Origin of the sequence: Streptomyces sp. NPDC050548 (assembly GCF_044457385.1) — a bacterium.
Taxonomy (GTDB): Bacteria; Actinomycetota; Actinomycetes; order Streptomycetales; family Streptomycetaceae; genus Streptomyces.
This window is the reverse complement of the sequence record NZ_JBITGV010000008.1, coordinates 57,672-114,314: the sequence shown is the minus strand read 5'-3', so window position 1 is coordinate 114,314 and position 56,643 is coordinate 57,672. Positions and strand designations below refer to the sequence as shown.

The 56,643-nt window shown below is 69.4% G+C and carries 52 protein-coding genes and 1 pseudogene (2 of these 53 running past the window's edge); 22 read left to right on the top strand and 31 right to left on the bottom strand.

All coding sequences use genetic code 11. The features are described 5' to 3' along the window. Window positions 1-535, bottom strand: partial view of an RHS repeat-associated core domain-containing protein gene (locus tag ACIBJH_RS22920; protein WP_399118706.1) — the start only. It extends 6,293 nt beyond the left edge of the window; only the first 535 of its 6,828 coding nucleotides appear in the window; it begins with the start codon at window positions 533-535; its stop codon lies beyond the left edge, outside the window. A gap of 738 nt (window positions 536-1,273) precedes the next feature. Between ACIBJH_RS22920 and ACIBJH_RS22915 the strand changes: the two genes are divergently transcribed. Next, window positions 1,274-5,212: a hypothetical protein gene (locus tag ACIBJH_RS22915; protein WP_399118705.1), complete on the top strand. Its 3,939-nt coding sequence runs from the start codon at window positions 1,274-1,276 to the stop codon at window positions 5,210-5,212. A 405-nt stretch (window positions 5,213-5,617) separates the two neighbouring features. On the opposite strand, the gene ACIBJH_RS22910 is transcribed toward ACIBJH_RS22915, so the two are convergent. Together ACIBJH_RS22910 and ACIBJH_RS22905 are read right to left on the bottom strand one after the other, a co-directional pair. Beyond that, window positions 5,618-6,532 (bottom strand): hypothetical protein, encoded by a 915-nt coding sequence (locus ACIBJH_RS22910; protein WP_399118704.1) that lies wholly within the window; start codon window positions 6,530-6,532, stop codon window positions 5,618-5,620. 368 nt (window positions 6,533-6,900) lie between these two features. Further along, window positions 6,901-7,866 (bottom strand): helix-turn-helix domain-containing protein, encoded by a 966-nt coding sequence (locus ACIBJH_RS22905; protein ID WP_399118703.1) that lies wholly within the window; start codon window positions 7,864-7,866, stop codon window positions 6,901-6,903. Window positions 7,867-8,111: 245 nt separating this feature from the next. Between ACIBJH_RS22905 and ACIBJH_RS22900 the strand changes: the two genes are divergently transcribed. Together ACIBJH_RS22900 and ACIBJH_RS22895 are read left to right on the top strand one after the other, a co-directional pair. Continuing rightward, window positions 8,112-9,131, top strand: coding sequence for a phenylacetaldoxime dehydratase family protein (locus ACIBJH_RS22900; RefSeq protein WP_399118702.1), 1,020 nt, complete (start codon window positions 8,112-8,114; stop codon window positions 9,129-9,131). Between the two features lie 19 nt (window positions 9,132-9,150). Continuing rightward, on the top strand, window positions 9,151-10,203 hold the full coding sequence (locus ACIBJH_RS22895) for a carbon-nitrogen hydrolase family protein (RefSeq protein ID WP_399118701.1): 1,053 nt from the start codon (window positions 9,151-9,153) through the stop codon (window positions 10,201-10,203). On the opposite strand, the gene ACIBJH_RS22890 is transcribed toward ACIBJH_RS22895, so the two are convergent. From ACIBJH_RS22890 to ACIBJH_RS22875, 4 genes are all read right to left on the bottom strand, one after another. Next, complete coding sequence (locus tag ACIBJH_RS22890) at window positions 10,154-11,254, bottom strand: aldose 1-epimerase (RefSeq protein WP_399118700.1); 1,101 nt, start codon at window positions 11,252-11,254, stop codon at window positions 10,154-10,156. The genes ACIBJH_RS22895 and ACIBJH_RS22890 overlap by 50 nt on opposite strands. After that, complete coding sequence (locus ACIBJH_RS22885; protein WP_399118699.1) at window positions 11,251-12,033, bottom strand: ATP-binding cassette domain-containing protein; 783 nt, start codon at window positions 12,031-12,033, stop codon at window positions 11,251-11,253. The genes ACIBJH_RS22890 and ACIBJH_RS22885 overlap by 4 nt, the downstream gene beginning before the upstream one ends. Then, window positions 12,030-13,064 (bottom strand): ABC transporter permease, encoded by a 1,035-nt coding sequence (locus tag ACIBJH_RS22880; RefSeq protein WP_399118698.1) that lies wholly within the window; start codon window positions 13,062-13,064, stop codon window positions 12,030-12,032. Before ACIBJH_RS22880 ends, ACIBJH_RS22885 begins: the two co-directional genes overlap by 4 nt. Before the next feature lie 139 nt (window positions 13,065-13,203). After that, entirely contained in the window at window positions 13,204-14,322 is a 1,119-nt protein-coding gene (locus tag ACIBJH_RS22875; protein ID WP_399118696.1) for a substrate-binding domain-containing protein, read from the bottom strand. A 148-nt stretch (window positions 14,323-14,470) separates the two neighbouring features. On the opposite strand from ACIBJH_RS22875, the gene ACIBJH_RS22870 reads away from it, so the two are divergent. Next, window positions 14,471-15,529 (top strand): LacI family DNA-binding transcriptional regulator, encoded by a 1,059-nt coding sequence (locus tag ACIBJH_RS22870; RefSeq protein WP_399118695.1) that lies wholly within the window; start codon window positions 14,471-14,473, stop codon window positions 15,527-15,529. 43 nt (window positions 15,530-15,572) lie between these two features. On the opposite strand, the gene ACIBJH_RS22865 is transcribed toward ACIBJH_RS22870, so the two are convergent. Next, the gene (locus ACIBJH_RS22865) at window positions 15,573-17,156 is read right to left on the bottom strand and encodes an MFS transporter (RefSeq protein WP_399118694.1); all 1,584 of its coding nucleotides are present in this window, start codon (window positions 17,154-17,156) and stop codon (window positions 15,573-15,575) included. A gap of 300 nt (window positions 17,157-17,456) precedes the next feature. On the opposite strand from ACIBJH_RS22865, the gene ACIBJH_RS22860 reads away from it, so the two are divergent. Further along, complete coding sequence (locus ACIBJH_RS22860; RefSeq protein WP_399118693.1) at window positions 17,457-18,275, top strand: SAM-dependent methyltransferase; 819 nt, start codon at window positions 17,457-17,459, stop codon at window positions 18,273-18,275. Here the strand turns inward: ACIBJH_RS22860 and ACIBJH_RS22855 are convergent. Beyond that, complete coding sequence (locus ACIBJH_RS22855) at window positions 18,272-18,988, bottom strand: GPP34 family phosphoprotein (protein ID WP_399118692.1); 717 nt, start codon at window positions 18,986-18,988, stop codon at window positions 18,272-18,274. The two genes, ACIBJH_RS22860 and ACIBJH_RS22855, sit on opposite strands and share 4 nt — an antisense overlap. A gap of 43 nt (window positions 18,989-19,031) precedes the next feature. Next, a complete protein-coding gene (locus ACIBJH_RS22850; RefSeq protein WP_399118691.1) occupies window positions 19,032-19,448 on the bottom strand; it encodes an ATP-binding protein in 417 nt (138 codons plus the stop codon). Between the two features lie 218 nt (window positions 19,449-19,666). Between ACIBJH_RS22850 and ACIBJH_RS22845 the strand changes: the two genes are divergently transcribed. From ACIBJH_RS22845 to ACIBJH_RS22835, 3 genes are all read left to right on the top strand, one after another. Then, window positions 19,667-20,512 carry a helix-turn-helix domain-containing protein gene (locus tag ACIBJH_RS22845; protein ID WP_399118690.1) on the top strand — a complete coding sequence of 282 codons (846 nt, stop codon included), beginning with the start codon at window positions 19,667-19,669 and terminating at the stop codon, window positions 20,510-20,512. 10 nt (window positions 20,513-20,522) lie between these two features. Further along, a complete protein-coding gene (locus ACIBJH_RS22840; protein WP_399118689.1) occupies window positions 20,523-20,717 on the top strand; it encodes a DUF397 domain-containing protein in 195 nt (64 codons plus the stop codon). A 435-nt stretch (window positions 20,718-21,152) separates the two neighbouring features. Then, window positions 21,153-22,523, top strand: a complete 1,371-nt coding sequence (locus ACIBJH_RS22835) for a histidine-type phosphatase (RefSeq protein ID WP_399118688.1) — start codon at window positions 21,153-21,155, stop codon at window positions 22,521-22,523. Between the two features lie 36 nt (window positions 22,524-22,559). On the opposite strand, the gene ACIBJH_RS22830 is transcribed toward ACIBJH_RS22835, so the two are convergent. The 5 genes from ACIBJH_RS22830 to ACIBJH_RS22810 form a co-directional block, all read right to left on the bottom strand. After that, window positions 22,560-23,336 (bottom strand): GNAT family N-acetyltransferase, encoded by a 777-nt coding sequence (locus ACIBJH_RS22830; RefSeq protein ID WP_399118687.1) that lies wholly within the window; start codon window positions 23,334-23,336, stop codon window positions 22,560-22,562. Beyond that, window positions 23,323-24,774, bottom strand: coding sequence for an ATP-binding protein (locus tag ACIBJH_RS22825; protein ID WP_399118686.1), 1,452 nt, complete (start codon window positions 24,772-24,774; stop codon window positions 23,323-23,325). Before ACIBJH_RS22825 ends, ACIBJH_RS22830 begins: the two co-directional genes overlap by 14 nt. Next, the gene (locus tag ACIBJH_RS22820) at window positions 24,775-25,533 is read right to left on the bottom strand and encodes a response regulator transcription factor (RefSeq protein ID WP_399118685.1); all 759 of its coding nucleotides are present in this window, start codon (window positions 25,531-25,533) and stop codon (window positions 24,775-24,777) included. A gap of 247 nt (window positions 25,534-25,780) precedes the next feature. After that, window positions 25,781-26,374, bottom strand: a complete 594-nt coding sequence (locus ACIBJH_RS22815; protein ID WP_399118684.1) for an FMN reductase — start codon at window positions 26,372-26,374, stop codon at window positions 25,781-25,783. Next, window positions 26,371-27,462, bottom strand: coding sequence for an LLM class flavin-dependent oxidoreductase (locus tag ACIBJH_RS22810; protein ID WP_399118683.1), 1,092 nt, complete (start codon window positions 27,460-27,462; stop codon window positions 26,371-26,373). Before ACIBJH_RS22810 ends, ACIBJH_RS22815 begins: the two co-directional genes overlap by 4 nt. A 104-nt stretch (window positions 27,463-27,566) precedes the next feature. On the opposite strand from ACIBJH_RS22810, the gene ACIBJH_RS22805 reads away from it, so the two are divergent. The 4 genes from ACIBJH_RS22805 (at window position 27,567) to ACIBJH_RS22790 (ending at window position 31,788) form a co-directional block, all read left to right on the top strand. Continuing rightward, window positions 27,567-28,370, top strand: coding sequence for a DUF6597 domain-containing transcriptional factor (locus tag ACIBJH_RS22805; protein ID WP_399118682.1), 804 nt, complete (start codon window positions 27,567-27,569; stop codon window positions 28,368-28,370). Window positions 28,371-28,427: 57 nt separating this feature from the next. Beyond that, window positions 28,428-29,861: an MFS transporter gene (locus ACIBJH_RS22800; protein WP_399118681.1), complete on the top strand. Its 1,434-nt coding sequence runs from the start codon at window positions 28,428-28,430 to the stop codon at window positions 29,859-29,861. 74 nt (window positions 29,862-29,935) lie between these two features. Further along, complete coding sequence (locus tag ACIBJH_RS22795) at window positions 29,936-31,099, top strand: sensor histidine kinase (RefSeq protein WP_399118680.1); 1,164 nt, start codon at window positions 29,936-29,938, stop codon at window positions 31,097-31,099. Next, window positions 31,096-31,788 (top strand): response regulator, encoded by a 693-nt coding sequence (locus ACIBJH_RS22790; RefSeq protein WP_399118679.1) that lies wholly within the window; start codon window positions 31,096-31,098, stop codon window positions 31,786-31,788. Before ACIBJH_RS22795 ends, ACIBJH_RS22790 begins: the two co-directional genes overlap by 4 nt. Here ACIBJH_RS22790 and ACIBJH_RS22785 read toward each other — a convergent pair. Both ACIBJH_RS22785 and ACIBJH_RS22780 read right to left on the bottom strand, forming a co-directional pair. Next, window positions 31,757-32,353, bottom strand: coding sequence for a hypothetical protein (locus tag ACIBJH_RS22785; RefSeq protein ID WP_399118678.1), 597 nt, complete (start codon window positions 32,351-32,353; stop codon window positions 31,757-31,759). The two genes, ACIBJH_RS22790 and ACIBJH_RS22785, sit on opposite strands and share 32 nt — an antisense overlap. 181 nt (window positions 32,354-32,534) lie before the next feature. Continuing rightward, window positions 32,535-33,425, bottom strand: coding sequence for an NADP-dependent oxidoreductase (locus ACIBJH_RS22780; protein ID WP_399118677.1), 891 nt, complete (start codon window positions 33,423-33,425; stop codon window positions 32,535-32,537). A 158-nt stretch (window positions 33,426-33,583) separates the two neighbouring features. On the opposite strand from ACIBJH_RS22780, the gene ACIBJH_RS22775 reads away from it, so the two are divergent. Next, window positions 33,584-33,994, top strand: a complete 411-nt coding sequence (locus tag ACIBJH_RS22775) for a winged helix-turn-helix transcriptional regulator (RefSeq protein ID WP_399118676.1) — start codon at window positions 33,584-33,586, stop codon at window positions 33,992-33,994. On the opposite strand, the gene ACIBJH_RS22770 is transcribed toward ACIBJH_RS22775, so the two are convergent. After that, a complete protein-coding gene (locus tag ACIBJH_RS22770; protein WP_200713903.1) occupies window positions 33,991-34,464 on the bottom strand; it encodes a MarR family winged helix-turn-helix transcriptional regulator in 474 nt (157 codons plus the stop codon). The genes ACIBJH_RS22775 and ACIBJH_RS22770 overlap by 4 nt on opposite strands. A gap of 87 nt (window positions 34,465-34,551) precedes the next feature. After that, on the bottom strand, window positions 34,552-35,019 hold the full coding sequence (locus ACIBJH_RS22765; protein ID WP_399118675.1) for a hypothetical protein: 468 nt from the start codon (window positions 35,017-35,019) through the stop codon (window positions 34,552-34,554). Window positions 35,020-35,152: 133 nt separating this feature from the next. Here ACIBJH_RS22765 and ACIBJH_RS22760 point away from each other — a divergent pair, with 133 nt between their 5' ends. From ACIBJH_RS22760 to ACIBJH_RS22750, 3 genes are all read left to right on the top strand, one after another. After that, complete coding sequence (locus ACIBJH_RS22760; RefSeq protein ID WP_019075857.1) at window positions 35,153-35,488, top strand: YnfA family protein; 336 nt, start codon at window positions 35,153-35,155, stop codon at window positions 35,486-35,488. Between the two features lie 87 nt (window positions 35,489-35,575). Further along, window positions 35,576-36,352 carry an SDR family NAD(P)-dependent oxidoreductase gene (locus tag ACIBJH_RS22755; protein ID WP_399118674.1) on the top strand — a complete coding sequence of 259 codons (777 nt, stop codon included), beginning with the start codon at window positions 35,576-35,578 and terminating at the stop codon, window positions 36,350-36,352. Further along, window positions 36,352-36,528, top strand: coding sequence for a hypothetical protein (locus tag ACIBJH_RS22750; RefSeq protein ID WP_399118673.1), 177 nt, complete (start codon window positions 36,352-36,354; stop codon window positions 36,526-36,528). The genes ACIBJH_RS22755 and ACIBJH_RS22750 overlap by 1 nt, the downstream gene beginning before the upstream one ends. Before the next feature lie 18 nt (window positions 36,529-36,546). Here the strand turns inward: ACIBJH_RS22750 and ACIBJH_RS22745 are convergent, their stop codons facing one another. After that, window positions 36,547-36,987 carry a MarR family winged helix-turn-helix transcriptional regulator gene (locus tag ACIBJH_RS22745; protein ID WP_399118672.1) on the bottom strand — a complete coding sequence of 147 codons (441 nt, stop codon included), beginning with the start codon at window positions 36,985-36,987 and terminating at the stop codon, window positions 36,547-36,549. A 93-nt stretch (window positions 36,988-37,080) separates the two neighbouring features. Here ACIBJH_RS22745 and ACIBJH_RS22740 point away from each other — a divergent pair, with 93 nt between their 5' ends. Together ACIBJH_RS22740 and ACIBJH_RS22735 are read left to right on the top strand one after the other, a co-directional pair. Continuing rightward, window positions 37,081-37,956, top strand: a complete 876-nt coding sequence (locus ACIBJH_RS22740) for an NmrA family NAD(P)-binding protein (protein WP_399118671.1) — start codon at window positions 37,081-37,083, stop codon at window positions 37,954-37,956. 30 nt (window positions 37,957-37,986) lie between these two features. Next, entirely contained in the window at window positions 37,987-39,255 is a 1,269-nt protein-coding gene (locus tag ACIBJH_RS22735; protein ID WP_399118670.1) for a GNAT family N-acetyltransferase, read from the top strand. 27 nt (window positions 39,256-39,282) lie between these two features. On the opposite strand, the gene ACIBJH_RS22730 is transcribed toward ACIBJH_RS22735, so the two are convergent. The 4 genes from ACIBJH_RS22730 to ACIBJH_RS22715 form a co-directional block, all read right to left on the bottom strand. Then, window positions 39,283-40,653, bottom strand: coding sequence for a hypothetical protein (locus tag ACIBJH_RS22730; protein WP_399118669.1), 1,371 nt, complete (start codon window positions 40,651-40,653; stop codon window positions 39,283-39,285). A 49-nt stretch (window positions 40,654-40,702) separates the two neighbouring features. After that, window positions 40,703-42,076 carry a hypothetical protein gene (locus ACIBJH_RS22725; protein WP_399118668.1) on the bottom strand — a complete coding sequence of 458 codons (1,374 nt, stop codon included), beginning with the start codon at window positions 42,074-42,076 and terminating at the stop codon, window positions 40,703-40,705. Between the two features lie 209 nt (window positions 42,077-42,285). Next, window positions 42,286-42,792 carry a DinB family protein gene (locus ACIBJH_RS22720; protein WP_399118667.1) on the bottom strand — a complete coding sequence of 169 codons (507 nt, stop codon included), beginning with the start codon at window positions 42,790-42,792 and terminating at the stop codon, window positions 42,286-42,288. Window positions 42,793-42,809: 17 nt separating this feature from the next. Beyond that, window positions 42,810-44,003, bottom strand: a complete 1,194-nt coding sequence (locus ACIBJH_RS22715) for an RtcB family protein (RefSeq protein ID WP_399118666.1) — start codon at window positions 44,001-44,003, stop codon at window positions 42,810-42,812. Window positions 44,004-44,222: 219 nt separating this feature from the next. On the opposite strand from ACIBJH_RS22715, the gene ACIBJH_RS22710 reads away from it, so the two are divergent. The 3 genes from ACIBJH_RS22710 to ACIBJH_RS22700 all read left to right on the top strand — a co-directional run bounded on the left by ACIBJH_RS22710 (window position 44,223) and on the right by ACIBJH_RS22700 (window position 47,651). Then, on the top strand, window positions 44,223-45,086 hold the full coding sequence (locus ACIBJH_RS22710; RefSeq protein ID WP_399118665.1) for a DUF3558 domain-containing protein: 864 nt from the start codon (window positions 44,223-44,225) through the stop codon (window positions 45,084-45,086). A gap of 133 nt (window positions 45,087-45,219) precedes the next feature. Then, a complete protein-coding gene (locus ACIBJH_RS22705) occupies window positions 45,220-46,104 on the top strand; it encodes a DUF3558 domain-containing protein (RefSeq protein WP_399118664.1) in 885 nt (294 codons plus the stop codon). Window positions 46,105-46,298: 194 nt separating this feature from the next. Next, window positions 46,299-47,651 carry a DUF2637 domain-containing protein gene (locus ACIBJH_RS22700; protein ID WP_399118951.1) on the top strand — a complete coding sequence of 451 codons (1,353 nt, stop codon included), beginning with the start codon at window positions 46,299-46,301 and terminating at the stop codon, window positions 47,649-47,651. Between the two features lie 55 nt (window positions 47,652-47,706). On the opposite strand, the gene lysS is transcribed toward ACIBJH_RS22700, so the two are convergent. Then, a complete protein-coding gene (lysS, locus tag ACIBJH_RS22695) occupies window positions 47,707-49,449 on the bottom strand; it encodes a lysine--tRNA ligase (protein WP_399118950.1) in 1,743 nt (580 codons plus the stop codon). A 370-nt stretch (window positions 49,450-49,819) separates the two neighbouring features. Between lysS and argS the strand changes: the two genes are divergently transcribed. Then, window positions 49,820-51,586, top strand: coding sequence for an arginine--tRNA ligase (gene argS / locus ACIBJH_RS22690; RefSeq protein ID WP_399118662.1), 1,767 nt, complete (start codon window positions 49,820-49,822; stop codon window positions 51,584-51,586). 72 nt (window positions 51,587-51,658) lie between these two features. On the opposite strand, the gene ACIBJH_RS22685 is transcribed toward argS, so the two are convergent. The 6 genes and pseudogenes from ACIBJH_RS22685 to ACIBJH_RS22660 all read right to left on the bottom strand — a co-directional run. Continuing rightward, a complete protein-coding gene (locus ACIBJH_RS22685; RefSeq protein ID WP_399118661.1) occupies window positions 51,659-52,096 on the bottom strand; it encodes a hypothetical protein in 438 nt (145 codons plus the stop codon). A gap of 7 nt (window positions 52,097-52,103) precedes the next feature. Further along, window positions 52,104-52,418 (bottom strand): hypothetical protein, encoded by a 315-nt coding sequence (locus tag ACIBJH_RS22680; protein WP_399118660.1) that lies wholly within the window; start codon window positions 52,416-52,418, stop codon window positions 52,104-52,106. A gap of 230 nt (window positions 52,419-52,648) precedes the next feature. Continuing rightward, a pseudogene (locus ACIBJH_RS22675) lies at window positions 52,649-52,864 on the bottom strand (helix-turn-helix domain-containing protein); the annotation flags it as partial. Between the two features lie 35 nt (window positions 52,865-52,899). After that, window positions 52,900-53,238 carry a helix-turn-helix domain-containing protein gene (locus ACIBJH_RS22670; protein ID WP_399118659.1) on the bottom strand — a complete coding sequence of 113 codons (339 nt, stop codon included), beginning with the start codon at window positions 53,236-53,238 and terminating at the stop codon, window positions 52,900-52,902. After that, entirely contained in the window at window positions 53,235-53,618 is a 384-nt protein-coding gene (locus tag ACIBJH_RS22665) for a type II toxin-antitoxin system RelE/ParE family toxin (protein WP_019886780.1), read from the bottom strand. Before ACIBJH_RS22665 ends, ACIBJH_RS22670 begins: the two co-directional genes overlap by 4 nt. Window positions 53,619-55,193: 1,575 nt before the next feature. Further along, on the bottom strand, window positions 55,194-56,643 hold the final stretch of the coding sequence (locus tag ACIBJH_RS22660) for a polymorphic toxin-type HINT domain-containing protein (RefSeq protein WP_399118658.1). 5,459 nt of this gene lie beyond the right edge of the window; the window shows 1,450 of its 6,909 coding nt (coding positions 5,460-6,909); the start codon falls outside the window, past its right edge — the gene reads right to left on this strand; it ends in the stop codon at window positions 55,194-55,196.

Sequence of the window (56,643 nt, the reverse complement as noted above, 5' to 3'; positions counted from 1 at the left end):
CCGTGGTGGTGGCGGGGAGTGCCACCTCGGCCGAGACCGTCTGCGTCTTGGCGTCGTTCGTCGAGGCCAGCGGGGTCTGCTTGCGGCAGGCGGCGGCTTGCGGGGTGGTCAGGGCGCACGCCGGCAACTGGACGAGGCGCAGTCGGCCGGCCCAGTCGCCGCCGTAGGCGTCCTTGAACGCCGAGTAGTCCAGGCCCACTTGGGCGGTCCCACCTGAAGTGGTGCCGTCCGGCTGCACGGTGAGAACGACGCCGTTCAGAGCGAGCTTCTGTGCGGCCGTCTGCCCCGGCAGCGACACGTGGACGCGGGTGCCTGCGCCCACCCGATGCGCGCTCTTCGCCGCCGCAACCGTCACGGGGAGGCCGTCGGCTCGCTTGGCAGCGCCGCCACGTGCGGGAACCGCCACGTCGGCCGCCCCCTTGGCGGGCCAGGTCCTGTGGGCGTGGGCGGCGCTCCAGCGCGCCATCTGCGGCACCTTCGCGGCCTTGCCCTTGACCGGCGAGACCGGAACCGACGGTTCCTTCTTCGCCTTCACGAGGTAATCCGCGTGCTGTCCGGCCGCGAGCGCGTCCGCTGGCGAGATAAACCCGACTAGCAGACCGAGCACACCGATTGCGACGATCCACAAAGCGGGCACCCTGCGTATCCGCATGGTCTTTCTGTAAATCCGCCAACGTGAATTGCGACGCACTCCGGACCCCCCATTCCAGCACGGCTGTCGAGGGCCTATTGGATCAGATCAAAGACGCCCCTCACAGGGCCTCCACATGTTCAAAAGGTATAGAGATCGCCACGCATCGCCCTCTGTTCGACCAAAACTTGAGGTCAAATCCGTCAGCTTCCCTATGAATTGGGTCGATTGCTTAACAACGGTGTCAACCAGTTCACCAGACAGCAAAGTTGCACACTTCATCTACACGCCCGGTGAAGCCATACCGTGGCGCATTCCTTCCTGGGACTGTTGTCGCCTTGCTGTGCTTGCGGGTAGCCTCCCTCGCGCCCATAGGCGCTTTTCACTCGGACTAAAATTGGGGGGCAGATGTCCGACCGTTTCCGCCGATTTTCCACCGGCGGCCCATTCAGAAAGAGCCCGCGAATACCGGGCAGATTCCTGGTTCTTGCCACCGTCAGCGCGCTCTGCCTGGCACCGCTCGCCGCTCAGTCGGCCGCCGCGGACTCCGGACCGGGCTCCGTCGCAGATGTCAACACCGGTCGACCGGACCTGACGCCGGCGCCCACGGATGGCACGAAGGCACCGGATCCGACCGGCTCCTTGCGCCCGACTGATGACGACAGCGGGCTGACAACGGCCGAGGAGTCGGCACTGTCCAGCGCGCAGAAGCAGGCAGCGGCGACCGGCGAGCCGGTCCGGGTCGACGCCCTGACCACCGAAACGGCCACCACGACGGCGAACCCCTCCGGCACCGTCACCTACGACTCCAGCCTGCTGCCCGTACGTGTACGCAAGTCACACCGCTGGGTCCCGGTCGACGCCACGTTGAAGCGAAACACCGACGGCACCTGGAGCCCCACGGCCGCGGCCGAACCGCTCGCCTTCTCCGGCGGTGGATCCACCCCTCTCGCCACCATGGCCGAGGGCAAAGCATCCCTCGCCCTGTCCTGGCCGCAGGCTCTGCCGACCCCACACGCCTCCGGCGCGAGCCTGACCTACCCGGACGTGTTGCCGGACGTGGACCTCCGGGTCACCGCGGACACTCAGGGCGGCTGGTCGCAGGTCCTCGTCGTCAACAACGCGCAAGCCGCTACCGACCCCGCGCTCGCCCAACTCACCCTCACCACCCAGGCGAAGGGCGTCAGCGTCACCGACGACGGTCACGGCAACCTCGCCGCGACCACACCGGACGGCAAGGTGCTCTTCAGCGCCCCGCAGCCGGCCATGTGGGACTCCAGCGGCATCGACGCGGCGCACACCGCCCCGGAATCGGGTCCCGCCCCCAAGGCCCGAGTGGCCCGCGTCCAGGGCCGCCTGCGCGGCCGGACGTTGTCCCTCGTCCCCGACGCCAAGCTGCTCGGCGACGCGCACACCAAGTTCCCGGTCTTCATCGATCCGACCTGGAATCCGCACTACGCCAGCGGCGCCAAGCAGCACTACGTCGAGATCCAGGCAGGCTGCCCCACGGCGAAGAACTACGACTCCACCCAGTACGGAGACCCCGGCGTCGGCTACAACAGTTGGTCGGGCTGTATCGGTCTTGAGCGCGCCTACTACCAGCTTGCCGTGCCTTCGGGCATCTGGGGCTCTCACGTCGTCTCGGCCACGGTGGACGCGAAGGAGAACTACTCCGCCAGTTGCAGTCTCTCCTCGGACGTCTACCTCTACTGGTCCGGCGCGATCAGCTCCGGAACCACCTGGAACACCAGACCGGCCCTGAGCGGCAAACTGGCCACCAAGAGTTTCGGCCCGGCCTGCACCAGCGAGCCCTCCGGCGGCTTCTCGGTGACCTCCACGATCGCCAAGGGCGCCGCCGCGCACTGGACGAGCTGGACCTTCGCCCTGATCAACAGTCAAAGCGCCAGCGGTGACGGCAACTACTTCAAGCGCTTCGCCAACAACCCGTCGATGTCCATCACCTACAACCACGTGCCCAACAAACCAGGCACCCTGGCCACCAAAGTCGGCTCCACCTCGCTCGGCTGCGGCACCGCCGCCCCCTACCCCATCGTCGGCAAGACCCTGGCCACCACCCCGCCCACGCTCAACGCCACCGTCAGCGACACCGACAAGGACGCCCTGGCCGCCACCTACTCGTACTGGGTCGGCAGCGGCACGGCCACCACAACGGCCAGCGCCACCGTCGCCAGCGGCGCCACCGCACCCAAACAGCTGCCCTCGACGTTCATGAGCGGCCTGGCCGACGGCAGCGTGGTCAGCTGGAAGGTCACCTCGACGGACGGCGAGGACACCTCCGCCGTCTCGGCCACCTGCCACTTCACCGTCGACCTGCACAGCCCGGCCCAGCCGACCGTCAAAACCGCGGACAACCTCTATCCGGAAGACTCCGCGGGCATAACCGCCGCCGGCACCGCGGGCAAGTTCACACTCTCGGTAAATCCCGGTACCAACGGCAACAACGCCGCCAAGTTCCTCTACGGCCTGGACGCCGCTCCACCTACCTCCAACACTCCGGCCGCGCAGACGGTGACGGCCAGCAGCAACGCCGCCACGATCACCGTGACCCCGGCCGCACCCGGTACGCACACCCTCTACGTCTACGCCGTGGACTCCGCCGGCAACGTCTCCTCCCAGCAGCAGTACGAGTTCACCGCCATCGGGCACGCCACGAAGACCTACACCAGCCTGTCGGCAGCCTTCAACAACACCGCCACCACCGACGACAGCAACCGCACCACCGCCGACGTCGACGGAGTGGGCGGCTCCCTCTCCCTCCAGACCCTCAAGGCAGCCGGCTGGCAGCCCGGCGGCAAGATCACCGTGGACGGCGCCACCTTCACCCTGCCCAACTGGGGTGCCAGCACCGGCGACAACGTGCTCGCCGCCAACCAGACCATCCAGATGAACGGCACCAGCGGCCAGGCCCTCGTCTTCCTCGGCTATTCCACTTACGGATCCGTCGGCTCCCAGCACCAGGACGGCGACACGACCAGTCCCGTTGTTCCCGACAACACCAACACATCCGCCACCAACTGCAGCCTGGGCAACGGCACCTACGAAGACTGCACCACTCCAAAGGGATCCATCACCTACGGAGACGGCACCTCACAGCCCTACTACCTGACCATGCCCGACTGGGTGGACGGCCCCGACACCCTGGCCGCCATCACCCTTCCCTACCGCAACATCCCCACCGCCCAGATCACCCACAGCACCAACATCTACGCCTTCGCCGTCCCGCTGAGGGCCGGCGCCACCGTCAGCTCGGTCAGCCTGCCCGACCTGGCCGACGCCGCACGCAGGTACGTGCCGGGGATGCACATCATCGGCATGTCCGTCCGCGACACCACCACCGCGGCCAACAGCGCTTCCTGGACTGGCAGTTGGAGCTCGCCCACCGAAGAGCGGTTCCAGTTCTCCTCCATGGGAGCCTTCAGCAACCAGACCTTCCGCGAGGTCAGCCAGATAAGCGCCGGCGGCGACCACGTGCGGCTACGCCTGTCCAACGCCCTGGGTACCGACCCGCTGACCTTCGACCACGTCACCGTCGCCCCGTACAGCAGCGGCGCGGCTACCGCCTCCACACCCGTGGACGTCACCTTCGGCGGAGCCAAATCGGTGGTCATCCCGGAGGGCGGCGAACTCTACAGCGACCCGATCTCCATGACGGTCGCCCCCGGCGGAGTGATCACAACCAGCATCCACCTGGTGAACCAGGTGAGCTACCTCGTCATGCACCCGTGGGCAGCCACCGACTCAGTCGGTTACGTCAGCGCTGTCGGCAGCGGCGACCACACCACGGACACGGCCAACACGGCGTTTACCGGCACCGGCACGATCGCGGGCCGCTCCACCGACATCCTCACCGGAGTCGACGTCACCACCACCGACCACCAGCCCACCGTCTCCGTGCTCGGCGACGGCCTCATCAACACCCGCACCACAGGCAACACGGCGGGCTACAGCACCCCGCGCTACAACCAGTATCTGGCGAACCGCCTGATTACCAACACCGACGGCGTACCGGTCTACGGCGTCGAGAACGCCGGCATCGAGAACAACTACCTGGGAACCGACCAGGGCGCAGGCGCGGGCGGTCGCGCGGCACTCACGCGCCTGGACCGGGACGTCCTGTCCGTACCCGGCATCCGCACAGTCGTGGTCACACAAGGCTTGGAGGACATCGTCGCCGGCCACGACGACGTCGACATCGACAGCGCCCTCGGACTGTTGCGGGACCAGCTCAAGGGCTGGGGCATCAAGGTCATCTTCACCACCCTGACACCCTGCGACGGCAACAGCGCCTGCACGGCGGCAGTCGACCAGAACCGCATCGACACCAACACCTGGATCACCGACCAACTCGACTTCACCTCGCCCACGGTTAGTTATGTGGACGCGGAAGCGGTCGTGGCGGTCACGGACACAGCGAGTACGGCGGACCCGCAAGCCCTCAAGCTGGGCAATGACGCGGCCCCGGCGGACTTCGACTCCGGCGACCACGTCAACCTGACCTCGGATGGCTACAGCACTATCAGCAACGCCTACGACCTGACCTCACTTGGGCCAGACGCATAGCGTGGCGACAGCGGCCGGGTGCGCCACAGCAATTGCTGTGGCGCACCCGGCTCTCCGGGTCGAGCGGGCGGACCAGTCGCCGAAGTGCAGCCCAGTCGGCATAGAGGGCACATCCAGGGCACATGAGCCTGGGAAACGGCGTAGACCAGTGAGAACTACCGAGAGACGTTTCCCCTGGTCAGCGCACACATCACCAAGGAACCCCAGGTCAGCACCCTCCCGCCCTCAATCGCTGCACGAGTGGCAGGACTTCAGCCATCGGTTGCATGAGGCGGGGCATCAGCCGTACTGCTTGGTGTGGCCGTGAGCTGAGGGTTCACGGGATGGGGGCGGGCGGGGTTTTCGGACCCCGCCTTTTTCAGTGCCGGAAGCGCAGGTGTTCGTCAGGACCCCAGCCGCCCGTCGTCAGGCGGAGGGTTCCTGACCGTCGACGAGCTGCTGAATCGCGGACAGAACCCCCTCCACGGCGGAAGGTTCGGCCGCGAGGGCGGTCAGAAAGACGTATGGCCAGCCCTTGTAGTCCTTCGCGGGCAGGGCCTCCAGCCTCTCCGCCAGGCCGGGGAGGTTCGGCAGAGAAGCCGCGAACGCCGCCGCCCGCTCGCGACCGAGGTGATAGGTGATCGAGCCGAAGGAGAAGGAGAGGTCGTCCTTCGCCGGGTCTTCGCGGAGGGAGAGCGTCGCGACCGGTACGTCCCGGCCGGAGACGCGGTAGTAGATGCGCATGCTCCGGTACTTGGCCGTACCGCACTCCAGCCGGCCCTCGGACGCCGCGTGATCGAGCAGGGTCGTCGCGGTTCGCCGTACGTCCGGGTCGGGGCGCGACGCGATCGCCGCGTCCATGTCTGCGCGGGTGGTCCGCCGCGTGGTGCGGTGGCCCGAGGGGGACTTCGCCGCGGTGGCGACCTCGCCGTGCACGCGGGGGACGAGGACGCGGAGGTCGCCGCCGCCGCGGTACTGGGTCAGCTCGACCGCGTACACGTCGGTCTGCCGCAGCTGCCGGTTCAGGAACTCGACGATCGCCCGCAGCTCCAGCGGAATCTGGTCGGCGACGAACAGCAGCCGCATCTGCCCGGCGGCCAGCCGCTCCTCGACCATCGTCCAGAAGTCCTCCGCGGACCGGTCGTCCTGGTCACCGAGGAGTTCCCCGTACGCCTCCTCCAGCGACCGGCCGTCCTTGGCGCAGGTGTCCTCGAAGGAACGCCGTAGCAATGCGGCCGGCCAGTAACGGGCCGCGTTCGCCGCGTAGTCGAGCATCTGGCCGACGACCTCACGCCGGATGCGGGTGTCCGTGGCCCGATTGACCTCGACCAGAGTTGGCACGCCGTCGGCGTCGACGAAGAGGTGGTCCAGCCAGTACGCCGGGGCACTGTCCGTGCTCGTCGGCGCCCCATCTCCCGGGCCACCAGCACCAGCCGCAGCGGTCGGCCATCGGCCAGCGAGCCGAAGTCCAGCACCCGTGGGTGCCGCGCGAGCAGCTCCTGGAACTCCGCCTCGGTCTCGAACTCCGCCCGCTCCAGGGCCTGCAGTCCCTCGCCCAGGACGAACACCGGCTGGTTCGTCATGTGCTCCCGCCCCCGTGATCCGGCTTCCACGATCATTGATCGTTCTCTACGCCGGTTGATACAGGACGCTACCGGCAACGACGCCCTGTCTCCCGCCACTTGACGGTGGTGAAGCCGGCCGGCGTATCAAGCGCCGCCGCCCCTGCCCTGCCACTCCCGCGGAGACATCCCGTACGCCGCCCGGAACACCCGGCTGAAGTGCGCGGGGTTGGCGAAGCCCCAGCGGTGGGCGACGGCGGTGACGGTCGGGCTCATGCGGCCGGGGCGGCTCAGCTCGCGTCGGCATTCCTCCAGGCGGCGGTGCTGGATCCAGCGGCTGACGGTGGGGCCTTCGTCCTGGAAGAGGCGGTGCAGGTAGCGGACGGAGATGCGGTGGGCGGCGGCTATCGATTCCGGCGAGAGGTCGGGATCGGCGAGGTGGTGGTCGATGTGGGCCCGGATCCGCACCAGCAGCGCGCGGTGGGCGGCGTCCGGATCGGCGGTATCCCGACCTAGGTGCTCGGCGATGAGGGTGGTGAGCAGGTCCACGGCGTTGCGCGCGAGCATGTCGCCGACCGGGGGGCGGCAGGAAGTGGCTCCGGCGGCGAGACCGGCCAGGAAGGGGGCCACCATGGCGGCCGGTCCCTCGTCGCCGTGGAGGGTGATGCCGGTGATGCGTCGCAGGTCGGACTCCCGGAGTCCGAGCGCCTGTCGCGGGAGCTGGAAGACCTTCATCTGGAAGCGGTCGGGGAAGCTCAGCGTGTACGGCCGGGTCGTGTCGTAGAAGGCGAAGTCGCCCGGCCGCAGGACAGCGTCCCGGCCGTCCTGGGTGATGACGGCGGGGCCGTACCCCTGCAGGCCGATGAGCATGTACTCGGCGCTGTCCCGGGCGATCAGCCTGGGAGTGCGGAAGACCCGCTCCGGGTCCGCGTCCACGGTGGAGATCTGGAGGTGGCCGAGGCGGTCGGTCCTGACCGCTCCGGAGAAGGGCGCGTCCGCGGGGGCCTTCGGGGTGGAGACGTCCAGGGGCACGAACGTGCGCCAGACGGCATCGTGCCAGTAGGCCCGCCGCTCGCCCGCGGGCACGGAGTCCGTGGAAAGGACAAGGCTCACGGCGCCTCCTCCACCGGATGACCGATTTGCTCGTCCTATATAGCCTCGCCCAGCGCTTCTCCGGGGTCACGTGCGCGTATCGGTTTTGTGACCCACCGGCCCGCGAACCTACGAACCCCAGGTCCCGCGGACCCGCGAGTTCCCTCTCGGGCAAGTTCCGGTGCGCTGGCGGTCAAGCCATGGCCGTCGGGCGGCCCACGCTTCGAGTCACGGACAGTTCGTCGAATTCGTCGAAGGAGCGCGCCATGCCGAGAACGGCCCCGCCGGGGCACACCCCTCGCTTCACCGCCTACAGCGCCCGGTTCCCGCAGGGCACCGACGCCTTCGTCTTCGCGCAGTACGGCTGCCAGGCGCCGTCCCGGGAGGAGGCCGAGAAGGGCGCCGCGGGCCTCGCCGCGCTGTTCACCGGGCCGGACGGACCGGACCTGGTCGACCGCGGATCGTTCTACGACACCGCCGGAGCGCACAACGTGGCGTTGCTGGCGTACTGGTACGACCCGGGCCGCCACCGGCGCTGGCGGGAGTCGGAAGCCGTCCGCGCCGCGTGGGACGGTCTCCCCGAGCTGGGTCCGGTCGGGTACTGGCGCGAGGAGTCGGTCGTCCCCATCGAGCGGAACGAGACGCTGCACACCCACCGCCGTGAGGACTACGCGACCAGCGGTCTTTCGCAGTCCGGCGCCCTCGAACTCCCCGAGACCCAGGTGCACGACTACTGGGGCGCCGCCCGTGACCGCATCGCGGCGTCGGCCACCGAGGCGCTGGAGCCCGAGTTGCCGGCCTTCGAGCCGCGGGATCCCGAGGCCCGGGAGACTCGTGGCCGCCGTATCGGTGTCGACGTACCGGGAAACGTGGCGCTGATCCGCACCGCGCAGGACTGGTCCGCCAGCACGCTGTACCGCGAGACGTATCTGGCCGACGTCAAGCCGGTCAAGGACCGGGGCGTCGACTTCCTGGCGGAGAACGCCGGGTCCGGCTGTATCGCCGCCCGCAACCTCACCGAGGAGTCGGCCGACGGCGCGCCGCTCGACCGCGCCTGCACCATCGCCTGGTTCGCCTCGCTCGAACACCTGATGACCTGGTGCCGGTCGCACCGCACGCACCTGGACATCTACGCCAGCTTCTTCCGGATGGTCGGCGGCGGGGAAGGCCCGCTGGACGTCGCCTTCTGGCACGAGGTCTCCGTACTGCCGAGCGGCTCGGTGACCGCCGAGTACGTCAACTGCGATCCGCGCACCGGCTTCCTGCCGCTGTCCCCAACCGCCTGACAACAGAGGAGAGTTGACCATGGTCGAGTACACAGGGGCCTTCAAGGCGGCCGCCGTCCAGGCCGAGCCGGTATGGCTCGACGCCGACGCCACGATCGACAAGAGCATCGGCCTGATCGAGGAGGCCGCCCGTGCGGGGGCCCAACTCATCGCCTTCCCCGAGACCTTCGTCCCCGGCTACCCCTGGTGGCTGTGGCTGGACTCCCCGGCCGCCGGCATGCAGTTCGTCGGTCGCTACCACGAGAACTCCCTGACCCTGGACGGCCCGCGCTTCCAGCGGCTGCTCGACGCCGCACGCGCGAACTCCATCGCGGTGGTCCTCGGATTCAGCGAACGCGGCGGCGGCAGCCTGTACATGGGCCAGGCGGTCATCTCCGCCGACGGCAAGCTCGTCGGAGCCCGCCGCAAGCTCAAGCCCACCCACGTGGAACGCACCATGTTCGGCGAGGGCGACGGCTCCGACCTGGTGGTCCACGACACCGAACTAGGCCGCGTCGGGGCCCTGTGCTGCTGGGAGCACCTCCAACCACTGTCCAAGTACGCCATGTTCAGCCAGCACGAGCAGGTGCACGTGGCCGCCTGGCCGAGCTTCTCCGTGTACAAGGGGGCGGCCTACGCGCTCGGCCCGGAGGTCAACACCGCCGCCTCCCAGATCTACGCCGCCGAGGGCCAGGTCTTCGTACTCGCCCCGTGCGCCGTGGTCGGCGAGGCGGCCATCGAGCTGTTCTGCGACACCCCCGTCAAGCAGCAACTGCTCCAGCGCGGCGGCGGCTTCGCCCGTGTCTACGGCCCCGACGGCCGCCCGCTGGCCGACCCGCTGCCCGAGGACGCCGAGGGCATCCTGTACGCCGACATCGACCTGACCGCGATCCCGTTCGCCAAGGCCGCCGCCGACCCTGTCGGCCACTACGCCCGCCCCGACGTCACCCGCCTCCTCCTCAACCGCGCCGAACGACGCCCCGTGGAGTACGCCGCCTACGCCGCCCCGTCGGCCGAGCACTTCGACGATGCCGAGGCGATCATCACGGGGTCGGATCCGAAGCGGGAGCGGGAGGTGACAGCGGTCGGCTGAGTCCCCTCGCCACCGAGGGCACGTACGCGACCCCGAAACGGAACTCCCGCCGCCGGCCCGGCTCCAGTGCCAAGGCGGTGGCGAGTTCCGGGCGGTTGAAGGCGTCCGTGGGTACCTCGACGGGCTCCAGTGCGATGGACCCGCGCCGGTCCCGGGCCAGGGTGTCGCCGGTGAACACGTGCATGTACCCGCCGTGCTGCCACACCCGTAGTTCGGCTCCGGTCGCGGGGTCGCTCAGTACCGTCTCGGACCGGCCGCCGGGCCCGGGGGCCAGGTCCGCGAAGCAGGCGTCGATGACGGCGGGGCCGAGCCTCTTCGGCGTGCTGAAGTCCATGTCGGGGCGGTGGTCCAGGGACAGCAGGGCCTCCTTTCCACGCAGCGGAATGAGGGAGGCATCGGTGCGGATCAGGGTGTGCGCGGGGATCTGCAGGACCAGGTCGTCGATGGGGCAGGAGAGGGTGAAGTACGGGTGCCAGCCCGCCGCGTAGGGGGCGGTGGTCTCCCCCACGTTCGTCGCGCGGATCTCGATGCCCAGGTCACGGCGGCCGATCGTGTACTCCACCTCCAGGTCGAGGGCGAACGGGTAGCCGGGGTACCGGCCCGGCCGGACGGTCGTGCTGCGCAGCAGCAGCCGTGCCGAGTCGGGCGTCATGGTGGCCGCGACGAGCCGGAACGGCGCTTCGCGTGCGAAGCCGTGGTAGACCGTGCGGTCGCCGACGCGGCCGGGCAGCAGGTCGTGGTCACGGCCGCCGTGGTGGTAGCGGCCGTCGGCGACACGGTTGGGGAACGGTGCGAGCAGACCCGCCCGTACGCCGTCCTGCGACAGGAGTTCGGCCTCGTCGCGGTAGCCGTCCGTGAGTTCCCTCAGTTCCGTGAGCTGCCCGGCCGTTCCGCTTCCGACCCGCCAGCTCAGCAGCGTCGCCCCGCGCAGGGCGAGGACGGCGCGCACGGCACCGTCCGGCGCGGAGACGGTCACGGTGGGTTCGTCGCCGAGGCGGCCCTCGGCGATCCGGAACGTGTCGGCCGTAGTGCCACCGCCCCTGCCTGTCACCCGGCTTCCGGTACGAGCTTCTTCGCGCCCGTCATGATGGCCACCGCGTCCTCCATCGAGTGCGACTGCGGGGTGATGACCCCGGCGCAGCCGCCGAGGCGCTGGATGTGGATGCGGTCGGCGACGTCGAAGACGTTGGGCATGTTGTGGCTGATCAGGATGATGCCGAGGCCCTGGTCGCGCAGGTCGCGGACGAGTTTGAGCACCTGGCCGGTCTCGCGGACGCCCAGCGCCGCGGTGGGTTCGTCGAGGATGACGACCCGGCCGCCGAAGGCGCCCGCGCGGGCGACGGCCACCGACTGGCGCTGGCCGCCGGAGAGCGTCTCCACGGCCTGGTTGATGTTCTGCAGGGTGCTGATGCCCAGCCGCTTGATGTGGTCGGACGCCTGGCGCTTCATCTCGCCGGTGTCGAGCATGCGGAACACCGAGCCGAGCACACCTTTGCGGCGGATCTCGCGGGCGAGGAACAGGTTGCTGGCGATGTCCAGCGCCGGGGCCACGGCGAGGGTCTGGTAGACGGTCTCGATGCCGGCCTCGCGGGCGTCCTGCGGGCGTTTGAAGTTCACCTCGGAGCCGTCGACCAGGATGCTGCCCCGGTCGGGGACGAGCGCCCCGGAGAGGCACTTGATCAGGGTGGACTTGCCGGCGCCGTTGTCGCCGATGACGGCGAGGACCTCGCCGGGGTAGAGGGTGAGGTCGACGTCGTTCAGGCCGACGACCCGGCCGAAGACCTTGACCAGGCCCTTGGCTTCGAGAACGGGGGCGGTGGGGGTCGTCACGACTTCACACTCCGGATCCACTGGTCGACGGAGACAGCCGCGATCACCAGCACGCCGACTGTCAGGACTTGGTAGTTGGGGTCGATCCCGGCCAGTGCCAGACCGTTGACGAAGACCTGGACGATGAGCGCGCCGATCAGCGAGCCGAGCACCACGCCGCGTCCGCCGAACAGACTGGTGCCGCCGATGACGACGGCGGTGATGGACTGCAGGTTGGCGTTGAGGCCGCTGTTCGGGTCGCCGCCGCCGACCCGGCCGACCAGGATCCAGGCGCCCACGGCGATGGCGAAACCGCCGACCACGTAGGCGCTCAGCAGCACCCGGTTGACGGAGATGCCGGCCAGGCGGGCGGCCTCGATGTCGTCGCCCACGGCGTACAGGTGCCGGCCCCAGGCGGTGTAGCGCAGCGCGTAGCCGACGACCGCGTACAGGGCGATCATGAGCAGGACGCCGGTGGTCAGGTTCAGTTGCCCGATGGAGACCGTGTCCGCGCTCCACATGAGGATGTTGCCCGGGTCCAGCGAGACGGTCTGGCCCTTGGCGTAGATGAGCGTGATCGCGGTGAAGATGCTGAGGGTGCCGAGCGTGACGATGAACGGCGGCAGCTTGATCCTGGTCACCAGCAGCCCGTTGACGGCCTGCGCGGCGACGGCGACGGCGGCTCCCGCGAGCAGGGCCAGCACGCCCGGCAGGTGGTTGTCCGCGACGAGCTTCGACATCAGCAGCGAGGCCAGCACCATGACCGCGCCGATGGACAGGTCGATGCCGGCCGTGAGGATGATGACGGTCTGGCCGACGGCCAACGAGCCGATGACGGCGACCTGTTGGGCGACGAGCGACAGGTTCTGCAAGGCGTAGAAGCGGTCGTTGACGAGGGAGAACACGATGGCGGCGAGCACCAGGACGATCGCCGGGCTGAGTGCCGGCTGACGGTGCAGCACCGACTGGATGCGCTGGGCCGGCGTGGCGGGCCGGTTGAGGAAGTCCTCCGCCGGCGCCGGTGTCGCTTCACTGTCCACGTGGGTGGTCACAGGGGGTCCTTCCGGTTCTGTCCCTCGTGCGGGCCTTCGTAGGAACTCATGAGGTACGGGCTCGTCGGCTCGTGTGGTGCGGGTGGGCCGCCGGTGCCATGACGGCTACCGGCACCGGCGGCCCACCCGGCCGACCGGGTCAGCTGCCCCAGCAGGCGGACGCGGCCTGCGTCGGGGACTGGACCGTCAGACCCCCGATGGCCTTGGCGGCGACCAGCGCGGTGCCGGTGTCGTAGAACGACTTGCCGTTGGTGACACTGGGCTTGCTGCCGCCGCGGGCCAGCTTCGCGATGGAGCTGACGCCGAGGGCGGCCATCTTGCCGGGGTACTGCACGGCGTCGGCGGCGAACTCTCCGCTGGTGACGTTCTTCAGGCCCGCGCAGCTGCCGTCGATGGCGTAGATCGCGACGCTCTTCTCCTTGTTCGCCGCCTTCAGCGCGTTGTACGCGCCCTCGCCCGCCGGTTCGTTGATCGCGTAGACCACGTTGATGTCGGGGTTGGCGGACAGGCAGTTCTCCATCGCGGTGCGTCCGCCGTCGATGGCGCCCTGGGTGGGCTGGTGGCAGGCGACCGTGTACGTGCCGCCCTTGCCGGCGGTGTACTTCCCGGTCTTGGCCTCCTTGCCGTTCTCGGTCTTGCTGCCCGGGTCGATGCCCATGCCCTCCAGGAAGCCGTGGTCGCGGTCGATGTCCACGGAGACGACCTGGTTGTTGAACAGGTCGAGCATGGCGATGACGGCCGGCTTGCCGTCGAGGGCGGCCGCGGCGTACTGGCCGTCGAGCTTGCCCGCCTGCTCGTTGTCGGTCGCGTAGGTGATGTCCGCGACGTTCGCCGGGTTGGGTGCGGTGTCCAGGGCGATCACGAAGAGGCCGGCCTGCTTGGCACGCTTCAGCGCGGTGTTCACCGCGTCGCCGTTGGTGGTGATCAGGATGCCCTTGTCGCCGCGCGAGACGGCGTTGTCGATGGCGGTGATCTGGGTCTGGGTGTCGCCGTCCGACGTTCCCGCCGCCACGGTGAGGCTCACCTTGTCCTTGGCGGCCTGGGTCTTGGCGTCCTTCTCCATGCTCACGAAGTACGGGTTGCTCAGCGTCTTCAGGATCAGTGACACGCCCACCTTCCCGCTGCCGGACGACGAGGAGCTGGAGTCGGAGGAGCCGCAGGCGGCGAGGGTGGCGCCGAGGCAGATGGTGACGCCGACGGCTGCCGCCCGGGTGCGCCGACTGCGGAGGCCCGACGCCTGGCTGGAGGAGAGGTTCATGACGTGATCCCTTTCGAGCCGTCCCTTGGTCGACGCCGAGACAACGTTGACTCGACGGGATAGTGAGCCCGTATGGACGAGCGCGTCAAGACACTGGTAAACATGCGTCGGCAACAAGTAGGTAACGCGCAATCAGTTGGAGACAACGATGACTCTGGGCGAGCCGCCGTCGCCGTCCCCCCGCAGCCGCCCCACCATGCGCGAGGTGGCGGCACTGGCAGGAGTCGCCATCAAGACGGTCTCTCGCGTGGTCAACGAGGTGCCCACCGTCGATCCGGCCATCGCCGCCCGGGTGCGTGACGCGGCCGACAAACTGGGCTACCGGCCGAACCTGACCGCCAGCAGCCTGCGCCGCGGGGACGGCCGTACGGCCACGATCGGGATGCTCGTCGAGGACGCGGCGAACCCCTTCTCGGCGGCCCTGAGCCGAACCGTCGAGAACGTGGCACGGGAGCGCGGAGTGCTCGTGCTGGTCGGAAGCCTCGACGAGGACCCGGCCCGGGAACGGGAGTTGGCCCGGGCTCTCATCGACCGGCGGGTCGACGGCCTGGTGATCGTGCCGGCCGGCCGCGACCACAGCTATCTGATCAGCGAGCAGCGTTCGGGCACCTGCATGGTCTTCGTCGACCGCGAGCCCAGCCTGCTCGACGCGGACACCGTCGTCTCCGACAACCGGCAGGGTGCCCTCACCGCCGTCAACCACCTGCTGAAGGCCGGCCACCGCCGCATCGCCTATCTCGGCGACCGCGCGACGATCTCCACCGCCGCCCAGCGTTTCGACGGCTACCGGCATGCCCTGGAGGTCGGGCACATCGAGTACGACGACGAGATCGTCCGGCACACCGGGGCCAGCGAGGAATCCGCGATCACCGCGACCCGGCAGCTCCTGACGCTGCCGAACCCGCCCACCGCGCTGTTCACCAGCCAGAACTTCGTCACCATAGGGGCCGTTCGCGCGCTGCGCGCACTCGGCCTCCAGGACACCGTGGCCCACGTCGGCTTCGACGACTTCCCCCTGGCCGACATCCTCAGCCCGGGGATCTCCGTCATCGCCCAGGACGTCGAGCAGTTGGGCAGGACGGCCGCCGAGATGCTCTTCGGCAGACTGGACGGCGACCGGTCACCCACCCGCGCGGTCACCATCCCGACCCGGCTGATCGAACGGGGATCCGGCGAGATCACGGCCGGAGGGGCCCGCCGCGACTAGCGGCACCTCAGGAGGAACCAGGTGTGCCGGCTCGTCGGGCCGGTCACTTGGCCTCGGCCCCGTCACCGGGTCGGCGGAGGGGTTCGGGCTCGGGCACCGCGCTCGCTCCGGTGCCAGTAGCCGCAGCGGGCCGCAGTGCGGACGTCAGCGCAGCCGCCCCGAGGAGTGCGGCGAGCATGATCCAGACGGCGCCGACGTGCATGGCGTGCAGGAACGCGTCGTCGGCGGCATGGGCGAGAGCGGGCCGGTGGAGCGTGGTCGCGGTGTGCCGGGCCTGTTCGGCGGAGATCCGCGCGCGGTCCCGTACCGGGCCGGAGACATCGCTCAGCGCGGGTTCGATCGCGCGCCGGTAGACGATCGACATGATCGTGCCGCCGACGGCGATCCCGAGCACGCTGCCGGTCTGCCGCACGGTGTTGGTGACGGCCGACCCGGCCCCGGCCCGTTCCAGCGGCAGGGAGCCGATCAGTACCGCCGTCACCGGGCCGATCACCATGCCGACGGCGAGCCCCTGCACCAGCAGCAGGATCTCGATCCGGACGAGCGGGGTGCCCAGTCCGAGGAACCCGTACGCGCCCATGGTCAGCGCAGCCACGGCGAGCGACGGCGGGGCGACGGCCAGGAGCGAGGTGCGGCGGACCAGCCGCGCGCCGAGGGGCGCTCCGGCGATCGCGCCGACCGCGGTCGGAAGACCGGCCAGGCCCGCTTCCGTCGGCGAGAAGCCACGCGCGCCCTGTAGGTAGAACGCGTTGTAGAAGGTGACGGCGGCCACGGCGAAGAGCAGCAGTCCGAGGGCCGCGTTGCCGCCGCCGAAGGTGCGTCGGGCGAGCAGCCGGGGATCGAAGCCGGGCACCTCGGCGCGCAGTTCGACGAGGACGAAGGCGGCCAGCAGGACCAGCCCGACGGCGATCGGCGCCCAGACGTCCGTACGGCTCCAGGCGGCCACCTGTCCGGCGTGGATCAGCCCGTAGGACAACGCCGCGAGTCCGCTGATCGACAGCAGCATTCCGGCCGGGTCCAGCGGGCGCCGGACGGGGCTGCGGAAATTCGGGACCAGGACGGCTGTGCCGGCCAACGCGACCGCCACGACCGGGACATTGACCAGAAAGACCGAGCCCCACCAGAAATGGTCGAGAAGTACGCCGGCCAGCACCGGGCCCACCGCCATTCCGGCCCCGGCGGACGTCGAGAAAACGGCGATCGCGGTCGACCGCGCGGGGCCGGTGAAGGTCCACATGAGAATGGCCAGGGCGGCGGGCATGATCAGCGCGCTGCCCACGCCCATCGCGGCCCGTGCGGCGATCAGTCGGCCCGCGTCGCCCGCGTACGCCGCCCACACCGAGGCTCCGGCGAAGACCACGAGTCCGATGGTGAGCACGGCCCGGTGGCCGAAGCGGTCGCCCAGTGCGCCGGCGGTGAACATCAGGGTGGCGAAGGCCAGGGTGTACGCGCCCGTGGCCCACTGGAGTTCGGCCGGGCCTGCGTCCAGTCCGCGGACCGGGTCGGCGAGGGTCTCCAGGGCGGTGCTCAGGACGGTGTTGTCCAGCCAGATCAGCAGCGAGCACAGCATGAGAACGGCGAGGATCATCCGCTGTCTCGACCTGGGCAATGTCAGGGGTGTGGTCATGAATGACAACCTCGGGTGCGATCGACAAAGACCTGGCGCCTGGACCGTAGGGAATCGGAACGCCTCTGTCAATTCCCATTTCCCGCGAACAGGAGTATTCCAGGGGCGAGTTGCCGAGGCCACACCGAAGCCTCTCCGTCAATTAATTCGAGAGAAATTGCAGCCGGTTCAAACAATTCACCGAGGACATATCGCAAGCCCCTTTGTCAATTCCCGATCCGACGGAGTCGTCGCCCGGACGACAGCGGGCGTGTCAGGATGATGATCTGACAGCCACTCACCAAGACGGAGCCTGGCCTCATGACCTCTCCCAGCGGGGACGGCAGTGGCGCCCAGCCACTGATCATCGACACCAGCAAGCCCCACCCGGCGCGGATGTACGACTACTTCCTCGGGGGGAAGGACAACTACCCGGTCGACCGGGACGCCGCCGAGCAGTTCATCAAGGCCGCGCCCGAGGTGCGGGAGGGTGTCAGGGCCAACCGGCGCTTCATGCACCGGGCCGTCCGGCATGTCGTGGAAGAAGGCGGGGTGCGGCAGATCCTGGACATCGGTACCGGGCTGCCCACCGAGCCGAACGTGCACCAGATCGCGCACGCCGTCGCCCCGGACACGCGGATCGTCTACGTCGACAACGACCCGATCGTCAGCACCCACTCGATGGCCCTCATGGAGGACACCGACACCTCGGTCATCCTGGCCGACCTGCGCGATCCGCGCTCCATCCTCGACCACCCCGAGGTGCGCGCGGCCATCGACTTCGACCAGCCGGTGGCCGTACTGCTGGTCGCGGTCGTGCACTTCCTCGCGGACGACGGGGACCCGTACGGCATCGTCGCCACCCTGCGCGACGCGCTGCCGGCGGGTTCCTATCTCGTCCTCTCCCACGCGACCGGTGACGTCCACGAGGACCAGCGCGAGGAGGCGGCGTCCGTCTACAACCGGGCCACCGCCACCCTGAACCTCCGCACCCACGCCCAAGTCCTGGACTTCTTCGGCGACTTCACCCTCGTGGACCCGGGCCTGGTCCGTGTCACCCACTGGCGCCCCGAGCAGACCCCGAACCCGGACGCCCCGCCCATCGGCATCTACGGCGGGGTGGCCCGCAAGGACGGTTAGTCTCCGACCGTGATCGTCCGGCCCTCCCGGGCCGGCAGTGAGAAGCCCAGCACGGTGCTCGTGTCGCGCAGGGCTTCCGGGAGGGCTCCGGCCGCGCCGGTGCCCCGGGCGCGTTCGAGGCGTTGGGGGCGGGTCATGGTGAGGCCGAAGTCCTTCGTCAGGTCGGCGCCGTCCAGCAAGTCGCAGAGGAACAGCATGTGTTCGTCCAGCGGCACCTGTTCGGCGCGGACGGCACGGACGCCGTCGAGCAGGGCGGCGCGGAGGGCGGTGTCCGGGTGGTGGCGTGTTCTGGTGAGCAGGGTGCCGGGTCTGTGGCGCAGCAGGCCTCGCTCGACCAGTGCGCCCGTGTGCAGCGCGAGTGCCTCCCGGCCGCGTTCCCTGAGCCAGCGGGTCACTGTGAGGGGGCGGGGGGTGAGGGCGGCGCTGCGGGTCCACAGGGCGGACAGCAGGTCGTCCGCCCAAGTCAGGCCCGTGTGAGGCGTGTTGGGCGACAGCTCTATCTCGCCGCGGAGTTGGTAGATGTCGACGCCCAGTTTCCTGGTCTTCCTGGGCCTGACCAACAGCCTTCTCCGCAGGGCCAGTTCACCGAGTTCCGCCGCCGCGCAACCGGCCGCGGTCTGACGGGAGTTGGGCACCCTGCCGTTCTCCCCGTACGACAGCAGGGTGAACTCCTCGGGCAGGGAGAGGCGTTGGAGCGGCGCGGGTCCGAACATGCGCTGCATTCTGCACGGCGGGGCGGTCGTCCGCCGCCAGGAATCAGGAAGCGGTACCGGGCAGGTCGAACCACACCGCCTTGCCCTCCGGGCGGGACAGGCCGTCGTACGGTACGGCGACGCCGTGGCCCCAGCTGCCGCGGGTGAGGGCGTCCACCAGGAACAGACCCCGGCCGCCCGTCTCCCACCGTTCCGGCGTCAACTCCCTTATCACCGGCGGGTTTTCGTCACCGTCGTACACCACGACACGGATGCCCTGCGGGTCGGCCGACAGCCACAGTGCGGCGCCGTCGCCCTTGGCGTGCACGCAGGCGTTGGTGACGAGTTCGGAGGTGCAGAGGGCGGCGTCGCCGATGAGTTCGTCGCCCAGTCTCAGTTCACGGAGGACCGAAGCGACGAAGTCGCGGGCGATGCGGGGGGATGTTTCGAGGGGTGGGCAGAACAGGGTGTACGTGGGCATGCGGCATCGACTCCGGGGAGCGGGGGGTGGATTGGTTTCCGCGCCGTGCGGGTGGCTTCGCCTCGGGTGTCGACGGCCCGGGGTGCACTTCCAACTGGCGTGGGGCAGGGGTGAGTTGCGGATGAGTGACACTATGGACACTCTCCGTGAGTATGCGATGACGGTACCCGGTATATTTGCAACGACGCAACCGCATCAGCAGAATTGAGGAGCACGGCATGCCCCCAAGGGTCACTCCCACCGCACGTCAGGGGCGTCTGGGCGCGGAACTCCGCAAGCTGCGCGAGGCGGCGGGACTGGTCTCCCGAGATGTCGCCGCCTGGCTGGGCACCAGCCAGGCGCAGATCAGCAACATCGAGGCCGGGAAGCACGGGATCAGCGAAGAGCGGCTCCGCCGACTCGCCGCGCACTATGCCTGTGACGACGCCCAACTCATCGACGCCTTGGTCCGCATGGCCAATGAGCGGGACAAGGGATGGTGGGAGGAGTACCGGGGAGTGCTACCTCCAAGAGTCCTCGATCTCGCCGAGTTGGAACACCACGGCACGTACGTCCGCGCTTTCCAGGCCGTGCACATCCCCGGTGTCCTCCAGACCGAGGAACACATGCGGGCAGCCTCGATCTTCGCGGAGCCGGGCCTCCCCGACGCCGACCGCGAGGCCCGCCTGTCGTTCCGGCTGCGACGCCAAGAGGTGCTCGAATCCGGGACCTCGTACGAGGCGGTCGTCCACGAAGCTGCCCTGCGCATGCGTGTCGGCGGGGCCAAGGTCACCCGCGTACAACTTGAGCGCCTCATCCAGGAGTCCGAGCGGGAGAACCTGACGCTTCGTGTGATCCCTTTCAGCGCGGAGGGTTTCGCCGGTGCCGGGCACCCGATGCAGTACATCGGTGGGGTCGTCCCCCAGTTGGATACCGTTCAGATCGACACGGTCCAGGGAGCCGAATTCATCGATGCCGCCGCCCAGGTGCAGCGCTACCGGACACGCCTCGATCGCGTCACCGGAGCCGCCCTCGACCAATCCGCTTCCCTCGACCTCATCCGCTACATCGCCCAGAACCTCTGAAAGGCCCTCCATGTCCCTCAACCTGCACTGGCAGAAGTCCTCCTTCTCCGGAGGTGGCGGTGCTGAAGACTGCCTGGAAATAGCCGCCGACCCCACCACCCTCCACCTCCGCGAAAGCGACCACCCCACCACGATCCTCACCCCGACCCCCACCGCCCTCCACGCTCTCCTCGAACGCATCGCCAGCCCCACCCAGGAACTCTGAAGGGCCATCCACGAACGCGACCACCCCCGCCACCCTCCGCAAGCTGGGGCAATTTCTAACCAGTCGACATGAGCGAGAGTGGTTAGATTCACCCCCAGCCTCCAGCAACCCCCACCACCCGCACTCCCTTCTCCTCGCCCACCGGCGTGATGGTGGCGCCGGCTGCACCCTCGACTGGGCAGCTCACCCCCTCGTGACGGCAGCCCGGCGACGGCATCGTTGATCTCACAAGGTCGAGGTCAACGACTCACCGGAAGGAAACGGACATGCCGCACTCCGCCGCCACCTCCCTCCCCTCCGGCAGGCGATGGCCCACCTGTTCGCCCCGGCCGAGGGTGCCGTACGACCCTGGACCTCCGCCTCACCCGCGAGTGGAGCCCCCGGAGTCACCCCGAATGCACCCGGCGTTCACATCCCCCGCGAAACATGCAGCTCATGAGACGTGTCACTCCCGCCCTAGCCCTCGGATCGGCCGCGCTGCTGGCCACCCCGTTCGCCGCTCAGGCCGCCCCCGGCAGCAGCGCCCACACCGACAGTTACGGCACGAAGGCCGTGTACGCGCCGGAGCAGAACTCCCGGTCGTACCAGAAGGCCCCGGCCGGCTTCACCCCCGTCTTCACCGAGAACGTGTCCCGGCACGGATCGCGCTCCGCGACCGACAGCTCGGACGGCGACCTGATCCTCGCGCTCTGGAACAAGGCCGAGGCCGAGGGTCAACTCACCGCGAAGGGGCGGGAGTTCGGGCCGAAGACGCAGGCCCTCGAAGCCGCCATGAGCACGATCGGCTACGGCAACCTCAGCGCGCGCGGCAAGGCGGAGATCCAGGCCACCGCCACCCGCATGGAGAAGCGGCTGCCGACCCTCTTCGCCTCGATCGCGAAGAACAAGGAGCCCATCGACGTCGTCAGTTCGGGCCAGGGACGCGCCGTCGACAGCGCCAACCTCTACGGTGCCGCGCTCGCCGAGACCGACCCCGATCTGACCTCCCTCATCGGCACGACCCGTACCGACAAGGACCTCCTCTACTTCCACAAGGCCGCCGGTGGTGCCGCCTACCGCGACTACATCGCCAACGACCAGCGGCTCGCCACCACCCTGACCTCCATCACGGACCAGCCGAAGACGCACCGCGCCGCCCGTGACGTACTGAGGAAGCTGTTCAAGCCCGCGTTCGTGGACCGGATCACGGCGGGCGAGTTCGCGTCGGTCGGCACGGACGTCGAGGCCGCCACCGCCGTCTACAACCTCTACGCCATCGCCCCCGCGATGAGCGAGGAGAGCCCGGGCGGCAAGGGCTGGGGCATGGACCGGTACATCTCGGCGCGCGACGCCGACTGGTTCGGGTACCTCTCCGACGCCGAGGACTTCTACGAGAAGGGGCCGGGCTTCGCCGACAGCGACATCACGTACAAGATGGCCGGCGTCCTGCTCGACGACTTCTTCAAGAAGGCCGAGGCCAAGCGCGACGGCACGAGCGACCTGGGCGCCGAACTCCGGTTCACCCACGCCGAGGAGATCATCCCGCTGGCCGCGCTGATGGGCCTGCCGGGGAGCACGAAGGCCGTCACGGTCGAGCAGCCGTACACGTACGCCACGAACCCCTGGCGGGGCGCCGCCGTGGCACCCCTCGGCTCGAACATCCAGTGGGACGTCTACCGCAAGGGCGACACCTACCTCGTACGCATGCTCTACAACGAGAAGGAGACCGCGTTCAAGGCGGGCTGCCGTCCCGTCTCGAAGGGCAGCAAGTTCTACGACCTGAACGAATTGGAGCGCTGCTTCGGCCGCACGACCTCCAACGGCTGAACAACACCCCATCCGTAGACACCAGTCGCACCGGCTCTACGACGGCCCCGCGCTCCCCCGGGCGCGGGCCGCCGCCGCGAACTCCCGGCCCCGCATCCCGGCCCGCCGGTACGCGGCGATCGCGGCCGGGTTGTCGGCGTCCACCATCAGCGCGGCCCGCCCGTACTCCCGCACCAGCGCGTCGACGACGAACCGCGACACGGCCACACCCAGCCCCCGCCCCCGCGCCTCCGGCCGGGTCACGACCCCGGCCATGAAGCCGCACCCGGCCCCGGACCAGGCGTCCCCGGCCACCGCGAGCAACGCACCGGTGCCGTCGGGGCTCCGATCGTAGGCACCGGCCCAGCGACGGACTCCGGGACGGCCGGGACGGGCGTACGAGCCGGGGAACGAGTCCTCGAACAGAGCCGCCGTCTCCCGCTCCCCCGCCGCGTCGAGCCACCGCACCCCCTCCGGGACAGCGGGCCGGGGCGGCTCCGCCGTCTCCATCCACAGGAACCCGGGACCACCGGCGGCCACGAGCCCGGGAATCCCCCGGACCAGCGCGCCGATCAACTCCGCGTCCCCGAACGGACGGTGGCCCGGCCCGACCTCCGCCAGAACCTCGTCCCGTACGAGGACCAGCGCGTCGTCCGCCGCCCCGTCGACCGCGATCCGGTCCCGCCCGGACAGCCCGGGACTGACCACGGCGGTCGCCGAGCCGTGCCGGAAGACGCGGACACCGGGGCCGAGGCGGCCGTCGTCGGCGGACAGTTGCGCGGCCCAGAGCAGATGCCCAGCGGCTTCACTGTCCAGCCCCTCAGCCTCGGCCACGTACCCCCGCCCCCGCACGCGGCTCGACCACTCCCCCGACCGTGAACCCGATGACCGCGCCGCCGCCCTCCCGTCGTAGTGCGAAGGGGGCTCCGGCGTGGGCGAGGGCCACCTCGCGGACGATGGAGAGGCCGAGGCCCGAGCCGGGGAGGGAGCGGGCGTCGGCCGCGCGGTAGAAGCGGTCGAAGATGCGGAAGAGGTCGGTCTCCGAGACTCCGGGGCCTCGGTCGAGGACTTCGACGCGGACCGTGCCGGGGCGGGCGGGGCCCGAGACCGCGATCTCGATCGGGGTCTGGCCCGCGCGGTCGAACTTGGCCGCGTTCTCGACCAGGTTGGAGATCGCGCGCTGGAGCATGCCGGGGCGGCCGTCGGTCGTCGTGTCGCCGCTCGCGCGGACGGTGATGTCGCGGCCGGTGCGGCGGCGGGCCAGGACCGCGACGTCCTCCGCGATGTCGGCGAGGTCGACCTGCTGGGGCGGTTCGGTGTCGGACTGGCCGGCCGCGAGGTCCACCAACTCGTTGACCAGGTCGGTGAGTTCGCGGGCCTCCTGCGAGAGGTCCGCGACCAGTTCCTCGCGGGTCTCGGGCGGCAGTTCGTCCATGCGGCGGAGCAGGGAGATGTTCGTGCGCAACGACGTGAGGGGGGTGCGGAGTTCGTGGCCCGCGTCCTGGATCAGGCGGCGCTGGTCCTCCTCCGACTGCGCGAGCCGGCCGAGCATCCGGTCGAAAGCGCGGCCCAGGCGGCCGACTTCGTCGTAGCCGGTGACGGGGACCTGCACGCCGAGGCGGCGGGTGCGGGCCACGTCCTCGGCGGCGGCGGTGAGGATGATCAGGCGGCGAGTGATGCGCCTGGCCAGCCACCAGCCGCACAGGCCGGCCAGCACCACGACCGCCGCCATCAGCACGAACGTCCGCTGCTGCAACGCCCGCAGCAGGTCCTCGGTGTCGCTGAACTCCTGCGCCACCTGCACCGCCCCCTGCCCGCGGCCCAGCGACACGGTCGCGATGCGGTACACGTCCTCGGCGACGGCGACGTCCTTGTGCTCGACCGTCTTCCCGGCCTCCTTCTCGCCCGCGACGGCCCGGTCGTCACCGGTGACGGGCAGCGCGGGGCTGCCACTGTCGAGGACGCTGCCGGCCGGCCCGAGCACCTGCACATCCGTACGGGCCGGCCGCACGATGTCGTGGCCGGGCGCGGAGGAGGAGAAGTCGTCGGGCGTCATCTGGTGCGTGCGCACCTCGTCCTGCAGATCCTGGACGACCTGGTCGAACACGGACTCCTGGTCGACCCGGACCAGCCGGGCCGCCGCGCCGTAGGAGAGCACGCCGACGAGGAGGGTGACGGCCGCGGTCACCGCCGCGAAGGACAGCACGAAGGTGGTGCGGAGGGAGACAAGTCTCGGCCGCCGGGCGGCGACCAGCCGCCGCAGGCGGCCCACTCAGTCCTCCCGCAGCACGTAACCCACGCCACGCACCGTGTGGATCAGCTGCGGTGCGCCGGGCTCGTCGAGCTTGCGGCGCAGATAGCCGACGTAGACGGCGAGGTTCTTGGAGCCGGGGCCGAAGTCGTAGCCCCAGATGCGGTCGTAGATGGTGGAGTGGTCGAGGACGATGCCCGCGTTGCGGACCAGCAGTTCGAGGAGCTCGAACTCGGTGCGGGTCAGCTCCAGTTCACGCTCCGCGCGCCAGACGCGGCGGGCCTGGAGGTCCATGCGCAGACCGGCCGCCGAGATCTGCTTGTCGGAGGAGGAGAACGGCGACGACTGCGGCCCCTCCCTGAGTACGTCGGCGGAGGCGCCGGACGGTCCGGGGACGCCGTTCGCCGGGACCGGGCTGGTGCGGCGGAGCAGGGCACGCAGGCGCGCGAAGACCTCCTCGACGTCGAAGGGCTTCACCACGTAGTCGTCGGCGCCCGCGTCCAGGCCCGCGATGCGGTCGGCGGTCTCCACGAGGGCGGTCAGCATCAGGATCGGGGTGCGGTCGCCCTCGGCGCGCAGTACCCGGCAGACCTGGAGGCCGTCGATGCCGGGCATCATCACATCGAGAAGCAGCACGTCCGGTGGGGTGCGGTGGGCCTGCGCGAGCGCCTCGACACCGTCGGCGACCGCGGTCACCTGGTAGCCCTCCAGGGTCAGGGCCCGCTCCAGGGCATGACGGATGGCACGGTCGTCTTCGGCGAGCAGCACAGTCTGGGGCACGTCCACCAGTGTGCCAAGGCCTCCGGCGGTTGACCGGTGGGGGCAGGTCTACGATCACCCTTTTTACCTGCCTCTCACCGTGGTGGACGCAACCCGGGCCGACCTCCTACCGTCTTCTCACGGTCGGCTGCCCTACCGTCCCAGGGGCTGCGCCCCCGGACCCCCGCATCGGCCCTGAAGGGGCCTCGTCCTCAAACGCCGGACGGGCTGGATTTCGCCGGCCTGCGATGAAAGGTGCGCCCGCAGGTCACGCGCCCGGCGAAGCCGAAAGTGCCGCCAGCTGTTCCGCGAACGGTACGACCGTCTGCTTCTTCTCCGGGCGGCCGCCCGACAGGCCCGTCATCAGCGCGCCCAGCTCCCCCGCCGCCCGGTCGATCCGGTCCGGCAGGCCCTCCGCGCCCCAGTCCTCGGAGGCGGCGTAGACCGCGGTCGGGACGACCACGGCCCGGAGGTAGGCGAAGAGCGGGCGGAGGGCGTGTTCCAGTACCAGGGAGTGCCTGGCGCTGCCGCCCGTCGCGGCGATCAGCACCGGCTTTCCGACCAGCGCGTCCTTGTCGAGGACGTCGAAGAACGACTTGAACAGTCCGCTGTACGACGCCGAGAACACCGGCGTGACGACGATCAGCCCGTCCGCCTCCGTCACCGCGTCCAGCGCGGCGGCGAGCGTACGGCCGGGGAAGCCGTTGGTGAAGTTGTGCGCTATCTCGACGGCGAGGTCGCGCAGCTCGACGACCTGGATGTCGACGGGGGTCCGGCGGTCCACCGCCGCCGCCAGCCGGTCGGCCAGCAGCCTCGTGGACGACGGAACGCTCAGTCCCGCCGAGACGACTACGAGCTTCATGCGACGGTCACCTTCTCCGAAGCGGCTGCGAGCAGCGACTGATGGGTCGGCGCCTCCGGCACGTCCGCCGGGCGGTTGGCCGCGAACTCCTTGCGCAGGACCGGTACGACCTCCTCGCCCAGCAGGTCGAGCTGCTCCAGGACGGTCTTGAGCGGCAGGCCCGCGTGGTCGAGCAGGAACAGCTGACGCTGGTAGTCGCCGGCGTACTCCCGGAACGCGAGGGTCTTCTCGATGACCTCCTGCGGGGAGCCGACGGTCAGCGGGGTCTGGTCGGTGAAGTCCTCCAGGGAGGGCCCGTGGCCGTAGACCGGGGCGTTGTCGAAGTACGGGCGGAACTCCCGTACCGCGTCCTGGGAGTTGCGCCGCATGAACACCTGGCCGCCCAAGCCGACGATCGCCTGTTCCGCCGTGCCGTGGCCGTAGTGCGCGTACCGCTCCCGGTACAGCTCGACCATCCGCTTGGTGTGGTCGGCCGGCCAGAAAATATTGTTGTGGAAGAAGCCGTCGCCGTAGAAGGCGGCCTGCTCGGCGATCTCGGGCGAGCGGATCGAGCCGTGCCAGACGAACGGCGGTACGTCGTCCAGCGGGCGGGGCGTGGAGGTGAAGCCCTGGAGCGGGGAGCGGAACTTGCCTTCCCAGTTCACGACGTCCTCGCGCCACAGGCGGCGCAGCAGGGCGTAGTTCTCGATGGCGAGGTTGATGCCCTGCCGGATGTCCTGCCCGAACCAGGGGTAGACCGGGCCGGTGTTGCCGCGGCCCATCATCAGGTCGACCCGGCCGTCGGCCAGGTGCTGGAGCATCGCGAAGTCCTCGGCGATCTTCACCGGGTCGTTGGTGGTGATGAGGGTGGTGGAGGTGGAGAGGATCAGCTTCTCGGTCTGGGCGGCGATGTAGCCGAGCATCGTCGTGGGCGAGGAGGGCACGAACGGCGGGTTGTGGTGCTCGCCGGTCGCAAAGACGTCGAGCCCGACCTCCTCGGCCTTCAGCGCGATGGCGACCATGGCCTTGATGCGCTCACGCTCGGTCGGCGTCCGTCCGGTGGTCGGGTCCGGTGTGACGTCGCCGACGCTGAAGATCCCGAACTGCATGGTCGTTCACCCTCCAGGTTGTTGATTATTCAACTATACCCCCCAACGGCCACCCCGCCGCACATATTCCGGCCACTGTCAGTGCCTCGTCCTACGATCCCGACATGGCCGCCGCACGCCGTGACACCCGGGGAATCGTCGACCCCGCCGAACTCCTCACCCGCGTCCACTTCCGCCGCCCCGAACCCGCCCCGCCCCTGCGCCCGTACATCGAGCACTACTGGCTGATCGACTGGGACCTCACCGAGCCCTACGTCTCCCATGTCGTCCCGCACCCGGCCGTGCACATCGTCTTCCAGCGGCTGGCCGGCGAGGACGCCTTCGTCGAGATCGCGGGCATCCCGCACGGCCTCTTCGCCCAGAAGCTGGAGGGGCGGGGGCGGGTCTGCGGGATCAAGTTCCGCCCCGGCGCCTTCCGGAGCGCCGTCCCCGACCGCCCGGTGTCGGAGTGGACGGGCGCTCGGGTACGGCAGCCCGAGGTGTTCCCGGACACCGACCCCGCCACCGTCCTCGACCCGCCCGACGAACGCGACCGCGTCGCCGCGCTCGACGCCTTCCTGCTCGCCCTCGACCTCCGCCCGGACCCGCAGGCCGAACTCGCCACCGCCCTCGTCGACCGCATCCGCACCGACCGCACGATCCGCCGCGTGACCGACTTCGCCCACACCGAGGGCCTGTCCGTACGACTGCTGCAGCGCCTCTTCGCCGCCCACGTCGGCGTCGGCCCCAAGTGGGTCATCCTGCGCTACCGCATCCACGAGGCCCTGGAGCGCGCCGGCGCCGAGGAACCCGTCGACTGGGCGGGCCTCGCCGCCGACCTGGGCTACGCGGACCAGGCCCACCTGGTCCGCGACTTCACGACGACGGTCGGGGTGTCACCGACGGCTTACGCGCAGGGCCGGCCTTAACCGCACCCGTTGTTAATGCGGTTGACCGGACGAGGGCACCCAGGGATATTCATCTGCGTGACGCAGATACTGCACGACACAAATAAACCCGTAGAAGACCCTCCCCTCCCCGCCCGCACCCGCTGGGCGATCCTCGCCGTCGTCCTCGCCGCCGACGTCCTGGACCTCCTCGACTCGACGATCACCAACATCGCCGCCCCGACCATCACCCGGGACCTGGGCGGCGGCCCCGGCCTCGTCCAGTGGCTCGGCGCCTCCTACGCCCTCGCCCTCGGTGTGCTCCTCGTCCCCGGCGGACGGCTCGGCGACCGGTACGGCCGGCGGCGGCTCTTCCTGGTCGGGGTCGCCGGGTTCGTCGCGGCCTCACTGGCCTGCGGGCTCGCCCCGGGCCCCGGCTTTCTCGTGGTCGCCCGGCTGGTGCAGGGTGCCTTCGGGGCGCTGGTCGTCCCGCAGGGCTTCGGCATCCTCGGCGCCACCTGGCCCCGGGATCAGATCGGCAAGGCGTTCAGCCTCTTCGGGCCGGTGATGGGGCTGTCGGCGGTGGGCGGGCCGATCCTCGCCGGGTTTCTCGTGGACGCGGACATCGGCGGTCTCGGCTGGCGGTCCATGTTCCTCATCAACCTCCTCCTCGGCGGCGCCGCCCTGCTCGCCGCCCTACGGCTCCTGCCCCGCGACGCGGGTGACGGCACCGCCCCCGTCGACGGCCCGGGCTCGGCGCTGATCGCGGGTGCGATGCTCGGTCTGCTCGGCGGGCTTATCGACGGCTCGCAGCACGGCTGGACGGGACGCGCCCCCGCCCTGCTGCTGCTCGGCCTCGCCCTGTTCGCGGGTTTCTGCCACCGCCAGCGCACCGCGCCCGAACCGCTCATCCGTCCCTCGCTCCTCCACAACCGGGGCTTCACCGCCGGCCTTCTCCTCGGCGTCGTCGTCTTCGCCGCGGTCGCCGGACTCCTCTATGTCGTCTCCCTCTACTTCCAACAGGGCCTCGGCCGCTCCCCCGCGGGCACCGCGCTCGGCCTGATCCCCCTCTCCGCCGGAATCGTCGTCGCGTCGATCGCCTGCTACCGGCTCGTCCACCGCTTCGGCCGCCGGCTCGCCGCCACGGGCCTCCTGATCATCCTGGCGGGCTGCGGCTGCCTCGCCGCGCTGGTCGCCAACTCCGGTACGGGGGTGAGTGGTTGGGCTCTCGTGCCACCCCTCCTTCTGGTCGGGCTCGGTATGGGCACCTGCTTCGGCACGGTCTACGACATCACCATCGGCGACATCGAACCGGCCGAGGCCGGCAGCGCGAGCGGTTCGCTCAACGCGGTGCAGCAGCTGGCCAACGCGATCGGGGCGGCGGCCGTGACCACCGTGTACTTCAAGGCAGTCGGCGGCGGCGCGACCCACGCCCTGCTGGTGAGCCTCGCCGTGGTCGGCGCGGCCGTCGCCCTGTGCCTGTGTCTCGTACGGCTGCTGCCGCGCACGGCGCCGGAGGACCATGGTCACTGACCGCCGACCCGTGCACCCGCACGCTGGTAGCTTTCGCAGCGGCCGGACGGCAGGGCAGCGGGAAGAGAGCCGCAGTGAACCGAACTCAGGCCCTGAACCGGTGGTTCACGGCGGACAACAACCCCGTCCAGGTCTTCGGCACCGTCGCCGCCGTCGTCATCGCCGCGCTCACCGTCCGCCCGACCGGGTTCTCCGGCACCGGGCTCGCGGTGCTGTGTCTGCTCGTCCTGGAGTCGCTGCTGCTGTGCACGCGGCTCATCCCCGAGGGCACGTTCTCGCCCCGCGTACAGCTCGCGGTGCTGTGTACCTGGGCGGTCGGGGCTGCGGCGCTGATGAGCCTGGAGACCTCAGGGGCGTCGGCGCTGTTCGCCTACTTCGTCACCGGGCACGCCGGGTACCGTCTCGACGCCCGCCGCGCGCTGCCCTTCGCGGCGCTCACCAGCGCCCTGTGCGCGGGAGCGCTGCTGCTGCCCTGGGGCGGCGGCACCTCGTGGATCGTGGGCGCGTTCACCGGTGTCAGTGTGCTGGTGGGTATCTCCAACCGCGCCCACACCGACGCGTTGCGCTCCGCGCGGGCCGCCGCCGAACAGGCCGAGCTGGCCGCGCGGGCCGTGGCACGGGCGGAGGCGCTGGCCGAGCGGGCCCGGATCGCCCGGGACGTGCACGACGTACTGGCCCACTCGCTGGCCGGGGTGAACATGCAACTGGAGGTCACCGACGCCCTGTTGGAGTCCGGGGACATCGACCGGGCCCGGCAGGCGGCCCAGCGGGCGCAGAGCCTGGTGCGCTCGGGGCTGACCGAGGTACAGCGCACGGTCGGGGATCTGCGCGAGGACGCGCTGCCGCTGGTGGAGACCCTGCGCTCGCTGCTCGCGTCCGCCTCCGACGCCGGTACGCTGACCGTCGACGGGCCGCAGCGTGAACTGCCCGTCCGCCTCGCCCAGGTGATCGTGCGCTGCGCCCAGGAGGCGCTGACCAACGCGCACAAGTACGCGCCCGGCGCCCCGGTCCGTATGCGCCTGGAGTACGCGGGACAGCCGGCTGAGGAGACCGTCTTCGAGGTGGTGAACTCCGCGCCGCCGGAGGGCTCGCGGCCGTTGGCCGGGGCGGGGAGCGGGATGGGTCTTGTCGGGATGCGTGAGCGGCTCGACCTGGTGGGCGGCACGGTCACGGCCGGGCCGATCGTGGACGGCGACGACAGTGGAGGCTGGCGAGTGCGCGTGGTGATCCCGGGATGAGCGACGAGCGGCAGGGCGAACGGCAGCCCACGGTAAGGGTGGTTGTGGCCGACGACCAGACCGCGGTCCGTGAGGCGCTGGCGACCGTACTGGATCTGCAGTCCGGTGTGGAGGTCGTGGCGACGGCCAGGGACGGCGGGGAGGCCGTGCGGGCGGCCGAGGAGCACGCGCCCGATGTGATCCTGATGGATCTCAACATGCCCCGGGTGGACGGGGTGGAGGCCACCCGGCTGATCGGCGAACGCTTCCCCGAGGTCGCGGTCGTGGTGCTCACCACCTTCGCCGACGAGGAGTACATCCTCGCCGCGCTCGGCGCCGGCGCCCGCGGCTACCTGACCAAGGAGTCCGGCCGGGAGGACATCACCCGCGCGGTGCGGGCCGCGGCGGCCGGGCAGTCCGTGCTCGACCCCGCCGTACGGGACCGGCTCGTCGCAGCCGCCGCGCGGGGCGGCGCCCCCGTCCAGCGGGCGGGGGCGGGACTCGCCCCGGACCTCACCCCCCGGGAGGTGGAGGTGCTCACGCTGATCGGCGAGGGGCTCACCAACCGGGGCATCGCCGAGCGGCTGGTGGTGAGCGAGGCGACGGTGAAGACCCATATCAACAACCTCTTCTCCAAGGCTCATCTGCGGGACCGGGCGCACGCCGTGCAGTACGCGTTCATCCACGGACTGGTGAAGACTCCTGGGTGAGGGCCTGCCCCTGGGCTCCGGCCGGCGCCAGGAGGCGCACGCGGGCCAGGAGCAGGAACACCCGGGTGAGGACCATGGCCAGCGCCATGATGACGAAGAACGGTGCGATGGCGTCCTGGACTATGTGGTGCTCCGCCATGAACGTGCCGAGGTGGTCGCGGAACCAGGTGTTGTGCTCGGCGAGGTAGATGAAGGCGATGCGCAGGGCGACCACCGCCGTCCAGATCGCCACGAAGCCCGCGCCGCAGCGGGTGTGGACCTTGCCCGAGGCCGGGTCCCGCTCCACGCCGGTGGTGAACGTGGCGACGGCACCGCAGGCGAGCCCGATCGCGGCGCCCACCAGATAGACCACGATGTCGACGGTCTGGGTGGGCGTCCCCTTCAGATAGAAGTAGCCGACCGCGGACACCGTGCCGATCGGCATCAGCACCTTGTGGAGGTCGTACTTCCGGCGCCCGTACTGCGTCAGCATCATCACCGCGAAGATGCCCCCGCTGATCGTCAGCGCCTGCTCCATGTCCGTCATGACGTCCCACTCCTCGGTCTCCGGCGGTCCTCCCGCCACGCGTTTTCCTGAGATCGACTCTCCCGCCGAAGCCGGAAAAGATCCCGGACCCACGGGTGGAAATCCGGGTGGAGACGCAGGGTGGAGCCTTCCCCCAGGGGCAGCTCGGGGGCCGGGTGTCAGGGACGCGGAGACAGACACCGCACGGAGACCATGGGGACCGAATCCCGGACCGAATCCCCTACGGCACCAGCACCAGCCGCCCCCGCACCCCGCCCTCCGCGAGTCGTGCGTGCGCCCCGGCCGCGTCCGCCAAGGGGTACGTCTCCGCCACCCGCAGCGTCAGTACGCCCTTCTCCACCAGGGCGACCAGTTCGGCGAGCCGGGCGCCGTCCGCGCTCACCTCCACCGCCCCGGTCCGCACCCCGCGCTCCGGGGCCGGCGCGGCCTGCGGAATCACCCCGGCGAACGCGCCCCCGTCCCGCACCCACGCCAGCGCCCGTTCGCCGAGGACCGCCGCGTCCAGCACCGCGTCGACGCTCCCCGCCGGCCCGCCCTCACTCGTGAACTCGGCGGCGCCCAGGGCCCGTACGAACTCCTCGTCACCGGCCCGGGCGAGCCCGGTCACCAACACACCGCGCTGTACGGCGAGTTGGACGGCGAAGCCGCCCACGGCTCCCGCCGCACCGGTCACCAACAGCGTCTGACCCGGCGTCAACTCCAGCAGGTCCAGGGCCTGTACGGCGGTCAGGGCGTTCAGCGGGAGGGTGGCGGCGTGCACCGCGTCCACGCCCTCCGGCGCCTTCGCCACCGCGTCCGTGTCCACGACGACGTACTCGGCGTGGGTGCCCAGCGGCTTCACCGCGCCGTGGTGCAGGGCGACCACCTCGTCGCCGATCCGCCACCCGCCGGCGGCGCCGGTCGCGTCCACCGTCCCGGCCACGTCCCAGCCGAGTCCGAGCCGCTCGCCCGCGCCCCCGAACGCGCCCGCGCGCACTCCGGCGTCCACCGGGTTGAGCGAGGCCGCCGCGACCTTGATCCGCACCTGCCGGGCGCCCGGCTCGGGAATTTCCGTCTCCACGACCCGAACCGCGTCGGGCCCACCGAACGTCGTCACCACTGCAGCACGCATGCCGGACAGCTCCTCGTATGGGGTGTTCGCTTCGGTATCTCCTCAGCTGTCGACAACCCTAGGAAGAGCTACTATCCATCGGGAAGTAGTTACCTGAAGGTGCGTACCTACCCCGGAAGTAATCCGAAGTGACCGGAAGTGAACGGAGGCCACGGCCCATGGCGACCATGACAGCGGCCCAGAAGCGCGAACAGGCACGTGTCGAGTACGACGCGTTCATCCGCAGCTGCCCCACCAACCAGCTGCTGGACCGCATCAGCGACAAGTGGGTCAGCCTGGTCGTCGCCGCCCTCGCCCCGGGCCCGATGCGCTACAGCGACCTCGCTCGCAAGATCGCCGGCGTCAGCCCCAAGATGCTGACGCAGACGCTCCGTTCACTGGAACGCGACGGCATCCTCTCCCGCACGGTCACCCCGTCCGTCCCGGTCCGCGTCGACTACGAACTCACCCCGCTCGGCGCCAGCCTGAGCATGCTCCTGCTCGCCGTGAAGGACTGGGCGGAGACCCACATCGAGGAGGTCCACGAGGCGCGGGGGCGCTACGACGGGGACGAGCCGACGCCCGTCTAGACCTCGCCCGCCCGCAACCGCGCGATCTGCTTGCCGCTGAACTCCACCGTCCGCCTCATGTGCCCGACGATCACGGCGAGTTCGGCGTCGGCGAGGTCGTCGAAGAGCGTGAACCAGCCGCCGCCCAGCCGGTTCCACATCCGCCCGAACTCGGTGATCTTCTCCGGGACGGTGGCCACCAGCACCCGCCGCCGGTCCTCCGCGTCCCGCTCCCGGACGACGTACCCCGCCCGCTCCAGCCGGTCCACGAGGCGCGTCGCCGACCCGGTCGTCAGCCCGGTCAGCTCGGCGATCCGGCCCGTCGTCACCGGCCCCGCCTCCAGCGTGAGCAGGTTCAGGCACTGCAGATCGGTGGGGTGCAGCCCGAGGCGGTCGGCGACGGCCTGGTTGAACAGGGCGTACGACGCCATGTACCGGCGCGAGACGGTGGACAACTCGTCCAGCAGCCGCGCCCGCGCGTTCCCGGACATGTCGTACCCCTCGTCGCCTGTGCCGTGCGGAGATCGAGATCGTACGACGAGGTCGGCCGAGTGGCTCAGGGGTACTACGGGCGTGGCTCAGAAGTAGTAGCTGTCACCGGTGTCCAGGACGAGCACCCGCTGCTGGTCGTTGGCCCGGTTCCCGTCCACCGCGCCGCCGCCCCACACCGTGTCCAGCTCCAGCAGCACCTCGGAGGACGCGTCGCGCAGCCCCACCCGCAGCTCGATCCGCTCGCCCACCTCGTCCGCCGCGAGCGCCCCCGTCCGGCACACCACCGCCCGCTCCCCCGACCGCGCACACCCCTCCGGCAACGTCTGCCGGTTCGCGAGCGGTTTCGACCAGCGCAGCCGTACGGTCGCGTCGGGGACGGCGGACGGGCCGTGGTTGCGCGGGGTGAACCGCACGTCGATCCGGCCCGCGGTCATGGCGACGGAGCCGTGGTAGGAGAGGTCCGCCTCAGGTGCCAGTACACCGGGCGCCGCTCCCATCGCCGCGAACGCGGCACCCACTACGGCGCCGACCCGTAGTACCCGTACTACCCGCATGCCATCCACTCCTCAGTACATCCGTGGGCCATCGTGGTCGTACGGATGTATCCCACGCGGAGCGCGCGACAGGCGCCGTCCATCAGGTGACACCCGTGCGATCGGACGGCACCCGTGTGATGGGGTGGCGGTCATGCTCGTACTCCGCTCCGCGGCCCTCTTCGTCCTCGCCGCCGTCTTCGAGATCGGCGGCGCCTGGCTGGTCTGGCAGGGGGTGCGCGAGCACCGCGGCTGGCTCTGGATCGGTGGCGGGGTCATGGCCCTCGGCGTCTACGGCTTCGTCGCCACCTTCCAGCCCGACGCCCACTTCGGCCGCATCCTGGCGGCCTACGGCGGGATCTTCGTCGCCGGTTCGCTGGCCTGGGGCGCGGTCGCCGACGGCTACCGGCCCGACCGCTGGGACATCACCGGCGCCCTGATCTGCCTGGCCGGGATGGCCGTGATCATGTGGGCGCCGCGCGGAAACTGAGCCGCCACCGGGCCCGCCTATCCTGGACGGAGCCGTACACACGGAGTCGTACGCACGAACCAGTTGATCCCTCCCGAGGAGCAGCCCATGGCCACCGCCGCACCGTCCGCCGCCTCCCGTATCGCGGTCGTCACCGGGGCGAGCGGCGGCATCGGCGCCGCCACGGCCCGCCGGCTCGCCGCGGCCGGCTACCGCGTCGTCCTCACCGCCCGCCGCAAGGACCGCATCGAGGCGCTGGCCGAGGAGATCAACAAGGCAGGCCACAAGGCGACCGCGTACGAGCTCGACGTCACCGACCGGACCGCGGTCGACGAGTTCGCGACCGCCTTCAAGACGATCGGCGTGCTGATCAACAACGCGGGCGGCGCGCTCGGCGCCGACCCGGTCGCGACCGGCGACCCCGCCGACTGGCGCACGATGTACGAGACGAACGTCCTCGGCACGCTGAACGTCACCCAGGCCCTGCTCCCCGCCCTCACCGCGAGCGGCGACGGCACGGTCGTGGTGGTCTCCTCCACGGCGGGCCACGGCACCTACGAGGGCGGCGCGGGCTATGTCGCCGCCAAGCACGGCGCCCACGTCCTCGCCGAGACGCTGCGCCTGGAAATCGTCGGCACCCCGGTCCGGGTCATCGAGGTCGCGCCCGGCATGGTCAAGACGGACGAGTTCGCGCTGACCCGGTTCGGCGGGGACGCGGAGAAGGCGGCGAAGGTCTACGCGGGCGTCGCCGAACCGCTCACGGCGGACGACGTGGCCGACACGATCTCCTGGGCGGTCACCCGCCCCAGCCACGTCAACATCGACCTCCTCGTCGTCCGCCCGCGCGCCCAGGCCTCGAACACCAAGGTCCACCGGGAGCTGTGATGCCGGACGCGGAGGGCAACCCGGACAACTCCCAAGAGGCCCTGGACAAGCGCCGGTTGGCCGAGGAGACCAGGAACGAGCGCAAGGTCTGGTACTTCCTGGCCTACTTCCTCTTCGGCATCCACATCGTCGCGTTCGTGATGATCTACGCGGTGACGCACGCGCCGAACAAGTGACGAGGCGAGGAGCGGCGGTCAGACCTGATCGCCGCTCCCGTTCAGGAGTTCGCTCGCCGACCGGTGGACCTTCCTCAAGGCGCTGAGCAGGGCCGCGCGTTCGGCGTCGGTGAGGTCCGCGGTGACCCGCTCCTCGATCAACTGCCGTTCCGCCTCGACCGGTTCGCGCAGCGCGCGGCCCGCGTCGGTGAGCCAGAGCCGGACGAGCCGGTTGTCCCGGTCGTCGCGGCGCCGGGTGAGCAGCCCGGACGCGGTCATCCGGTCGGCCATCTTGACGACGGTGGGCGTGGTGACGTGCAGCGCGGCGGCGACCTCGCCGGGCGTGGAGCCGTCGCGTTCCCAGAGCACGGCGAGCAGGTGGTTCTGGCCGACGTGCAGCCCGTGGCGGCGCATGGCCGCGTCGGCGAGCGAGCGGAGCACCTTCGACGTCCTGCCGTGCAGGTCCAGGAACTCGGACATGGCGGCCTTTCGAGCAAGTCGATTGACGGCTAATCATTCACCGGCTAGCGTTCTCACGAACTCATTAGACGGCAAACGACTTTGGGAGCCGCAATGATACTGGTCACCGGCGCCACCGGAAACATCGGCCGCGCCCTCGCCCGCGAACTCGACGCCAGGGACGAGAAGTCACGACTCCTCGTCCGCGACCCCGCCCGCGCGCGAGCCGCCGGACTGCCCCCGTCCGACCGCGCCGAACTCGCCGTAGGAGACTTCGGAAACCCCGACACCCTCACCCCCGCCCTCACCGGCGTGGACAAGCTGTTCCTGCTCACCCAGGGCATCGGCACCGAGCACACCACCGCGGCGGTGGCCGCCGCCCGCGCGGCCGGAGTGCGGCACATCGTGCACCTGTCCTCCGCCCACGTCCTGCTCGACCCGGTCCCCGCCATGGGCCGCTGGCACCACGAGCGCGAGCGGATCATCCGCGCCGCCGGCATCCCCGCCACCTTCCTCCGCCCCGGCGGCTTCATGACCAACGCCCTCGACTGGCTGCCCACCATCCACGCCGGCGACTACGTCCTCGACCCGGTCGGCCCCGGCCGCTACGCGCCGATCGACCCCGCCGACATCGCCGCGGTCGCCGCCGACGTCCTGACCGGCCACGCGGAGGAGGACGAGGAGTACGTCCTCACCGGCGACGAGACCTTCACCGTCGCCGAGCAGGTCCGGATCATCTCCGCGGCCATCGGCCGCACCATCGAGGTCAGAGCCACCACCACACCGGACGAGATCGTACGGTTCCGCTTCCCCCACGGTGCTCCCCCGGCGCTCGCCGCCGCCGTCACCGAGGGCTTCGCGCTCATGCGCGCCGACACCGTCGGACTGCGGACGGACACCGTACGGCGCCTGCTCGGCCGCAGGCCCCGGACGTTCGCGGACTGGTGCGCACGTCACGCCGACGCGTTCCGCCGACCGGCCGGCGCCTGAGATCTTGGCCACCGCATAAAGTCACCGTCCGTGGACAGACACCTCCCCTTCGACGATCTCCCCAACTTCCGTGACCTGGGCGGCTACCCGACCCCCGACGGCCGCCGCGTCCGCCCCGGACTCCTCTACCGCGCCGACTCCCTGGGCAAGTTGAGCGAGAACACCGACGACTGGACCCGCTTCCTCGGCCTCGGTATCGCCACGGTGATCGACCTCCGCTACCCCTGGGAGATCGAGCGCGGAGGCCGTGTCCCGGAGCACGAGTCGTTCACATACCACAACCTGAGCATCGAGCATCGCCCTTACGACCAGACGGTGTTGACCCCCGACACCGCCCCGGGACCGTACCTGGCGGAGCGGTACGCGGAGGTCGCCGAGGACGGCACGGAGGAGATCGCACGGGCCCTGGAACTGATCGCGGAGGCAGCCGAGCGGAACACCCCCCTCGTCTTCCACTGCGCGTCCGGCAAGGACCGCACCGGCCTGCTCGCGGCACTGGTCCTCGGCCTGCTCGGCGTCCCCGAGGAAACGATCGTCGAGGACTTCACCCTCACCGAACTCGCCACCCCCGCCCTCCTGTCGGCCTGGCGGACCCGCAACGGCGGCCGCACCCCGGCCTGGCCGTCCTGGGGCCACGCCCCGGCAGCGGTCATGCACCTGTTCCTCGCCGGACTGACCAGTCGCTACGGCTCGGTCGCGGGCTATGTCACCAAGGCCCTGTCCCTGGACGCCACGGCCCTCTCAACCACCCTGCGCGACAAGCTGCTTGAACAACAGCCCACCGCCTGGCCGGAGTTGACGTACCGCAAAGCCACCGAGGCGGACGCCGTCGCACTCGTCCGCCTCCGGGACAGCGCGGCCCTGTGGCAACTCGCCCGGGGCATCGACCAGTGGAAGCCGGGCGAGAAGGACGAGGCCCACTTCCTGCGGCGCGTGCGCGAGGGCGAGGTGTGGCTGGCGTACGCCGACGAGACCCTGGCCGGCGCCTGCGAACTCTGGTGGCACGACCCCGCCGCCTGGGGCCCGCGCCCGCCCGACGCGGGCTACGTCCACCGCCTGATGACGACCCCGCACACCGCACCGCCGGGCACGGGACGCCGACTGCTCGCGCAGGCGGAGTCCCGCATCACCGCGACCGGCCGCCCGTACGCCCGCCTCGACTGCCTCTCCGCCAACCCCCGCCTGCGCGCCTACTACGAGTCCGCGGGCTACACCGTCGTAGGCGAACAGCGGGCGAAGGACGGCGGGTCGGGGAGCCCGTACGCGGTGACGCTCATGGAGAAGCGCCTCGGCGACTGAACCGGACCAACTGGCCCGGCCGCGGGCCTACTTGCGCTGCCGGAACATCCACTCCCGGACACCTTCGATGGTGTACGCGATCGGCCAGGTGGAGTTGTGCTCGACGCCGTGCGCGTTGGCAAGCCCTCCGGCCAGGGTCGAACCCTTCTTGAACGTCGAGTAGTTGACCGTGGTGCCCTTGGCCGCCATGGCCTTGACGTCCGCGGCGAACTCCGCCGCCGTGGACTGCCCGTCCCAGACCGCGCGACTCACCTTCGTCCCGGCCTTCTCGACGACGGCCATGATGGCGTTCTCCCCGGGATAGGCCTTCGTGTCGCCCTGCGAGACGGTGACCCAGAGGTTCTTCTTCGCCAGCGGCGCGGCCTGCGCGGCCGGCCACTGCCCGGCGACGACCCACGAAGCGGCGAAGAGGTCCGGGTACTTGATGTTCAGACCGAGGGTCATCATCGCCCCCATCGACTGACCGGTGGAGTACAGCCGTTCGGTGTCGACGCTGTACTTGCCCGCCAACTCCCGGACCAGGTCGGCCGTGGTGTCGAAGAGCGACGTCGGCTTGTAGTCGTCGCCCACGACCACCTCCGGATACTGCGGCGCCAGCACGAACGCCGGCCGCTCCGCCTGCTCCTCCGGAGCGGCCCAGCACACCGCGCCAAGACCCTGCACCAGCGTCGCCCGCACGGTCGTACTGATCAGGCTCGCGTCATGCATGAAGAGGACCAGCGGATAGGACTTGGCGCGGTCGTAGCCCTTCGGGACGTAGAGGTTGTACGGCAGCGACCTGCCGGTCTTCGGGTCCTTGTACGTGAACTGCTGGAAGTCGTCGACGATCAGGTTCACGGTGCGGCCGGTGGCGACCTTGGTGTCAGCGGCGGCGGCGTAGCGGATGCCGCCGGTCGTCGTGACGGTGTCTGCCTGGACGACGGTGGCCTTCGCCGCCTTGACGGTGGCAGGGCCGCCGGTCGAGCCGACCTGGGGGCCGGGGATGACATACGGGCTGCTCGTGGAGGACGGCGAGGCCGACGGCCGGGTGGTCCCCGCCGCGCCCCCGCCCCCGCCCACGCCGCCCCACAACAAGGCACCGTCGTCGTCCGGGGAGAGTTCCACGATGACGTACGGCCCGTCCTTGCCCTCGTCGGCGAGGGCCGCGCCGGTGTTGGCGTAGACCTTGGTGACGGTCCGCCCCTCGACGGTGAACGACGTCTTCGTGAGCGCGGACGTGTCGATCGCGGTGTCGTACTCGACGGCCACGGCGACGAACTTCTGCCCGTCGCCGTAGACCTGGGTGATGGCGGTGGCGCCTTTCACATGCCCGCCGCCACCGCTACCACCGCTGTCGGAGTCGGAGGCGGAGTCACAGGCCGCGAGGCCCGACACGGCGACCGCCGCGGTGGTCCCCACCCCCACAACCCGCGCTAAGAAAGCGCGCCTTGTCGTCATTTTCCACACCTCAGTTCAGGGACTTGATAATGCGCCCGATACGGGTGGCGGCCTTCTCCGCGGTGCCCTGGATGTAGAAGCCGTCGACCGCCTCGTAGGTGACGTGGTCGAAATTCCATTTGTCGGGCATGTTCTTGGCGCCGCCCTCGAACATCGACATGACGAAAGTGCTGGAGAACGACGAATTCTCGCGGATCGCGGTCGCGGTGGTCGTGGACAACTCCGGTTCCACACCGGCGAAGACACCCTTGCCGACCTGGAAGACCCAGATGGGCACCTGGGCGGAGCCGGTGGGGGTGAAGGTGACGGTCTTCATGGGCGCGCTGGCCTGCGGGCCCGTGACCTGAGTCGTGGTGATGTCGTCGGTGACGAGTCGCACGACGACCTTCTTGCCGCTCTCGTACTTGGTGATCCCCTGGGCGACCCGCACGATCTCGTTGCCGAGCCGTTCGCCCTGCGCGGTCAGCAGCGCGAAGCCGGCGTCGTGCAGATCGACACCGTAGGTCCAGCCCTTGTCCTTGTCGATGGTGTACCGCTTCGAACGGTAGGCCGGGAACTGGTCGCCGCACGCGCCGACCAGCCAGAAGCCGACGGCGCCGGGGTACTGGGTCTCGACGTGCGCGACGGCCGCGCCGGCGAGGTCGGCGGTGATCGGCAGGGTGCCGTCGGCCATGACCGAGTCCTGCATCACGCAGGACTGCACGTTGTAGTTGGTCAGGACGGCGATCGGGTTGCCGTCGAGGTCGTTGAAGCGGGCGACGTACACGCCCTTGTCGGACGGGAGTTGCTCGTTGACGCCGAGCCAGTAGCCGTCGGCGGTGGAGACGTTGCGGTTGACGTTGACGTCGGAACGGCCGGTGCCGTAGCCGACCTCGGCGTCCTGAAGGTTCTTGACGGCGTCGGCGACGGCGGACTTGGTCGCGGCGACGATGTTCTGGACATAGGCCGCCGCCCCCGCCGAGGACGAACTCGCCTGGACGTGCGGCGCGGAGAAGCAGTGCGTGACGGTGACCATGATGTTCGCGGCGGTGACACCGCTCGCCGCGGTGATGGCGGTCCGCATCAGCGCGATCGCCTCCGCGCTGATCGAGGTCAGGTCCAGCACGGCCAGCGCGATCCGGCGGGAGCCGGACTCCACCAGCAGGACACGGACGTTGAGGTCGTCGTGCACGGCGGTGAAGTTGTCCAGCGGCAAGAGCGAGGCCGCGGGCGTGAACGCGGCCTTGCCGGCGCCGACCTTGAGCCCGGCCGCCGCCTTCGTACTGGTGGCAGCCTGGGCCGAGGTGGCACCGCCGACCACGCTCGCCGCGAGCGCGGTCGCCGCACCGGCGGCCACGACGGTGCGCCGGCTCAACTCGCTCTGATTCTGGTACCGCTCAGACATGTGCTGTCCTCCGAGACGCTGCGGGTGGGTTTGGCGAAACACCCAGGCAGCATCACAGCGAAATTCGAGGCCAGCAATAAGGAACGGGCGCAACCATTGATTTCACGAATAGCGCCCCTATTGAAATGAGCCACCCACAGGAAATCACAGCAACGGAACGCGAATTCACAGCACTCTCAGAGCGACGGCGGCGTACTACCCCTCTCAAATCACCGCCCCACCGAACCGTCCACCTGCTCCCGCAGAATATCGACATGCCCCGCATGCCGGGCGGTCTCCTCGATCATGTGCACAAGAATCCACCGCAACGACCGAACGGCATCGGCCCCACCGGCGGCCCGAGCGGCGGGAAGACTCAGGTCGTCGCACCGCGCGATGACGTCATTGGCCCGCGCGACAGCGTCCCGGTACGAGGCGACGAGCCCCTCCCCGGTCTCCTCGTCCCCGACATCCATCCCGAAGTCCGGATGCGGAACATCAGCACCGGCGAACGCCCACGCGAACCAGTACGCCTCGGCCGCGGCCAGATGCTTGACGAGCCCGAAGATGCTGGTCCCGGAGGGAACACCGGGCGCCCTGCCCTGCTCCTCACCAACACCCTCCGCCTTCGCCACGACGGCTTCCCGCACGTAGTCCAGGAAGGCGACCAGGGTCGCCTTTTCGCCGGCGTCGACGGCGGGCGGCCGTACGTCTCCACGAACCCGAACCTCAGCCACCCGCCCCACTCCCTCGCTCAACCCTTCACACAGACAACCTGCTTCAGCTTCGCCACGACCTCCACCAGGTCCCGCTGCTGATCGATGACCTGCTCGATCGGCTTGTACGCGCCCGGGATCTCGTCCACGACGCCGGAGTCCTTACGGCACTCCACACCCCGTGTCTGCTCCTCCAGGTCCTTCGTCGAGAAGCGACGCTTGGCCGCGTTACGGCTCATGCGCCGACCGGCGCCGTGCGACGCGGAGTTGAAGGACTTCTCGTTGCCGAGGCCCTTCACGATGTACGAACCAGTGCCCATCGAGCCCGGGATGATCCCGTACTCGCCGGAGCCGGCGCGGATCGCTCCCTTACGGGTGACCAGCAGGTCCATTCCCTCGTACCGCTCCTCGCTCACGTAGTTGTGGTGGCAGGAGATCTCCGGCTCGAAGGTCGGCTTCGCCTTCTTGAACTCCTTGCGGATCACGTCCTTCAGGAGCGCCATCATGATCGTGCGGTTGTACTTCGCGTACTCCTGCGCCCAGAACAGGTCGTTGCGGTACGCCGCCATCTGCGGGGTGTCCGCGATGAAGACGGCGAGGTCACGGTCGACCAGGCCCTGGTTGTGCGGGAGCTTCTGGGCCGCGCCGATGTGGTGCTCGGCCAGTTCCTTGCCGATGTTCCGGGATCCGGAGTGGAGCATGAGCCATATCGAACCATCCGAATCTACGCATACCTCGCAGAAGTGATTTCCTCCGCCAAGTGTGCCCATCTGCTTGGCAGCCCGCTCCTCCCGGAACTTCACCGCATCCGCAACCCCCTCGAACCGCCCCCAGAACTCGTCCCACCCCGCAGTAGCGAACCCATGCATCCGCCCCGGATCGACCGGACCGTCATGCATCCCCCGCCCCACCGGAATCGCCTGCTCGATCTTCGAGCGCAGGCGGGACAGGTCGCCGGGGAGGTCGTTGGCCGTGAGGGAGGTCTTGACCGCGGACATTCCGCAGCCGATGTCGACGCCCACCGCCGCGGGGCAGACCGCACCCTGCATCGCGATGACCGAGCCGACGGTCGCGCCCTTGCCGTAGTGCACGTCGGGCATGACGGCGAGGCCCTTGATCCAGGGGAGGGTGGCCACGTTGCGGAGTTGCTGGAGCGCGCCCTCCTCGACCGACGTCGGGTCGGTCCACATGCGGATGGGGACCTTCGCCCCCGGTATCTCCACGTACGACATTTCGTCCTCATTCCCCCGAAAGAAAGCAGAAGTCTAAAATCGCAAAACCTGCGCCAAGGTCAACGAAAGGGACAGCGGACCGGCGTTCACGGCTGTGCGTGCGATACACATTGTCTCCAGGGGGTCCCCCGGTGCGGCAAGCGATTAACCAGCGGGGACACTGGCAGCACCCTTGATCACCGTCCAGAACCCTTGATCGTCGTCGAGAGGAACCCGACCGTGCAGCGGAAGGCATACGTACCCGGCGCCGCCGCGCTCCTCGTGGCGCTGCTGGCCGGCTGTACGAGCGGTTCGGGCGATGGGGGTACCACGGACGACGCCAACCCCGGCGACGCCGGTACGGCGACCGCGGTGGCGCAGCCGGGCAAGTACCGCACGCTTCCGGAGCCCTGCGGTGCCGTCGGCCAGGGCACGCTGGACTCCCTGCTCCCCGGGATCAAGCAGATCACGGACGCGGACCAGCGCGCGGCCGCCTACGCGGGCGAGGCGACGCTGACGTTCGACACGGACCGCAAGGTGGGCTGCCGTTGGAAGGTGGAGTCCACGGACGCGACCGATCATCTGCTGGTCGATTTCGAGCGGGTGGTGTCGTACGACAACGCGGTGAGCGACGACAGCGAGGCGAAGACGATCTTCGCGACGAAGGAGGTGGCGGCGGATCTTCCGGAGCCGGCCGCCAGTACGACCGCTGCGTCGGACTCGGCCACCCCTTCGACCTCCGGCTCTCCCACCGCCTCCACCTCCACCTCCGCGTCCTCTTCCTCTTCCGCGTCCTCCTCGGATTCGGCCTCGTCCTCGTCCTCGGGCTCCGCGTCCCCCTCCGGCTCCACCACCCCGACCGCTCTCCAGCCCCGTACGCTCTCCGATCTCGGTGACGAGGCGTTCCTCGACGACGCGTTGAACAGCTCCGGTTCGACGGCCAAGCAGCGGACGGTGACTGTGGTGTTTCGCACGTCCAACGTCATTGTGACCATCGAGTACGAGGAGCAGCCGGCGACGGTCGGGGTGGTCCCGGACAGCCAGAAGATGCAGGACAGGGCGCGGAAACTGGCCTCGCAACTGGCTGACTCGCTCAACGGTTAGCGGCTCGGACGGCCGCTTCCGAGCCCCCGCTCAAAGCCTGTGAACGGAGACCGCACAGCTGGCTCACCGCGTACCGTGGCCCCTCGGACCCGATCCGACGGCAGGAACCACGAGCGTCATGAGTGAAGGAACCATGCATCAACCAGCACAGCGTGACCGGCAGGACCACCAGCGAGCGAAGCGTCTTCACCGCGTCCTTGTCTGCGCGGCGGCGGTCCCGGTGATGCTGATCGCGGCCGGCTGCTCCTCGGACTCCGGTTCGGGGGACGACGCGGGCAAGGACACGAGCGGTCTCGGCGCGACGACCTCCGCCGACGCGACGGCCGCTCCGACGGTGCAGGCGGCGGCGTACAAGAAGTTGCCGGAGCCGTGTGCGGTGCTGTCGAAGAAGACGTTGACCGATCTGGTCCCGGAGGGGGCCAAGTCGGGCAAGGAGGGTACGTCGAGCGACACGGCGTCGCGGGGCAGTTGCTCGTGGACGAGCCTGGACAACAACGGGGTCAAGGGTTCGCAGTTCCGCTGGCTGAATGTGTCGTTGCTGCGGTTCGACTCCTCGCAGACGCAGGGTGAGGGCGACCAGCTGGCCGCGTCGTACTTCACGAAGCAGGTGCAGGAGGCGCAGTCGGTCACCGGCGCGAAGAACGTCAAGTCGGAGCCGGTCGCGGGTGCGGGCGCGCAGGCGACGGCGGTGCGCTACGGCCTGAAGAAGAAGGAAGGCGCCTTCAAGCAGCAGACGGTGGTGGCGCGGGTCGAGAACGTGGTCGTCACGATCGACTACAACGGCGCGGGTCTGGCGGGCGACAAGACGCCGGACGCGGACGCGTTGACGAAGGCGGCGGAGAAGGCCGTGAAGGAGGTCGTGGCGGCGGTCACGTCGGCCAACGGCAGCGGCAGCGGGAGCGGCAGCAGCACCGGCTCGCCCTCCGCGGCCCCCTCCAAGTCCGCGTCCCCCTCCGCCTCGCCGTCCAAGTCCGCGGCCAAGGCCTCTCCTTCGGCCTCTTCCGGCAAGAAGAGCTGACGGTCACATCCACACTGTTTTTCGGCCTCAACTCGCAGGTCAGCCAAGCCTTTTGACGGAGTCCGGCCCCTCCTGGGTGCCGGGCTCCTGGCGGACCGGCGCCCGGGACGCCGCACACATGTGCCACCCTGTTCCGCGCAAGGCCATGCAAGGGGAGGGGAGTACGGGTGTCCGCGCCCATTCAGCTCACACGTATGCACCGGGTGCTCATCGGCGTGGTCGTCTCCGGTGCGATGGTCATCGCCGGTATCGGCTTCGCCGGTTCGTACGCCGCCGTACGCGAACTCGCCCTGAAGAAGGGCTTCGGCAACTTCGCCTACGTGTTCCCGGTCGGTATCGACGCGGGTATCTGCGTCCTGCTCGCCCTGGACCTGCTCCTGACCTGGATCAGGATTCCCTTCCCGCTGCTGCGCCAGACGGCGTGGCTGCTGACGGTCGCGACGATCGCGTTCAACGGCGCCGCGGCCTGGCCCGACCCGCTCGGTGTCGGTATGCACGCGGTGATCCCGATCCTGTTCGTGGTCTCCGTGGAGGCGGCCCGGCACGCGATCGGCCGGATCGCCGACATCACGGCCGACAAGCACATGGAGGGCGTCCGCCTCACCCGCTGGCTGCTCTCCCCGCTCCCGACGTTCCTCCTCTGGCGCCGGATGAAGCTGTGGGAGCTGCGTTCCTACGAGCAGGTCATCAAGCTGGAGCAGGATCGTCTCGTCTATCAGGCGCGCCTGCACTCCCGCTTCGGCCGCGCGTGGCGCCGCAAGGCCCCGGTGGAGTCCTTGATGCCGCTGCGGCTGGCACGCTACGGCGTCCCCCTCGCGGAGACGGCTCCGTCGGGTCTGGCGGCGGCGGGCATCGAGCCCGTACTGCTGCCCCCCGCCCCGCAGTTGGAGCCGGCGCGTCAGCCGGAGCCGCAGCAGGCGCCGGCCGCCGTGCAGAACAACCCGGCGCCGGTCCGGGAGCAGCTGCCCGCCCCGACGGCGGACGAACAACGGCAGCAGCAGGAGCAGGAGTACGCCGAGCTGCAGAGTCAGTGGCTCCAGGCGCGCGACCCCCAGGCGGTGGCGTACCAGGGCGGCTACGACCCGACGTACGAACCGGAGCCCGTGTACTCCGGGTGGTACGAGGACGAGCCGCAGGCGGAGCAGTTCCAGCAGTACGAGGAGGAGCAGCAGCAGTTCGCGCAGCAACGGCGGTTCGAGCAGCAGCAGTTCCAGGAACAACAGCAGTTCCCGCAACAGCGGCAGCGGTACGAGGAGCAGCAGCCGGAGCCCGAGCCCTCGCCCGAGGACACCGGCACGTTCCCGATCCCGGCCGGGCCGGGCCGTACCCGTGAGCTGGGTGAGGGCGGCGGTACGGAGCTGTCCGAGGAGGACTACTACCTGGTCTTCAAGAAGTCGATAGACGGCAGCTATCCGACCTCGGGCCAGTTCCGGGGTGACGTGGAGGCCACGTACGGCGTCACGCTCCCGCAGCGCGAGGCGGACCGGATGGTCAACCGTTTCACGAACCGTCACACGGCGGAGCTCCAGGAAGACCACATCGCCTGAAACGAGTGAGGGGCCCTCGGTTGAGGGCCCCTCACTCGTTTCGGTCGCTCTAGCTCTACTCCCCGAGCAGGGCCCGCACCCGCTCCTGTCCCACCGCGAGCAGCAGTGTGGGCAGGCGGGGGCCGGTGTCGCGGCTGACGAGCAGGTGGTAGAGGAGGGCGAAGAAGGTCCGCTGGGCGGTCTTGATCTCCGGCGGGAGTTCCTTCGCGGTCGCGTCGGCGGAGAAGCCGGCCTGGACCTTGGGGACGCCGTAGACGAGGTGGCTCAGGCCGTCCAGGGACCAGTGGTCGGCGAGTCCGTCGGTGAGCAGGCGCAGGGACTGCCGGGCGGGCTCGTCGAGGGACTTGAGGAGGTCGATGTCGGGTTCGTCGCGCACGATGGTCCGCTGGTCGGCGGGGACGTGCGTGTTGATCCAGGCCTCGGCCTTGTCGAGCCGGGGGCGGACCTCGTCGAGGGTGGACAGGGGGTTGGCGGGGTCGAGTTCGCCGAGGATGCGCAGCGTCTGGTCCTCGGCCCCGGCGGTGATGTCGGCGACGGACGCGAGGGTCCGGTACGGCAACGGGCGGGATGTGTGCGGGAGTTCACCGGCGGCGGTGCGTACGGCACGGGAGTGCGCGGCGACGTCAGCGGGCAGCGCGGAACCGTCCGCGACCTTGCCGTCGAGCTTGTCCCACTCGTCGTAGAGGCGCTGGATCTCCTGGTCGAAGGCGATCTTGAAGGACTGGTTGGGGCGGCGGCGGGCGTAGAGCCAGCGCAGGAGCTGCGGTTCCATGATCTGGAGCGCGTCGGCCGGGGTGGGGACCCCGCCCTTGCTGCTGGACATCTTGGCCATGCCGCTGATGCCGACGAAGGCGTACATCGGGCCGATGGGCCGCTCGCCGCCGAAGATCCCGACGATCTGCCCGCCGACCTGGAAGGAGGACCCGGGGGACGAGTGGTCGACACCGCTCGGCTCGAAGATGACCCCCTCGTAGGCCCAGCGCATCGGCCAGTCGACCTTCCACACCAGCTTGCCGCGGTTGAACTCGCTGAGCAGGACGGTCTCGGTGAAGCCGTCCTCGGTGCAGACGTACGTCAGCTCGGTGGTGTCGTCGTCGTAGGCCGTGACGGTGGTGAGGTCCTTGCCGCAGGCGCCGCAGAAGGGCTTGTACGGGAAGTACCCGGCGGACCCGGAGCTGCCGTCGTCCTCCTCGGCGGCCCCCGACCCCTCCTCGGCCTCCAGTTCGGCGGCGTCGACGGCCTTCTGCTGCTGCTTCTTGGCCGGGGCCTTCTTGGTGCGGTACTGCTCCAGGATCGCGTCGATGTCACCGCGGTGCTTCATGGCGTGCAGGATCTGCTCGCGGTACACGCCGGAGGTGTACTGCGCGGTCTGGCTGATCCCGTCGAACTCCACGCCCAGCTCGGCGAGGGAGGCGACCATGGCGGCCTTGAAGTGCTCGGCCCAGTTCGGATACGCCGACCCGGCCGGGGCGGGCACGGAGGTCAACGGCTTCCCGATGTGCTCGGCCCAGCTGGCGTCGGTCCCCTCGACCCCGTTCGGCACCTTGCGGTAGCGGTCGTAGTCGTCCCAGGAGATGAGGTGCCGGACCTCGTGACCCCGGCGGCGGATCTCGTCGGCGACGAGGTGCGGGGTCATGACCTCGCGGAGGTTGCCGAGGTGGATGGGGCCCGACGGGGACAGCCCGGACGCGACGACGACCGGTTTGCCCGGGGCCCGACGCTCCGACTCCTCGATGACCTCATCCGCGAAACGGGAGACCCAGTCGGTGGTCTCGGTGCTCTGAGCCACGATCGGCACGTCCTTCTTTCTGGGCACGGGGCAGCCGGTACGGTCGCACGACTGACCCTGCCATTGTCCCAGGCGACCCGACATCCACGAAAACGGCTTTTCCAAGGCCGTGACTCTGAAGCGGGCTCGGGGGGGTTGGCGGTTTTTTGCTGCGGGCCGGTGGGGGCTGGTCGCGCAGTTCCCCGCGCCCCTGAGAGGCGGCTGCGCCGCCGTCCAGGCCTCAGCCCCCGCGCCCTTTGGATGGCGGCGCAGCCGCCTCCTGGGGGCGCGGGGAACTGCGCGACCAGCCCCCACCGGGCCGCACGCGAAAAACTCGCTTTACCCCCCGTGGGATACTGACCGTGTCTACCAAACCCACGAGGAGAACGGCTCCCACCCCATGGCTCCGGTCACGTCGCTCACCGACCTAGTCCACCAGCGCCTCGCGAACGCCCTCTCGGCCACCCTGCCGGAGGCGGACGCGGACCCACTGCTGCGACGGAGTGACCGTGCCGACTTCCAGGCGAACGGCATCCTCGCCCTCGCCAAGAAGGCCAAGGCCAACCCCCGGGAGCTGGCGACGCAGGTCGTCTCGCGGATCACGACCGGTGATGTGATCCAGGACGTCGAGGTCTCCGGCCCCGGCTTCCTGAACATCACGATCACCGACAGGGCGATCACCGAGAACCTGGCCGCGCGCTACGCCGACGCGGCCCGCCTCGGCGTGCCCGTGGCCGAGCACCCGGGCACCACGGTCATCGACTACGCGCAGCCGAACGTGGCGAAGGAGATGCACGTCGGTCACCTCCGTTCCGCGGTGATCGGTGACGCGCTGGTCCAACTCCTGGAGTTCACCGGCGAGTCGGTGGTCCGGCGGCACCACATCGGCGACTGGGGAACGCAGTTCGGGATGCTGATCCAGTATCTGGACGAGCACCCGGGCGAGTTGGACCACGGCGGCGCGCAGGTCACGGGCGAGGAGGCGATGTCGAACCTGGACCGGCTCTACAAGGCGGCGCGCAAACTCTTCGACTCCGACGAGGAGTTCAAGACGCGGGCGCGGCGCCGGGTGGTGGATCTCCAGGCGGGCGAGCCGAAGACGCTGGCCGCGTGGCAGAAGTTCGTGGACGAGTCGAAGATCTACTTCTTCTCCGTCTTCGAGAAGCTGGACATGGAGATCCGGGACGCGGACATCGTCGGCGAGTCGGGTTACAACGACATGCTGGACGAGACGTGCCGGCTCCTTGAGGAGTCGGGGGTCGCGGAGATCTCGGACGGCGCGCTGTGCGTGTTCTTCGACGACATCAAGGGCCCGGACGGCAACCGGACCCCGCTGATCGTCCGCAAGTCCGACGGCGGCTACGGCTACGCGGCGACGGATCTGTCGGCGATCAGGGACCGCGTCTTCAACCTCAAGGCGACGTCACTCCTCTACGTGGTCGACGTCCGCCAGTCCCTGCACTTCAAGATGGTCTTCGAGACCGCGCGGCGGGCCGGCTGGCTCAACGACGACGTGTCGGCGTACCAGTTGGCGTTCGGCACGATCCTCGGCAAGGACGGGAAGCCGTTCAAGACGCGTGAGGGCGTGTCGGTGAAGCTGGAGGACCTCCTCGACGAGGCGGTGCAGCGGGCGACCGCGGTCGTCCGGGAGAAGGCCGAGAAGGTGGGCCTGACGGAGGAGGAGATCGTCGAGAACGGGCGGTACGTCGGGATCGGCGCGGTGAAGTACGCCGACCTGTCGACGTCCGCGGTGCGGGACTACAAGTTCGACCTGGACCAGATGGTGTCGCTGAGCGGTGACACGTCGGTGTACCTGCAGTACGCGTACGCCCGTATCCAGTCGATCCTGCGCAAGGCGGGCGAGGCCCGGCCGGTGGCTCATCCGGAGCTGGAACTGGCCGGTGCGGAGCGGGCGTTGGGTCTGCACCTGGACCAGTTCAGCGAGGTGGTGGCGGACGCGGCGAAGGAGTACGCCCCGCACAAGCTGACGGCGTACCTGTACCAACTGGCGTCCGCGCTCACGACGTTCTACGACCAGTGCCACGTGCTGTCCCCGGACAACGCCCCGGAGGTCGTGGAGAACCGCCTGTTCCTGGTGGATCTCACGGCCCGCACGCTCCACAAGGGCATGGCGCTGCTCGGCATCAGGACACCCGAGCGGCTCTGAGCGGCTCCGGGATCCGCGGACCCGAAAAGCGCGGCCCCACCGGTCATGAAACCGGTGGGGCCGCCTCGTTTCCTAGGGAACGGGAAGGGTCAGCTTGGCGAAGCCGTCGAACTCACCGAAATCCTCGTGGCGATAGACCAGTTCCCCGTCGGAGGTCATGTCGACGCCGCAGAAGTATCGGAAACCCTGAGCCCTCCAGTAGATGTGATCCAGGTTGGTGATTCCGTCCTCGGTCCGGCAGATCAGCCCCGGCTGGTCGGGGGTGAACATGGCCAGCAGATACGGATGACCGCCCAGCGGGTACTGCCTCACCAACGTCGCCAGATCGGCATCGCCCAACTCCGACAGATCTACCGTGTCGTGCTCGATCTCCTCCCAGTCCAGCTTCGTCGGCAGCCAGGGGAGCCCCAGAAGAAAGTCATGGAAAGCCGCGCAGACTTTCGCCGATGCGATCGATGCCCGCCCCGAATCAACCCACTGAGTCAGGTGCTCGCTGTCGATGTAGTTCACGTACGACCTAGATGTGAGGGAATCTGTTGATGATTGCACGGTAGTCACCCTCGGTCAGACCGTTGATGACGACCGCACCCGTCTTCCAGCCGGAACTGCGCTTCGGGCCACTGGTCTTGTCCCAGTAGTTGATATGAACCCCCTTGGGGGATTTGTCATCGAAGTCCATTCGCCAGCCGCGAAGTCCGTCCGGGCTCTGCATTCCCGAGTAGATCTGGTCCTTGAGGGGACCCAGTTCCTGCTTGAACGGGACGGCGTCATCACCCAGTCCGGCCAGCTCCCTGGCCTTGTCACGCGCCTCGTTCAAGGTGTCGACGTGCACGTGCGGCTCTTTGATCAGAGTGCAGTTGTGGACGAGTACCGGCGTCCTGCCTGCCACCACATAGTACGTGTGAAGGTCGGGCCGCTCCTACCTGCAAGTTTGCTGGTCAGCGGGTGATTTGACAGTCGCCGGATGTTCGTGCTCGTGCGCTGGATTCTGCTGGTGTTGCCGTCGCCACTGCCGTCAGCGGTCTACACCGCCTGGGGAATTCCACGAATTCCGAATGCGTGTCAAGCGGCTTTGTCGTGCGGGGTGAGGCTGATGGACAGGTCGGCGCCGAGAGCCTGAGCCAGACGGCGCAGGAGGGGAAGCGTGGGCACGGTCCCACCGCCTTCGAAGCGGGAGATCTGCGGCTGCTTCATCCCGCACCGCTCGGCCAGCTCGGCCTGGGACAGCCCGAGCTCGATGCGCCGGTCGTGGACGAGTTGGCCGAGCTCCCGGGCGAGCGCGTAAGGCGGGTCCTGCATGGTTCCTCCCCGCCTCAGGCCGCTGGGGCGACGATGGTGACGGTGGGCTCGTCTCCGCCGGCGAGGTGTACGTCCACCGTGAGGTCCAGTGCGCGGGCCAGGCGCATGATGACCGCGATGGGCGGCAGCTCGGTGGCCGTCTCGATGCCTTCGATGTCATCAACGTCAACGTGCATACGATCGGCGAGGTCGGCCTCGCTCAGCCCCAGCTGCTTACGCCGGTCGTAGACGGCCTTGCCCAACGTCATGGCCAGGCCGGCCTCTTCGTAGACCCGGTCGTACTCGGGGTCAGCGTCCAGGTGCTCGCCCAGCAACTGACGGTGGCGACGGGTCCTCCATTCACTGTGGTTCATCGGTTCTCCTTGAGGTTGCGGCTGTAGAGGTCGTGCTCGGCGGCGGCTTCATGCTCTGCCTCGCACAATCGCTGTGCGGCATGGGCGCGGTCCACTTCGGCCTGCTCGCGCATCTTGGTCTTGCGGAACACGGTGAGCAGCACGACACGTCGGCCGGGCGCCAGCCAGTAGGTGATCCGCTGATGGGCATCGCCCAGGCGGAAGCGCAGCTCGCGGAGCTTGCCGCCCAGGTGGCGGGAGTGCGGTTCGTCGAGCGTGGTGGGCTGCTCGGCAAGCAGGTCGGCGACGCGTTCGGCCTGCTTGTAGTGATGGGCGGGAATGTTCTCCAGCCACAGCCGCACCTCCGGCTCGATCTCGATCGAGTACCGCCCACTGTCCATAACGCCGATGATATATGGCACGGAGTGCGAGAGCGCGACTTCGTAGTTCAGGTCGTGTGCCGTCGCCGCGACCGCAGCCACTCCAGCGTCGCACACCCCCGTACTCCCCCTCCTCGTCCTGATGCCACGGCGCCGCCCGCAAGCCAGCGGCAACCTGCCGAGGCGGCGCAGGGGGCGGCTTCTTTCGGCAGGATCGGGCCCGAGCGGGAGAGGCAGCGTACGGCCGGGCGGGTGCGTCGCCCAGTCTGGCGGCTCGGGGCCGGGGCTGGAGGGGGCGGCCTCCGACGGGTGGCCGGGAGCTTCGCTCCCCGCCGGAGGCGACGCAGGCCACCGCGCTCGGCGAGTCCGGCGGCGGGCGTGAGGGTCGGCCCCCTGGTCGGCCCTGTGCCTGCGATCCGGCCGTAGGACGGTCGTGGGCGACAACTTGCTGTGCGACGTGAGGTCGCATTTTCGGAAGTGAGGTGATTCTCGTGGAGAGGTTCAGACAAGGGTTTCCTCCGAATTAGTGTCTCGATTTTTGTCCCCGCGCTCACATGCGTCGCTGGAAACGGCGGGGTGTGAAGCTGAGCGTTCAAGCCCAAGGGAGTCTCGGCCATCGAGGGCCACAGGCGAGGGGAAGACTGGACGGGCGAACACGTGTGAACCCCTGGTTAATGCCTCGGTATATGTAACCCCCGCGGATGGCTTGTTATCAGTGGGGTAGGGCCCGGCGCTGCGAGGCGCCAGCGGCTTTCGGTGCAAGCAACACCGGAAGTGAGACACCGCCGGCCACGGGGTAGAGGGGGCGCCCACCCCAGTCGCATCTTCGGAATGCGGAACACGGAAACCCTGACGGGGTCCGGAAGCAGTTCCGGTAAGCCGACCGCAAGGAAGGCCCAAGTCCCCGGCAGGAACAGGATGGTCCAAGAAGCAAAGGCCGGTAGGTCGAAAGGCCAGGGGAAAACCGGGCGGCGGCCCTCTCCGCCCGCTGCTCGCCATAACCCGCCGGATACGGGCCCGTGTGGCTCGGCCCGAAAGGGCGCCCACGTGGACCAGGTGAGCCTTTGAAGCACCAAGGCAAGGTAACTGGAACCGACGGACAAGTTAGATCGTCCATTTCCTTCTGGATTCGCTGATTCTTTCCGGCCCCTTCCGCCGCCTTCACAAGATACGGGTCGTCATGAATAGCGGACGTTGCACCGAGGCATGGCGCTGCTGGGCATCCGGACGCCCGAGAAGCTCTAGAAGCGCCCGATCGTCATGTCACCGCGGCCCGCCTCTCCACCGAGAGGTCGGGCCGCGGTCGTCAAAGGCGGTGGCGTCGGATGCCGATGGAGTCGCTATTCTTCGTACGACCCTCTGGCTATTGAAATGTCGATATCCAGAGTACTGGCCCGAAATGGCGACCGAACGTCATCGAGAACAACTACATGAAGGACGTCGTCAATTTCCGGGAACGCTCCCGAATCTCGCACGGACCGGAGCTTTACCGAGTCGACCAATCCACGTTGCCCGCCTTCCGTGACGACGTCCACGCCCCATGGATGAACCTGCACAACTCGAACGTCAAGTTCGTCGTCGAGAGCAATCCTGGCCTCATCCAACTCCGGGTTCCCACTCTCTGTTCAGCGTCAGTTCGTTGAATCGATCCATCCGGTCGACCGGGATCTGAAATTCGATTCTAGCGGCCCCACCAGGGCCCTTGCGGTCATACCGAAATGCCGTGTCAGAAAACTCGGACAAGAAGTCCGGGTGCATATCATAGCGAACTGACCCGTTGGCGAAATTCCCAATTCCATGATAATCGGCCGCTACGCTTTTCTCCCCAAAGTAAACGGATCGGTCACCGGTCTGGTGCGCGGATAGGTCCGGCCCATGCGCAGCCTCGCTGGCCTCGTTTCCAACCTTGGGAGTCCGGTAGATGGAAACCCCGCAACGAGTTCCACCGGAGTTGTGCACCAGAACCGGCGTAGCCCCCGCCAGCACATAGTACGTATGCAGCTCACCGACAGTCAGATTGTGGACCGTCGCCGTGAGCGCCGTCCAGCGCTTCACCGCCGTGATCTGGACGCGCGCACCCGAGCCGGTGCTCAGCCATTCGCCCGCCTGGAGGTCCGTGGCGTCGAGCCACTCGCCCAACTCCGGGACCCAGAAGGGGTGTTGGTCCGTCGCGGTCACCGACGCAGTCTTCGCACCCTGCTTGCCGTCGACGTCGACGGTGACGTGGACGAGGTGCTTGAGGCCGACGCCCTTGATCTCGGCGGTGACCTTTTCCGGCTTGGTCTTGCCCGTCTCCGGATCGGTGGCCAGGACCTCGTCGTCGATCTTGACGTCCTTGATGGCCTTGGTCGTGCCGTCCGCCATCAGCACTCTGGTGTCGGCCGTGAAGCTGTTCGGTTTCTCGCAGGATTCGGCGATCTTGGCGAGCCGGTTCGCTTCCTTCCGGCTCTTGCGCCAGTCGTTGAAGTCGTCGAGCAGCTTGTCGCCCAGCCCCCAGATCCGCTTCGCGAGGTTCCTCGCCTTGCCCCACTTCAATGGTGACGCGTACTTCCTCACCAGCTTGGCCAGCGGTCCGCCGCCCATGAGAGAGCCGACCACGTTGAGTGCCGTGTTGCCGCAGGCGGCCAGGTTGCCCGTCGTGAAGCAGTCCAGCGCGTCCGTGATGCCCAGCTCGTCGGCGGCGATCTTGCCGAGTTCCTTGGCGATCGCGATCGCCTTCTGCTTGGCGGAGTCCGCCTTCCCCTGGGCCGCGTTCGCCTGCGCACGGGCCGGTGTGGAGGACGTGGTGTCTCCGCCGCCCGAGCTGGAACTGCCGCTGCCCTGCGCGGCTTTGGCCACGGCCGCCTGATAGCCCGGCCCCGGTCCGCACTCGTTCCAGCCGCCCACGCAGTCGGCTATGCGCAGCCCGGACGCGTCGTTGTGGGAGACCGGGCTGTTGTTGGCGTACGCGTAGCCGTTGATCTGCTGCGGGTCGGTGTAGTCGACCACCGGGTCCGCCGAGATGAAGCGGCCCGTGTCGGAGTCGTACTCACGGGCACCCAGTGTG

What these genes read in the sequence shown, in the direction of transcription:
- ACIBJH_RS22900 (WP_399118702.1), top strand. Translation starts at nt 8,112, where the DNA reads ATGCCGAGAACGGCCCCGCCGGGGCACACCCCTCGCTTCACCGCCTAC.
- ACIBJH_RS22895 (WP_399118701.1), top strand. Translation starts at nt 9,151, where the DNA reads ATGGTCGAGTACACAGGGGCCTTCAAGGCGGCCGCCGTCCAGGCCGAG.
- ACIBJH_RS22875 (WP_399118696.1), bottom strand. Translation starts at nt 14,322, where the DNA reads ATGAACCTCTCCTCCAGCCAGGCGTCGGGCCTCCGCAGTCGGCGCACC.
- ACIBJH_RS22870 (WP_399118695.1), top strand. Translation starts at nt 14,471, where the DNA reads ATGACTCTGGGCGAGCCGCCGTCGCCGTCCCCCCGCAGCCGCCCCACC.
- ACIBJH_RS22865 (WP_399118694.1), bottom strand. Translation starts at nt 17,156, where the DNA reads ATGACCACACCCCTGACATTGCCCAGGTCGAGACAGCGGATGATCCTC.
- ACIBJH_RS22860 (WP_399118693.1), top strand. Translation starts at nt 17,457, where the DNA reads ATGACCTCTCCCAGCGGGGACGGCAGTGGCGCCCAGCCACTGATCATC.
- ACIBJH_RS22855 (WP_399118692.1), bottom strand. Translation starts at nt 18,988, where the DNA reads ATGTTCGGACCCGCGCCGCTCCAACGCCTCTCCCTGCCCGAGGAGTTC.
- ACIBJH_RS22850 (WP_399118691.1), bottom strand. Translation starts at nt 19,448, where the DNA reads ATGCCCACGTACACCCTGTTCTGCCCACCCCTCGAAACATCCCCCCGC.
- ACIBJH_RS22845 (WP_399118690.1), top strand. Translation starts at nt 19,667, where the DNA reads ATGCCCCCAAGGGTCACTCCCACCGCACGTCAGGGGCGTCTGGGCGCG.
- ACIBJH_RS22840 (WP_399118689.1), top strand. Translation starts at nt 20,523, where the DNA reads ATGTCCCTCAACCTGCACTGGCAGAAGTCCTCCTTCTCCGGAGGTGGC.
- ACIBJH_RS22835 (WP_399118688.1), top strand. Translation starts at nt 21,153, where the DNA reads ATGAGACGTGTCACTCCCGCCCTAGCCCTCGGATCGGCCGCGCTGCTG.
- ACIBJH_RS22815 (WP_399118684.1), bottom strand. Translation starts at nt 26,374, where the DNA reads ATGAAGCTCGTAGTCGTCTCGGCGGGACTGAGCGTTCCGTCGTCCACG.
- ACIBJH_RS22810 (WP_399118683.1), bottom strand. Translation starts at nt 27,462, where the DNA reads ATGCAGTTCGGGATCTTCAGCGTCGGCGACGTCACACCGGACCCGACC.
- ACIBJH_RS22805 (WP_399118682.1), top strand. Translation starts at nt 27,567, where the DNA reads ATGGCCGCCGCACGCCGTGACACCCGGGGAATCGTCGACCCCGCCGAA.
- ACIBJH_RS22790 (WP_399118679.1), top strand. Translation starts at nt 31,096, where the DNA reads ATGAGCGACGAGCGGCAGGGCGAACGGCAGCCCACGGTAAGGGTGGTT.
- ACIBJH_RS22780 (WP_399118677.1), bottom strand. Translation starts at nt 33,425, where the DNA reads ATGCGTGCTGCAGTGGTGACGACGTTCGGTGGGCCCGACGCGGTTCGG.
- ACIBJH_RS22775 (WP_399118676.1), top strand. Translation starts at nt 33,584, where the DNA reads ATGGCGACCATGACAGCGGCCCAGAAGCGCGAACAGGCACGTGTCGAG.
- ACIBJH_RS22770 (WP_200713903.1), bottom strand. Translation starts at nt 34,464, where the DNA reads ATGTCCGGGAACGCGCGGGCGCGGCTGCTGGACGAGTTGTCCACCGTC.
- ACIBJH_RS22765 (WP_399118675.1), bottom strand. Translation starts at nt 35,019, where the DNA reads ATGCGGGTAGTACGGGTACTACGGGTCGGCGCCGTAGTGGGTGCCGCG.
- ACIBJH_RS22760 (WP_019075857.1), top strand. Translation starts at nt 35,153, where the DNA reads ATGCTCGTACTCCGCTCCGCGGCCCTCTTCGTCCTCGCCGCCGTCTTC.
- ACIBJH_RS22755 (WP_399118674.1), top strand. Translation starts at nt 35,576, where the DNA reads ATGGCCACCGCCGCACCGTCCGCCGCCTCCCGTATCGCGGTCGTCACC.
- ACIBJH_RS22750 (WP_399118673.1), top strand. Translation starts at nt 36,352, where the DNA reads ATGCCGGACGCGGAGGGCAACCCGGACAACTCCCAAGAGGCCCTGGAC.
- ACIBJH_RS22745 (WP_399118672.1), bottom strand. Translation starts at nt 36,987, where the DNA reads ATGTCCGAGTTCCTGGACCTGCACGGCAGGACGTCGAAGGTGCTCCGC.
- ACIBJH_RS22740 (WP_399118671.1), top strand. Translation starts at nt 37,081, where the DNA reads ATGATACTGGTCACCGGCGCCACCGGAAACATCGGCCGCGCCCTCGCC.
- ACIBJH_RS22725 (WP_399118668.1), bottom strand. Translation starts at nt 42,076, where the DNA reads ATGTCTGAGCGGTACCAGAATCAGAGCGAGTTGAGCCGGCGCACCGTC.
- ACIBJH_RS22715 (WP_399118666.1), bottom strand. Translation starts at nt 44,003, where the DNA reads ATGTCGTACGTGGAGATACCGGGGGCGAAGGTCCCCATCCGCATGTGG.
- ACIBJH_RS22705 (WP_399118664.1), top strand. Translation starts at nt 45,220, where the DNA reads ATGCATCAACCAGCACAGCGTGACCGGCAGGACCACCAGCGAGCGAAG.
- ACIBJH_RS22700 (WP_399118951.1), top strand. Translation starts at nt 46,299, where the DNA reads ATGCACCGGGTGCTCATCGGCGTGGTCGTCTCCGGTGCGATGGTCATC.
- argS (WP_399118662.1), top strand. Translation starts at nt 49,820, where the DNA reads ATGGCTCCGGTCACGTCGCTCACCGACCTAGTCCACCAGCGCCTCGCG.
- ACIBJH_RS22670 (WP_399118659.1), bottom strand. Translation starts at nt 53,238, where the DNA reads ATGAACCACAGTGAATGGAGGACCCGTCGCCACCGTCAGTTGCTGGGC.
- ACIBJH_RS22665 (WP_019886780.1), bottom strand. Translation starts at nt 53,618, where the DNA reads ATGGACAGTGGGCGGTACTCGATCGAGATCGAGCCGGAGGTGCGGCTG.